The 56,210-nt window shown below is 60.9% G+C and carries 57 protein-coding genes, 1 tRNA gene and 1 pseudogene (2 of these 59 only partly in view); 26 read left to right on the top strand and 33 right to left on the bottom strand.

Annotation, left to right across the window (positions count from 1 at the left end; all coding sequences use genetic code 11):
- Window positions 1-1,029 carry the 3' portion of an MFS transporter gene (locus tag C5F70_RS00810; protein WP_104902577.1) on the top strand. The gene continues 168 nt to the left of window position 1, outside the view, so only the last 1,029 of its 1,197 coding nucleotides appear in the window; its start codon lies off the left edge, out of view; its stop codon occupies window positions 1,027-1,029.
- Here the strand turns inward: C5F70_RS00810 and arfB are convergent.
- On the bottom strand, window positions 1,026-1,439 hold the full coding sequence (arfB, locus tag C5F70_RS00805; protein ID WP_017847165.1) for an alternative ribosome rescue aminoacyl-tRNA hydrolase ArfB: 414 nt from the start codon (window positions 1,437-1,439) through the stop codon (window positions 1,026-1,028). The genes C5F70_RS00810 and arfB overlap by 4 nt on opposite strands.
- Before the next feature lie 110 nt (window positions 1,440-1,549).
- Window positions 1,550-2,965, bottom strand: coding sequence for an amino acid permease (locus tag C5F70_RS00800; RefSeq protein WP_102617889.1), 1,416 nt, complete (start codon window positions 2,963-2,965; stop codon window positions 1,550-1,552).
- Between the two features lie 648 nt (window positions 2,966-3,613).
- Here C5F70_RS00800 and C5F70_RS30750 point away from each other — a divergent pair.
- Together C5F70_RS30750 and C5F70_RS00795 are read left to right on the top strand one after the other, a co-directional pair.
- Complete coding sequence (locus tag C5F70_RS30750; protein WP_003175756.1) at window positions 3,614-3,751, top strand: hypothetical protein; 138 nt, start codon at window positions 3,614-3,616, stop codon at window positions 3,749-3,751.
- A gap of 73 nt (window positions 3,752-3,824) precedes the next feature.
- Window positions 3,825-4,784: a hypothetical protein gene (locus tag C5F70_RS00795; RefSeq protein ID WP_017847163.1), complete on the top strand. Its 960-nt coding sequence runs from the start codon at window positions 3,825-3,827 to the stop codon at window positions 4,782-4,784.
- Window positions 4,785-4,895: 111 nt separating this feature from the next.
- On the opposite strand, the gene rluB is transcribed toward C5F70_RS00795, so the two are convergent.
- The 5 genes from rluB to C5F70_RS00770 all read right to left on the bottom strand — a co-directional run bounded on the left by rluB (window position 4,896) and on the right by C5F70_RS00770 (window position 9,695).
- Window positions 4,896-6,140, bottom strand: coding sequence for a 23S rRNA pseudouridine(2605) synthase RluB (gene rluB, locus C5F70_RS00790; RefSeq protein ID WP_017847162.1), 1,245 nt, complete (start codon window positions 6,138-6,140; stop codon window positions 4,896-4,898).
- A gap of 290 nt (window positions 6,141-6,430) precedes the next feature.
- Window positions 6,431-7,357 carry an SMC-Scp complex subunit ScpB gene (gene scpB, locus C5F70_RS00785; RefSeq protein WP_046382275.1) on the bottom strand — a complete coding sequence of 309 codons (927 nt, stop codon included), beginning with the start codon at window positions 7,355-7,357 and terminating at the stop codon, window positions 6,431-6,433.
- Window positions 7,358-7,369: 12 nt separating this feature from the next.
- Window positions 7,370-8,068, bottom strand: coding sequence for a ScpA family protein (locus tag C5F70_RS00780; RefSeq protein WP_169850570.1), 699 nt, complete (start codon window positions 8,066-8,068; stop codon window positions 7,370-7,372).
- Between the two features lie 120 nt (window positions 8,069-8,188).
- Entirely contained in the window at window positions 8,189-8,818 is a 630-nt protein-coding gene (locus C5F70_RS00775; protein WP_017847159.1) for an L-threonylcarbamoyladenylate synthase, read from the bottom strand.
- 13 nt (window positions 8,819-8,831) lie between these two features.
- Window positions 8,832-9,695, bottom strand: a complete 864-nt coding sequence (locus C5F70_RS00770; protein WP_026140053.1) for a PHP domain-containing protein — start codon at window positions 9,693-9,695, stop codon at window positions 8,832-8,834.
- Between the two features lie 87 nt (window positions 9,696-9,782).
- Here C5F70_RS00770 and C5F70_RS00765 point away from each other — a divergent pair, with 87 nt between their 5' ends.
- The 7 genes from C5F70_RS00765 (at window position 9,783) to C5F70_RS00735 (ending at window position 15,317) form a co-directional block, all read left to right on the top strand.
- Window positions 9,783-10,379: a septation protein A gene (locus tag C5F70_RS00765; RefSeq protein ID WP_104902576.1), complete on the top strand. Its 597-nt coding sequence runs from the start codon at window positions 9,783-9,785 to the stop codon at window positions 10,377-10,379.
- Between the two features lies 1 nt (window position 10,380).
- On the top strand, window positions 10,381-10,680 hold the full coding sequence (locus C5F70_RS00760) for a YciI family protein (RefSeq protein WP_046382272.1): 300 nt from the start codon (window positions 10,381-10,383) through the stop codon (window positions 10,678-10,680).
- A 106-nt stretch (window positions 10,681-10,786) separates the two neighbouring features.
- A complete protein-coding gene (locus C5F70_RS00755; RefSeq protein ID WP_046382271.1) occupies window positions 10,787-11,194 on the top strand; it encodes a translation initiation factor 2 in 408 nt (135 codons plus the stop codon).
- A 7-nt stretch (window positions 11,195-11,201) separates the two neighbouring features.
- The gene (locus C5F70_RS00750) at window positions 11,202-11,879 is read left to right on the top strand and encodes a response regulator transcription factor (protein WP_046382270.1); all 678 of its coding nucleotides are present in this window, start codon (window positions 11,202-11,204) and stop codon (window positions 11,877-11,879) included.
- A 169-nt stretch (window positions 11,880-12,048) separates the two neighbouring features.
- The gene (locus C5F70_RS00745) at window positions 12,049-12,516 is read left to right on the top strand and encodes an LTXXQ domain protein (RefSeq protein ID WP_104902575.1); all 468 of its coding nucleotides are present in this window, start codon (window positions 12,049-12,051) and stop codon (window positions 12,514-12,516) included.
- Between the two features lie 67 nt (window positions 12,517-12,583).
- Window positions 12,584-13,927, top strand: a complete 1,344-nt coding sequence (locus tag C5F70_RS00740) for a HAMP domain-containing sensor histidine kinase (protein WP_104902574.1) — start codon at window positions 12,584-12,586, stop codon at window positions 13,925-13,927.
- A gap of 40 nt (window positions 13,928-13,967) precedes the next feature.
- Window positions 13,968-15,317 (top strand): CoA transferase, encoded by a 1,350-nt coding sequence (locus tag C5F70_RS00735; RefSeq protein WP_104902573.1) that lies wholly within the window; start codon window positions 13,968-13,970, stop codon window positions 15,315-15,317.
- Between the two features lie 59 nt (window positions 15,318-15,376).
- Here the strand turns inward: C5F70_RS00735 and arcD (C5F70_RS00730) are convergent, their stop codons facing one another.
- A complete protein-coding gene (gene arcD, locus C5F70_RS00730) occupies window positions 15,377-16,804 on the bottom strand; it encodes an arginine-ornithine antiporter (protein ID WP_017847150.1) in 1,428 nt (475 codons plus the stop codon).
- Window positions 16,805-17,244: 440 nt separating this feature from the next.
- Here arcD (C5F70_RS00730) and arcD (C5F70_RS00725) point away from each other — a divergent pair, with 440 nt between their 5' ends.
- From arcD (C5F70_RS00725) to C5F70_RS00665, 12 genes are all read left to right on the top strand, one after another.
- Window positions 17,245-18,672 carry an arginine-ornithine antiporter gene (arcD, locus tag C5F70_RS00725; RefSeq protein WP_026140052.1) on the top strand — a complete coding sequence of 476 codons (1,428 nt, stop codon included), beginning with the start codon at window positions 17,245-17,247 and terminating at the stop codon, window positions 18,670-18,672.
- A gap of 24 nt (window positions 18,673-18,696) precedes the next feature.
- Window positions 18,697-19,953 carry an arginine deiminase gene (gene arcA / locus C5F70_RS00720; RefSeq protein WP_017847148.1) on the top strand — a complete coding sequence of 419 codons (1,257 nt, stop codon included), beginning with the start codon at window positions 18,697-18,699 and terminating at the stop codon, window positions 19,951-19,953.
- Between the two features lie 69 nt (window positions 19,954-20,022).
- Complete coding sequence (locus tag C5F70_RS00715; protein ID WP_017847147.1) at window positions 20,023-21,033, top strand: ornithine carbamoyltransferase; 1,011 nt, start codon at window positions 20,023-20,025, stop codon at window positions 21,031-21,033.
- Window positions 21,034-21,218: 185 nt separating this feature from the next.
- Window positions 21,219-22,148, top strand: a complete 930-nt coding sequence (gene arcC, locus C5F70_RS00710; RefSeq protein ID WP_017847146.1) for a carbamate kinase — start codon at window positions 21,219-21,221, stop codon at window positions 22,146-22,148.
- 18 nt (window positions 22,149-22,166) lie between these two features.
- Entirely contained in the window at window positions 22,167-22,529 is a 363-nt protein-coding gene (locus tag C5F70_RS00705) for a DUF5064 family protein (RefSeq protein ID WP_102617895.1), read from the top strand.
- Window positions 22,530-22,648: 119 nt separating this feature from the next.
- A complete protein-coding gene (locus C5F70_RS00700; protein WP_017847144.1) occupies window positions 22,649-24,157 on the top strand; it encodes a sigma-54-dependent transcriptional regulator in 1,509 nt (502 codons plus the stop codon).
- A 413-nt stretch (window positions 24,158-24,570) separates the two neighbouring features.
- Window positions 24,571-24,954 carry a glycine cleavage system protein GcvH gene (gcvH, locus tag C5F70_RS00690; protein WP_017847143.1) on the top strand — a complete coding sequence of 128 codons (384 nt, stop codon included), beginning with the start codon at window positions 24,571-24,573 and terminating at the stop codon, window positions 24,952-24,954.
- Between the two features lie 10 nt (window positions 24,955-24,964).
- Window positions 24,965-27,805: an aminomethyl-transferring glycine dehydrogenase gene (gene gcvP, locus C5F70_RS00685; RefSeq protein WP_104902572.1), complete on the top strand. Its 2,841-nt coding sequence runs from the start codon at window positions 24,965-24,967 to the stop codon at window positions 27,803-27,805.
- A 165-nt stretch (window positions 27,806-27,970) separates the two neighbouring features.
- Window positions 27,971-29,347: an L-serine ammonia-lyase gene (locus tag C5F70_RS00680; protein ID WP_104902571.1), complete on the top strand. Its 1,377-nt coding sequence runs from the start codon at window positions 27,971-27,973 to the stop codon at window positions 29,345-29,347.
- Window positions 29,348-29,386: 39 nt separating this feature from the next.
- A complete protein-coding gene (gene gcvT, locus C5F70_RS00675) occupies window positions 29,387-30,511 on the top strand; it encodes a glycine cleavage system aminomethyltransferase GcvT (RefSeq protein WP_104902570.1) in 1,125 nt (374 codons plus the stop codon).
- A 389-nt stretch (window positions 30,512-30,900) separates the two neighbouring features.
- Window positions 30,901-31,116 (top strand): cold-shock protein, encoded by a 216-nt coding sequence (locus tag C5F70_RS00670; protein ID WP_017847139.1) that lies wholly within the window; start codon window positions 30,901-30,903, stop codon window positions 31,114-31,116.
- Window positions 31,117-31,220: 104 nt separating this feature from the next.
- Window positions 31,221-31,709: an RDD family protein gene (locus C5F70_RS00665; RefSeq protein WP_017847138.1), complete on the top strand. Its 489-nt coding sequence runs from the start codon at window positions 31,221-31,223 to the stop codon at window positions 31,707-31,709.
- A gap of 125 nt (window positions 31,710-31,834) precedes the next feature.
- On the opposite strand, the gene nadA is transcribed toward C5F70_RS00665, so the two are convergent.
- The 21 genes and pseudogenes from nadA to C5F70_RS00560 form a co-directional block, all read right to left on the bottom strand.
- Window positions 31,835-32,893: a quinolinate synthase NadA gene (nadA, locus tag C5F70_RS00660; RefSeq protein ID WP_046490080.1), complete on the bottom strand. Its 1,059-nt coding sequence runs from the start codon at window positions 32,891-32,893 to the stop codon at window positions 31,835-31,837.
- A gap of 376 nt (window positions 32,894-33,269) precedes the next feature.
- On the bottom strand, window positions 33,270-33,944 hold the full coding sequence (locus C5F70_RS00655) for an imm11 family protein (RefSeq protein WP_017847136.1): 675 nt from the start codon (window positions 33,942-33,944) through the stop codon (window positions 33,270-33,272).
- Window positions 33,945-34,111: 167 nt separating this feature from the next.
- Window positions 34,112-34,972: pseudogene (locus tag C5F70_RS00650) on the bottom strand (HlyD family type I secretion periplasmic adaptor subunit); the annotation flags it as partial.
- 158 nt (window positions 34,973-35,130) lie between these two features.
- A tRNA-Lys gene (locus C5F70_RS00645) sits at window positions 35,131-35,206 on the bottom strand.
- Window positions 35,207-35,269: 63 nt separating this feature from the next.
- Complete coding sequence (queC, locus tag C5F70_RS00640) at window positions 35,270-35,944, bottom strand: 7-cyano-7-deazaguanine synthase QueC (RefSeq protein WP_162231531.1); 675 nt, start codon at window positions 35,942-35,944, stop codon at window positions 35,270-35,272.
- A 16-nt stretch (window positions 35,945-35,960) separates the two neighbouring features.
- Window positions 35,961-36,608, bottom strand: coding sequence for a 7-carboxy-7-deazaguanine synthase QueE (queE, locus tag C5F70_RS00635; protein WP_017847133.1), 648 nt, complete (start codon window positions 36,606-36,608; stop codon window positions 35,961-35,963).
- A gap of 164 nt (window positions 36,609-36,772) precedes the next feature.
- The gene (gene ybgF, locus C5F70_RS00630; RefSeq protein WP_046382258.1) at window positions 36,773-37,603 is read right to left on the bottom strand and encodes a tol-pal system protein YbgF; all 831 of its coding nucleotides are present in this window, start codon (window positions 37,601-37,603) and stop codon (window positions 36,773-36,775) included.
- Between the two features lie 6 nt (window positions 37,604-37,609).
- Window positions 37,610-38,110 carry a peptidoglycan-associated lipoprotein Pal gene (pal, locus tag C5F70_RS00625; protein ID WP_003209827.1) on the bottom strand — a complete coding sequence of 167 codons (501 nt, stop codon included), beginning with the start codon at window positions 38,108-38,110 and terminating at the stop codon, window positions 37,610-37,612.
- A 52-nt stretch (window positions 38,111-38,162) separates the two neighbouring features.
- Entirely contained in the window at window positions 38,163-39,422 is a 1,260-nt protein-coding gene (gene tolB / locus C5F70_RS00620; RefSeq protein WP_017847131.1) for a Tol-Pal system beta propeller repeat protein TolB, read from the bottom strand.
- A gap of 38 nt (window positions 39,423-39,460) precedes the next feature.
- Window positions 39,461-40,534, bottom strand: coding sequence for a cell envelope integrity protein TolA (tolA, locus tag C5F70_RS00615; protein ID WP_017847130.1), 1,074 nt, complete (start codon window positions 40,532-40,534; stop codon window positions 39,461-39,463).
- A complete protein-coding gene (tolR, locus tag C5F70_RS00610; protein ID WP_160384999.1) occupies window positions 40,534-40,986 on the bottom strand; it encodes a protein TolR in 453 nt (150 codons plus the stop codon). The genes tolA and tolR overlap by 1 nt, the downstream gene beginning before the upstream one ends.
- Window positions 40,987-41,009: 23 nt before the next feature.
- Entirely contained in the window at window positions 41,010-41,705 is a 696-nt protein-coding gene (gene tolQ / locus C5F70_RS00605) for a protein TolQ (RefSeq protein ID WP_017847129.1), read from the bottom strand.
- A gap of 1 nt (window position 41,706) precedes the next feature.
- Window positions 41,707-42,162, bottom strand: a complete 456-nt coding sequence (gene ybgC / locus C5F70_RS00600) for a tol-pal system-associated acyl-CoA thioesterase (protein WP_104902568.1) — start codon at window positions 42,160-42,162, stop codon at window positions 41,707-41,709.
- Window positions 42,163-42,301: 139 nt separating this feature from the next.
- Window positions 42,302-43,360 (bottom strand): Holliday junction branch migration DNA helicase RuvB, encoded by a 1,059-nt coding sequence (gene ruvB, locus C5F70_RS00595; RefSeq protein ID WP_017847127.1) that lies wholly within the window; start codon window positions 43,358-43,360, stop codon window positions 42,302-42,304.
- Entirely contained in the window at window positions 43,361-43,972 is a 612-nt protein-coding gene (ruvA, locus tag C5F70_RS00590) for a Holliday junction branch migration protein RuvA (RefSeq protein ID WP_104902567.1), read from the bottom strand.
- 68 nt (window positions 43,973-44,040) lie between these two features.
- On the bottom strand, window positions 44,041-44,565 hold the full coding sequence (ruvC, locus tag C5F70_RS00585; RefSeq protein WP_017847125.1) for a crossover junction endodeoxyribonuclease RuvC: 525 nt from the start codon (window positions 44,563-44,565) through the stop codon (window positions 44,041-44,043).
- Between the two features lie 157 nt (window positions 44,566-44,722).
- Window positions 44,723-45,469 carry a YebC/PmpR family DNA-binding transcriptional regulator gene (locus C5F70_RS00580; protein WP_017847124.1) on the bottom strand — a complete coding sequence of 249 codons (747 nt, stop codon included), beginning with the start codon at window positions 45,467-45,469 and terminating at the stop codon, window positions 44,723-44,725.
- A gap of 135 nt (window positions 45,470-45,604) precedes the next feature.
- Window positions 45,605-47,380 carry an aspartate--tRNA ligase gene (aspS, locus tag C5F70_RS00575; protein ID WP_017847123.1) on the bottom strand — a complete coding sequence of 592 codons (1,776 nt, stop codon included), beginning with the start codon at window positions 47,378-47,380 and terminating at the stop codon, window positions 45,605-45,607.
- Window positions 47,381-47,489: 109 nt separating this feature from the next.
- On the bottom strand, window positions 47,490-47,711 hold the full coding sequence (locus C5F70_RS00570; RefSeq protein WP_026140049.1) for an FmdB family zinc ribbon protein: 222 nt from the start codon (window positions 47,709-47,711) through the stop codon (window positions 47,490-47,492).
- Window positions 47,712-47,893: 182 nt separating this feature from the next.
- Entirely contained in the window at window positions 47,894-48,235 is a 342-nt protein-coding gene (locus C5F70_RS00565) for a ribbon-helix-helix domain-containing protein (RefSeq protein ID WP_017847121.1), read from the bottom strand.
- A 182-nt stretch (window positions 48,236-48,417) separates the two neighbouring features.
- Window positions 48,418-48,891, bottom strand: coding sequence for a Dps family protein (locus tag C5F70_RS00560; protein WP_104902566.1), 474 nt, complete (start codon window positions 48,889-48,891; stop codon window positions 48,418-48,420).
- 428 nt (window positions 48,892-49,319) lie between these two features.
- Here C5F70_RS00560 and C5F70_RS31350 point away from each other — a divergent pair, with 428 nt between their 5' ends.
- Window positions 49,320-49,922 (top strand): cold-shock protein, encoded by a 603-nt coding sequence (locus C5F70_RS31350; protein ID WP_010566142.1) that lies wholly within the window; start codon window positions 49,320-49,322, stop codon window positions 49,920-49,922.
- A gap of 66 nt (window positions 49,923-49,988) precedes the next feature.
- Here C5F70_RS31350 and C5F70_RS00550 read toward each other — a convergent pair whose 3' ends face one another.
- Both C5F70_RS00550 and C5F70_RS00545 read right to left on the bottom strand, forming a co-directional pair.
- A complete protein-coding gene (locus C5F70_RS00550) occupies window positions 49,989-50,195 on the bottom strand; it encodes a SlyX family protein (protein WP_017847119.1) in 207 nt (68 codons plus the stop codon).
- 3 nt (window positions 50,196-50,198) lie between these two features.
- Complete coding sequence (locus C5F70_RS00545; protein WP_104902565.1) at window positions 50,199-50,624, bottom strand: HIT domain-containing protein; 426 nt, start codon at window positions 50,622-50,624, stop codon at window positions 50,199-50,201.
- A 743-nt stretch (window positions 50,625-51,367) separates the two neighbouring features.
- Between C5F70_RS00545 and C5F70_RS00540 the strand changes: the two genes are divergently transcribed.
- On the top strand, window positions 51,368-52,666 hold the full coding sequence (locus C5F70_RS00540) for an OprD family porin (protein ID WP_017847117.1): 1,299 nt from the start codon (window positions 51,368-51,370) through the stop codon (window positions 52,664-52,666).
- A gap of 191 nt (window positions 52,667-52,857) precedes the next feature.
- On the opposite strand, the gene C5F70_RS00535 is transcribed toward C5F70_RS00540, so the two are convergent.
- On the bottom strand, window positions 52,858-53,700 hold the full coding sequence (locus C5F70_RS00535; protein ID WP_017847116.1) for a mechanosensitive ion channel family protein: 843 nt from the start codon (window positions 53,698-53,700) through the stop codon (window positions 52,858-52,860).
- Between the two features lie 135 nt (window positions 53,701-53,835).
- Window positions 53,836-54,321, bottom strand: a complete 486-nt coding sequence (locus C5F70_RS00530) for a YajQ family cyclic di-GMP-binding protein (protein WP_017847115.1) — start codon at window positions 54,319-54,321, stop codon at window positions 53,836-53,838.
- Between the two features lie 123 nt (window positions 54,322-54,444).
- Between C5F70_RS00530 and C5F70_RS00525 the strand changes: the two genes are divergently transcribed.
- Together C5F70_RS00525 and C5F70_RS00520 are read left to right on the top strand one after the other, a co-directional pair.
- A complete protein-coding gene (locus tag C5F70_RS00525) occupies window positions 54,445-55,362 on the top strand; it encodes a putative 2-dehydropantoate 2-reductase (protein ID WP_017847114.1) in 918 nt (305 codons plus the stop codon).
- A 46-nt stretch (window positions 55,363-55,408) separates the two neighbouring features.
- Window positions 55,409-56,210, top strand: partial view of an ATP-binding protein gene (locus C5F70_RS00520; RefSeq protein ID WP_104902564.1) — the beginning only. Its footprint extends 1,235 nt past the window's final position; only the first 802 of its 2,037 coding nucleotides appear in the window; it begins with the start codon at window positions 55,409-55,411; the stop codon falls past the right edge of the window.

Below are 56,210 nucleotides of genomic sequence, written 5' to 3'. Positions count from 1 at the left end.
CAATACCTCGCCACCCTGCTGAGCCGGCCGTATGCCGGGCGCGTCATCGATAACCTGGGCAGCAAGCGCGCTGTGCTGATCGGCCTGGCGGGCTGCGGCCTGAGCGGCGTGTTCATGTTGCTCGCGGCGTGGTTTTCCAGCCTGCCGGCGCTGAGCCTGGGCAGCCTGCTCATCGGCCGCCTGGTGCTGGGCAGTGCCGAAAGCCTGGTAGGTTCGGGCGCCATCGGCTGGGGCATTGGCCGGGTGGGGGCGGCGAACACGGCGAAGGTCATCTCGTGGAACGGCATCGCCAGCTATGGCGCCCTGGCGGTCGGCGCGCCGTTGGGGGTGCTGCTGGTGCGTCACCTCGGCTTGTGGAGCATGGGCGTGAGTATCCTGCTGCTGGCAGCGGTGGGCCTGCTGCTGGCGTGGCGCAAAGAGCCGGCACCAATTGTCGCCGGGGTGCGCCTGCCTTTCATGAATGTGCTGGGCCGGGTATTGCCCCACGGTTGCGCACTGGCGCTGGGCTCCATCGGCTTTGGCACCATCGCCACCTTCATCACCTTGTATTACACCACCCAGCATTGGGATAACGCGGTGTGGGCACTGAGCCTGTTCGGCGCCAGTTTTATCGGCGCGCGCCTGTTGTTCGGCAATTTGATCAACCGCATCGGCGGCTTTCGCGTGGCGATCGCCTGCCTGTCGGTGGAGGTGCTGGGCTTGCTGCTGCTGTGGCTGGCGCCGGATGCGCCGTGGGCACTGGCGGGCGCGGCGTTGAGCGGCTTCGGTTTTTCTTTGGTGTTTCCGGCGCTGGGAGTGGAGGCGGTCAATCTGGTGCCTGCGTCCAGCCGGGGTTCGGCGGTGGGCGCGTACTCGCTGTTCATCGACCTGTCGCTGGGGATCACCGGCCCGCTGGCCGGGGCCGTGGCGGCCGGCTTTGGCTTTGCGTCGATCTTCCTGTTCGCCGCCCTCGCCGCCCTGGTCGGGTTGCTGCTGAGTGTCTACCTGTACCGGCAAGCCCCCAAGGCCCGCGAGGCGCGCGACGCCTAGAAGTCGACCTTGCCGCGCCCGGCCTTGATGCTGCCGCGCTTGGTCTTGGATTCGAGGCGGCGTTTCTTCGAGCCCAGGGTCGGTTTGGTCGGGCGGCGTTTCTTCTCCACCTTGGTGGCGCTGAGGATCAACTCCACCAGGCGCTCCAGCGCATCGGCGCGGTTCTGTTCCTGGGTGCGGTATTGCTGGGCCTTGAGCACCAGCACGCCGTCGCTGGTAATCCGACTGTCGCGCAGTGCCAGCAAGCGCTCCTTATAGAATTCCGGCAACGACGAGGCCGGAATATCAAAGCGCAGATGCACCGCGCTCGACACCTTGTTGACGTTCTGCCCGCCGGCGCCCTGGGCGCGAATGGCGGTCAGCTCGATCTCGGCGTCGGGCAAGTGGACGTTGTTGGAAATCACCAGCATGAGCAACGGGTTCCTCTAAGGGGAGCCCAAGGATACGCGAATGCGCCCCGCCCATCCCTTCAAACGACAAACCCGGCACGCGGCCGGGTTTGCTCAACAGCATCGAAGGGTTACTCCAGCGCGGCCATCGCCAGACGCTGATCCGCGCGGCGCTTGTTCTTGATCCAGTAACACAGCCCCATGAACGCCACCCACACCGGGATCGCATACACCGAGACCTGAATCCCCGGAATCATCAGCATGATCACCAGGATAAACACCACGAACGCCAGGCACAGGTAATTGCCATACGGATACCACAGCGCCTTGAACAACGGCACCTGGCCGGTGCGGTTCATGTGCTGGCGGAACTTGAAGTGGGAGAAGCTGATCATCGCCCAGTTGATCACCAGCGTGGCCACCACCAGCGACATCAGCAGTTCCAGCGCGTGTTGCGGGATCAGGTAATTCATCAGCACCGCCACCAGGGTGATCGCCGCCGAGGCGAGGATCGAGCGCACCGGCACACCGCGCTTGTCGATCTTCGCCAACACCCGCGGCGCGTCGCCCTGCTCGGCCATGCCCAGCAGCATGCGGCTGTTGCAGTAGGTGCCGCTGTTGTACACCGACAGCGCGGCGGTCAGCACCACAAAGTTGAGGATATGCGCGGCAGTGTTGCTGCCGAGCATCGAGAACACCTGCACGAACGGGCTGCCGCTATAGGCATCGCCGGACGCATTAAGGGTCGCCAGCAGGCTGTCCCACGGCGTCAGCGACAACAGCACCACCAGGGCGCCGATGTAGAAGATCAGAATGCGGTAGATCACCTGATTGATCGCCTTGGGGATCACGGTGCGTGGCTGGTCGGCTTCGGCCGCGGTAAAGCCGAGCATTTCCAGGCCGCCAAAGGAAAACATGATGAGCGCCATGGCCATTACCAACCCACCGACACCGTGGGGGAAGAAGCCGCCGTGTTCCCACAGGTTACTCACCGAGGCTTGCGGGCCGCCGCTGCCGCTGACCAGCAGGTAGCTGCCCAGGGCGATCATGCCGACGATGGCCACCACCTTGATGATGGCGAACCAGAACTCGGCCTCGCCGAAGACTTTGACGTTGGCCAGGTTGATCAGGTTGATCAACACGAAAAACGCCGCCGCCGACACCCAGGTCGGAATCTCCGGCCACCAGTAATGCACGTATTTGCCGACAGCCGTCAGCTCCGACATGCCCACCAGGATGTACAGAATCCAGCAGTTCCAGCCCGACAGGAAGCCAGCGAAACCGCCCCAGTATTTGTGGGCAAAGTGGCTGAAGGAACCGGCTACCGGCTCTTCGACGATCATTTCGCCGAGTTGGCGCATGATCATGAAGGCAATGAAGCCGCAGATGGCATAGCCCAGGATCATCGACGGGCCGGCGGATTTGAGCACCCCGGCCGAACCCAGGAACAGGCCGGTGCCGATGGCGCCACCGAGGGCGATCAACTGGATATGACGGTTTTTCAGGCCACGTTTCAGTTCGCCTGAAGAGGAATCGGGTCCACTCATGAAAAGGCTCTCACGCAAGGTTTGATGATGTTGAATGCAGGTTGCTGCCTTGTTGTTCGACTCAAGCAGCGCCGCTCAAACCCCAGCGCAGGCACCAGGAATACAGCGTCGTTCTATCGGTCATGCGTCACCTGTTTGTTTTTATCTGTGACGAAATCGAACCCGTCTGGCTCGTGGCCAGGCGGAGTGATCAGGGTGGATTAACCCTGAGGTCTTGGCCTTTTGCGCGGTTACGCAAGGGGGTCACAGTAAAACGCGGCGCATTGTACACCGCTCGACCGCTTGCGGACGGCCCTCGCGAGCCTCCGCGACAATCTGTCAGGTATTCCTTACAGCACGGCACCGGCCCAATACCGCAGGCCTTTTGCGTAAATCAATCGTTACAGCGCGGAAAATCGGCGTTACACCCAGCCAGTATCTGTCAGTTCACAAAAAATTGGCGGTAGGACATATCCGAACACTCGCCTGCCCCAGTGCGCTGTTTTGCATGGGGAAAAAATGGCGCGTCAAAAACAGAACAAAAAATCCAAATGAGACCGTGTCAATAAAATTTTTGCATTCCGAAACACTCTCACCTAGGTTCTTTCACTTGCCCTGCGAAGCCCGCGGGTAAGCCGTTCTCAAACAACGTCCTCTAGGAGATACACCATGCAAGCACTGGAAAACGACCTGGAAACCGAACTGCAACTCGACGATTGGTTTGAAGCGCCGACCCATGAGGCCGCCGTTGAAATGATGCAAGCCGATGCTGTGGTGCCTTTTGGCACCGCGATGTGGCCGTTCTAACCCTCGGCAGGCATCCGGCAGGTGCAGTGCGCTGCACCTGCCCCCTTACCCAAGGCACACAAGGACACCCGTCATGGACAAGGCCCGCGCCGTCGAACACTTTCTCTACTACCTCGCCCACCATCCGGCCCTCAGCGGCTTGAGCCGGCCGACCGTGCTGCTGGGCCATACCGAACGCTACGAGGCGATTGCCCAGGCGATCAGCCTCGGCAGCGCCGCCCGCTTCAACTTCCAGGTGCAGCGCCTGGACCTGGCCGCCAGCGACACCCTGGCCGAAGCCATCGAAACCTGCGACCTGTACCTGTTTTTCTACGACGCCTCGACCCTGCCCAACCCCCGCGCCGAAGGCCCGGACTTTATCCGCGCCTTGCATGGCGTAATGGCCGAGCACTGGAAAAAATCCCTGCTGTTCAAGGACTACGGCGACTACTTCTACGACACCTTCAGCGTCGAGCCGCAACGCATCGCCGACCTCAACGCCACGCTGATCCGACGCATGTCCCAGGCCTCGGTGCTGAGCTTCAGCGATCGGCACGGCTCACGCCTGCGAGCACCGCTGAGCAGCATCAAGAAGTGGACCAATATCAACGGCATCGGCAACCACGACCTGGCCCCCGGCGAGATCGCCACCCACAGCGAAGCCATCAACGGCCAGGTGCGGTTTGTCGGCACCTTCCTCAGCACGATCCCCTTCGCCCGTAAATATGGCGTGCTGCAATCACCGCTGGAGCTGTGGATCGAAAACTCGACCATCTGCAGTGTCGCCAGCGACGTCCCGGGGCTGGCGGACGATTTCAACAAGTACCTGAACGCCAACCCATCGAACCGCCGCGTGGAGGAACTGGGGATCGGTACCAATGAAGGGGTCAAGGATCTGTATGCGCGCAACGCCGGGTTCGAAGAGCGTCACTGCGGCCTGCACCTTGGGTTGGGTGGCGGGCAGAAAGGCAGTCATCACCTGGATTTGATCTTCGCCAGCGGGGTGTTGGCGCTGGATGACAAGCCGGTGTTCGATGGCACCTTTGCGTTCTGATCAGATCCAACTGTGGGAGGGGCTTGCTCCCTCCCACAGTTGATGGCATTGCAAATGCAGATCCAAAAAAAACGCCAACCCGAGGGTTGGCGTTTTTATGCAGCCGTTACATCACTGCGGTTTCTTGCGACCAAAACCCGGGCGTTGACCGGAACCGGCCGGCGCGCCACGGCGCTTGCCCGACGGCTCGTCCGCCACCAGTTTCAGGCCTGGGCGCTTGTTCGGCGCGGGCTTGGCTGGGCGCTTGGTGCTGGCGTTGTCGGCCGGGCGACCTGCGGGCGCACCGCGACCGGCTTCACCGCGATTACCGCGACCACCGCTTGGCGCTTCGCCACGGCCGGCAGGACGCGGCGTGCGTGGCGCACGTTCGCCTTCCTGACGCGATGGCGCGGTGGGACGACGCTCGCCTTCAATGTGCGGCTCACGGGAAATCCGCCCGCCGGTAGCCGGTGCATCCAGCGCCGGGCGCAGGGTGCGGGCAACGCGTTCGGTGCGGGCCACCGGGCGCGACGATTTACGCTGCATGCGTTCGAGCTTGTCTTTGCTCTTGGCGTTCATCTGCGGCATCGCGACCGGCGTCAGGCCGACTTCGGCGCTGAGGATGTCGACTTCGTACTGGCTCATTTCGCGCCAGCGGCCCATCGGCAGGTCGGAGTTGAGAAACACCGGACCGAAGCGCACGCGCTTCAGGCGGCTGACCACCAGGCCCTGGGATTCCCACAGGCGACGCACTTCACGGTTGCGACCTTCCATCACCACGCAGTGGTACCAGTGGTTGAAACCTTCGCCGCCGGGTGCTTGCTTGATGTCGGTGAACTTGGCCGGGCCGTCTTCGAGGACGACGCCAGCTTTCAAGCGTTCGATCATCTCGTCATCGACTTCACCACGCACACGCACGGCGTATTCGCGGTCCATCTCGTAGGACGGGTGCATCAGGCGGTTGGCCAGCTCACCGTCGGTGGTGAACATCAGCAAGCCGGTGGTGTTGATGTCGAGACGGCCGATGTTGATCCAACGGCCTTCTTTGGGCTTTGGCATCTTGTCGAACACGGTCGGACGGCCTTCCGGGTCGTCACGGGTGCAGATCTCGCCATCGGGCTTGTTGTACATGATCACGCGGCGCACCGATTCGGCGGCCTCTTCACGCTTGATGACCTTGCCATCAATGGTGATTGCATCGTGCAGGTCGACGCGCTGGCCGAGGGTGGCCTCGACGCCGTTGACCTTGATGCGCTTCTGGGTGATCCAGGCTTCGACGTCGCGGCGCGAGCCCACGCCGATACGCGCCAGCACCTTTTGCAGTTTTTCGCCTGCTGGGCCGATTTCCTGGCTGTCGTTCTGGTCTTTATCGTTCATCTTAAGCACCTCCCGGTGGGTCGATTCAGGCGTGGCCTGAAGAGTGTTGAAAGCGGGGCTTTGGCCGAATACATCGGCAAAGGGTCGCGAATCATACGCGCATGGCGCGCGTTGCGCATCAGAGGCTAGTCGATAAGTGCCGAGTCGGTGGTTTTTCCGCCGACCGGTGGTGCCCACCGGCTATAGGAGCGAGCTTGCTCGCGAAAATCGTCAACGATAACGCGGGGAATCTGGTTGTCTGCGGTGTTCTTGGGTTTTTCGCGAGCAAGCTCGCTCCTACAAGGTGGTCGTCAGTCGTCGAGCTGGCGGCGCTCGGCCTCGATGGCTTCGGCCAGGGCACGGGCTTCGTCCTCTTCGTCGCTCAGCGGCGGCTGTTCGAGGGCGGCGACGGCGGCCAGGAGTTTTTCGCGGGCTTGGGCGACGCCGAGGATGTCTTCCTCAGGTTCCGCTTCGGGCTCTGGCTCGACTTCAACATTCACCTGGCTTTCGGGCTCGGCCGCGCCATCACGCAGCAAGTCATCGAAGTCGGTCTTGATCCCCTGCTCCATGTCGTCCAGTTCCAGCAACAAGGTATGGAAACTGGTTTCGTCCTTCGGTTCTTCCGGCTCGGCCGTGGCATCGGCCAGTTCCTGCAGGCTCGCCGGGACCGGGGCGTCGTCGAAGTCGAGTTCCGGCTCGGTTTCCATCTCGCGCAATTCGGCCAAGGGCGGCAGGTCGTCGAGGTTTTTCAGGTTGAAGTGGTCGAGGAACACCTTGGTGGTGGCGAACATCGCCGGTTTGCCGGGCACGTCGCGGTAACCGACGATGCGAATCCACTCGCGCTCCAGCAACGTCTTGACGATATGGCTGTTGACCGCCACACCGCGCACGTCCTCGATTTCACCGCGAGTGATCGGCTGGCGATAGGCGATCAGTGCCATGGTTTCCAGCATCGCCCGGGAATAACGCTGCGGGCGTTCTTCCCACAAGCGGCCGACCCATGGGGAAAACTTCTCACGTATCTGCAGGCGATAACCCGACGCCACTTCGCGCAGTTCAAAGGCACGGCCGTCGCAGGACTTGCGCAGGATCTCCAGGGCTTTCTTGAAGACCGGCGGTTCAGGACGCTCGGCCTCTTCAAAGAGTTCGAACAGGCGCTCCAGGGATTGCGGCTTACCCGAGGCCAGAAGAAAGGCCTCCAGCAGCGGGGCCAGTTCGCGGGGTTCAGTCAGATTCATCGATTCAGCTCGTTATTCGGCTCGCGCCCGCACGTGGATAGCCGCAAAAGGCTCATTCTGGACCAGCTCGACCAAGGATTCCTTGACCAGCTCAAGGATCGCCATAAAGGTCACCACCACCCCCAGGCGCCCTTCTTCGGCGGTGAACAGCTCGACAAACGGCACAAAACCGCCGCCTTTGAGGCGTTCGAGCACATCGCTCATGCGCTCGCGAGTCGACAACGCCTCGCGGCTGACCTGGTGGTGTTCAAACATGTCGCCACGGCGCAGTACCTCGGCCATCGACATCAGCAACTCCTCCAGGCTCACGTCCGGCAACAGCTTGCGCGCCCGGGCTTCCGGCGCATCGAGCTTGGGCACCACCACATCGCGGCCCACGCGGCTGAGGCCGTCGATGCCTTCGGCGGCGGCCTTGAAGCGTTCGTACTCCTGCAGGCGTCGGATCAGTTCGGCGCGCGGGTCGTCCTCTTCGGCCTCGATCGTCTCCGAGCGCGGCAACAGCATGCGCGACTTGATCTCGGCGAGCATCGCGGCCATCACCAGGTACTCGGCGGCCAGTTCCAGGCGCACCGACTGCATCAGCTCGACATAGCCCATGTACTGGCGGGTGATTTCCGCCACCGGGATGTCAAGGATGTTGATGTTCTGCTTGCGGATCAGGTACAGCAGCAAGTCCAGCGGGCCTTCGAAGGCCTCGAGGAACACCTCCAGGGCATCCGGCGGGATGTACAGGTCCAGCGGCATTTCCATGACCGCCTGGCCATATACCATGGCAAACGGCAGTTCCTGCTGGGCGCCGGCCTGGCTGTCGACGGTTTCCACGGCCGACATTCAGGCCTCGGCCATAAACGGCGCCGGGTCGCCGCAGCCGACGCGGATCACTTCGGGGTCGCCGTCGGCCAGGTTGATCACGGTGGACGCCTTGCCGCCGCCGAAACCACCGTCGATGATCAGGTCGACGTGTTTTTCCAGCAGTTGGCGCATTTCGTAGGGGTCTTCCAGCGGTTCGGTGGCGCCGGGCATGATCAGCGACACGCTCATCAGCGGCTCGCCCAACTCGGCCAGCAGCGCCAGGGCAATCGGGTGTTCCGGCACGCGCAGGCCGATGGTGCGCTTCTTCGGATGCAGCAGCAGGCGCGGCACTTCGCGGGTGGCGTTGAGAATAAAGGTGTACGGCCCCGGCGTGTGGGCCTTGAGCAGGCGGAAGGTGCCGGTGTCGACCTTGGCGAACAGGCCCAGTTGGGACAGGTCGCTGCAGATCAGCGCGAAGTTGTGCTTGTCGTCCAACTGACGCAGGCGTCTGACACGCTCGACCGCGTTTTTGTCGCCGATCTGACAACCGATGGCGTAGGACGAATCCGTTGGATAGATCACCACGCCACCGGCGCGAATGATCTCCACGGCCTGTTTGATCAGGCGTGGCTGAGGGTTTTCCGGATGAATCTGGAAGAATTGACTCACGTGCTCTACCTGTTCAGACGGTGGCAATAATGGGGTCATGCTTGAATCGCCCCCACAAGAGCGGCAAGTCTTCCGGGACCGGGCGATATTCGCCGATCTCGGACCAGCCGCCTGGGCCATGAAAGTCACTGCCGGCGCTGACCAGCAGACCAAATTCACGGGCAAGAATCGCCAGGCTGCCGACCTGTTCGGCGGGTTGATGCCCGTTGACCACTTCAATTGCGTGGCCGCCCGCACCAATATAGTCGCCAATCAGCTTGCGACGCTTGCTGCGGGTGAAATCGTAATGCCAGGGATGTGCCAGGCTGACCCAGGCCCCGGAGGCCCGCAGGGTCTCGACGGTGTCGTCCAAGGTCGGCCAGTGCTGCTTGACGTCGCCCAGCTTGCCGGCGCCCAGCCATTTGCGAAAGGCTTCGGCGCGGTCCCGGACAAACCCTTCGCGCACCATCCAATCGGCGAAATGCGGCCGGGCCGGTGCGTTGCCGCTGTCGCCCAGTTCCTGCTGGATGGCCCGGGCGCCGTCGAGGGCGTTGGACATGCCTTTGAGGCCGAGCTTGCGGCTTATTTCTTCGGAGCGCAGCCAGCGGCCATCGCGCAATTGGGCGACGGCCTCCACCAGCGGCGGGGCTTTTTGGTCGAAACCGTAGCCAAGCACATGAATGGTGGCGCCACCCCAGGTGCAGGACAATTCCACGCCGTTGACCAGTTGCATACCCAGGGCCTGGGCGGCTTCGCGGGCTTCGTCGAGGCCTTCGAGGGTATCGTGGTCGGTCAACGACAGGACTCGCACGCCTTTTTCAAACGCACGCGCAACCAGCACCGCGGGCGCCAGGGCGCCATCGGAGGCCGTGCTGTGGCAGTGCAAATCAACATTCACGGAAGTGTGTAACCTCAAGTCAGGTGGCGCTTTCGCTACCAAGGATGTTTGTTATTATGCCGCCACATCCAGCTTCTGGCTCTTACTGTGAAACAATTCATCGACTTCATCCCGCTGTTGCTGTTTTTCATCGTTTACAAACTCGACCCCAGGGTCATCGATCTCGCCGGCCATGAACTGACCTTCGGAGGCATCTACAGCGCCACCGCCGTGCTGATCATCAGCTCCATCGTGGTCTACGGCGCCATCTTCATCTCCCAGCGCAAACTCGAAAAAAGCCAATGGCTGACCCTGGTCGCCTGCCTGGTCTTCGGCAGCCTGACCCTGGCCTTCCACAGCGAAACCTTCCTTAAATGGAAAGCCCCGGTGGTGAACTGGCTGTTCGCCCTGGCGTTTATCGGCAGCCACTTCATTGGCGACCGCCTGTTGATCAAGCGGATCATGGGCCACGCCCTGACCCTGCCGGAGCCGGTATGGACCCGCCTGAACATGGCCTGGATCGTGTTTTTCCTGTTCTGCGGCGCCGCCAACCTGTTCGTGGCCTTCACCTTCCAGGACTACTGGGTCGACTTCAAGGTGTTCGGCAGCCTGGGCATGACCGTATTGTTCCTGGTCGGCCAAGGCATCTACCTGTCGCGCCACCTGCATGACACCGACCCCACTTCGCCGAAAACCGAGGACTGACATGCTCTACGCCATCATTGCCACCGACGTTGCCAACTCGCTGGAAAAACGCCTCTCCGCGCGCCCGGCCCACGTCGAGCGCCTGAAAGTACTGCAGGCCGAAGGCCGCATCGTGTTGGCCGGCCCGCTCCCGGCGATCGACAGCAACGACCCGGGCGACGCCGGTTTCACCGGTAGCCTGATCGTTGCCGAGTTCGCGTCCCTGGCCGATGCCCAGGCCTGGGCCAAGGCTGACCCGTATGTAGCGGCCGGCGTCTACGCGGACGTGGTGATCAAACCGTTCAAGCAAGTCCTGCCTTGACCCCGGTTGCGCCGAACCAATTCGGTTCGGCGCACTCCTAATTGCTCATTATTCTGGGTAACCTGCCGACAACGTTCTGAATATTCGTGTGGAATCAGGAGTTCCGATGCGCTTACGTCAGTTGTGTCTGTTGGCAGTGTTAATGATCGGGGCTACGGCCCACGCTGAAGAAACCTCAAGCACCGGCAGTTCTACGCCCCTGTCCTTGAGCGCCGGCAGCCAGATCACCGAATTGCAGCAACGCTTGAAAGAAAGCGAACGGCTGCGTGAAGAACTGAGCAAGCAACTGCAAACCACGGATGCTGCGCGTGAAAGTGCCCAGTTGAGTCGCTTGCGCCAAGAGAACCAACGCCTGGCCCAGCAACTCAAAGAGGCACAGGGCGGCGGCTTGACCCGATGGCTGACCGAGCAGCAGCAGTGGTTTGTCACCGGCGCAGCCGTCGCGCTGATCGCCTTGCTGTGCGGGATCTTCGCCAGCGGTGGGCACCGTCGCCGTCGACAATGGCTAAATTGAGTGAGTCATGAGCGAGCTGTTACTGATAGATGATGACCAGGAGCTCTGCGAGCTGCTGACCAGTTGGTTGGGCCAGGAAGGCTTCCAGGTGCGCGCCTGCCACGACGGCTTGAGCGCCCGCAAAGCCTTGGCCGACAGCGCCCCGGCGGCCGTGGTGCTCGACGTGATGTTGCCCGACGGCAGCGGCCTGGAGCTGCTCAAGCAATTGCGCAACGACCATCCGGAGTTGCCGGTGCTGATGCTGTCGGCCCGGGGCGAGCCGCTGGACCGCATCCTCGGCCTGGAACTGGGCGCCGACGATTACCTGGCCAAGCCCTGCGACCCGCGGGAACTGACTGCCCGCCTGCGCGCGGTGCTGCGTCGCAGCCACCCGGCTGCCGTGTCGACCCAGCTGGAACTGGGCGACCTGTGCTTCAGCCCGGTGCGCGGCGTGGTCAGCATCGACAATCAGGAATTCACCCTCACCGTCTCCGAAAGCCGCCTGCTCGAAGCCTTGCTGCGCCAGCCCGGCGAACCGCTGGATAAACAGGAACTGGCGCAGATCGCCCTCGGCCGCAAGCTGACCCTCTACGATCGCAGCCTCGACATGCACGTCAGCAACCTGCGCAAGAAGATCGGCCCGCACCCGGATGGCCGGCCACGGATCGTGGCGCTGCGCAGCCGCGGCTACTACTACAGCCTCTGAACCCCGCGCCACACTGATCCCACCATTGATCTGCTCGTTCCCAAGGGTTTTGTCAGCCGCCGCCAAAACCCTCTTTACCCAAGCTTTACCCACACCTGACCGCCGCTGACCTTGATCTCCGTAATCTACTCACATCCGGACTCACCGGAATAGAGACAGGAGAATCACCATGCGCAAGACCCTAATCGCTCTGATGTTCGCCGCTGCCCTGCCCACCGTTGCCATGGCGGCAATGCCCGAAGGCCCAGGCCCGATGGGCGGCCCAGAAGGCCACATGATGATGGGTGGCCCAGGCCACGGCGGTGAACACGGTCCGCGTGGCAAAGGTGGCCCGCTCAGCCAGCTGGACTTGAGCAAGGAACAGCGCGAGCAAATTGGCAAGCTGATGGGTGGCCAATGGCAGGCTCGCAAAGACCTGGTCAAAAAGTATCTGGACAAACTCCCGGCTGCTGACCAGAAAGCCATGCAAGATGAAATCGCCGCCGGCAAGCAGAAAACCCAGGCCGATATCCGTGCCGTACTCAAGCCTGACCAGCAGAAGAAATTCGACGAGATCGTCAAGAAACAGGAACAACGCCGCGCCGAATGGACGGAATTCCAGGCCTGGAAAGCGCAGCAGCCGCAAAAAGCGCAATAATGCGTTAGCTTCACTGCCCCAGCCCAGCGGTTCGCGCCGCTGGGCTTTTCCTGTTTGAGGGTTTCCTGTGCGTTCATTGTTCTGGCGCATCCTGGCCAGTTTCTGGCTGGCTATCGCCTTGGTTGCCGGGCTGTCGATACTGCTTGGGCATATGCTCAACCAGGACGCCTGGATTCTCAGCCGCCACCCCGGTCTCAATAACCTGGCCGAAGAGTGGACCCAACTCTACGAAACCCAGGGCGAGGACGCCGCCCAAGACTTGCTGCAACAGCGCAAGCGTCAGTATCACATTGACGTGCAAGTACTCAACGAAAGCGGCGAGCCCGTGGTCCGCGGCACCTTTCCGCGCCGCGCCGCCGCCTTCGAAGCCCGGCAGAACGACAGCAAGGACGGCCACCTGCCCTGGCGGCGCCTGACCGCCGAGTACACCAGCGAAAAGACCGGCGACACCTACCTGCTGATCTATCGCATCCCCCACCCGGAGCTGGACGCCTGGCACCGCAGCAGCCTGATGTGGCCGTTGAGCGCATTGGCGATTGCCCTGGTGGTGCTGACCCTGTTCAGCCTGCTGGTGACGCTGTCCATCACCCGCCCCTTAAGCCGCCTGCGCGGCGCGGTACACGACCTCGGCCAGGCCACCTACCAGCAGAACAGCCTGGCGCAACTGGCCAACCGCCGCGATGAGTTCGGCGTACTCGCCACCGACTTCAACCGCATGGGCGCACGCTTGCAGAGCCTGATCGGCAGCCAGCGCCAGTTGCTGCGAGACGTGTCCCACGAACTGCGCTCGCCCCTGGCCCGCCTGCGTATCGCCCTGGCCCTGGCCGAGCGGGCCGGCCCCGAGGAACGGGAAAGACTCTGGCCGCGCCTGACCCGCGAGTGCGACCGCCTGGAAGCACTGATCAGCGAAATCCTGGTGCTGGCCCGGGTCGATGCCGACAACGCCAGTGCCGAAGACGTCGACCTCATCCCGCTGCTCAAGACCCTGCAAAAGGACGCCCAGCTCAGCGCGCCGGACCAAGTGGTGCAACTGAGCGCCGATCCCGACCTGCGCCTCAAAGGCTGGCCGACCATGATCGAACGCGCCGTGGATAACCTGTTGCGCAATGCCCAGCGCTTCAACCCGCCCGGCCAACCGATCGAGTTGCAGGCGCGCCGCCTGGGCGAACGCATTCTGATCAGCGTGCGCGACCACGGCCCCGGCGTCGAAGCCGAGCACCTGAGCCAACTGGGCGAGCCGTTCTACCGCGCCCCCGGCCAAACGGCGCAGGGCCACGGCCTGGGCCTGGCGATTGCACGGCGCGCAGCGGAACGGCATGGCGGCAACCTGATCCTGACCAATCATCCCGACGGCGGTTTCAGCGCCAGCATCGACCTGCCATTGACGCCGGGGGTTGTCACACCGGTGTGATGATCTTCTATAGTGACCCTTCTCTTATGGAGGGCCTTCGATGACTGACCTGCTGACTCCCATCCAAGCCGCACTCGATCTACCGCGCACCCCGCTGACCTCGACCGGGGCCGGCGCCCTGCCGTCGATCTTCGCCGTGAGCGACCTGGCCTGCGCCAGCATCGGCGCCGCCGGCCAGGCAGTTGCCCAACTCATCCTGCAACAGACCGGGCGCTTGCCCAGCGTGAGCGTGGACCGACGCCTCGCGTCTTTCTGGTTCTCTTCTTCGATCCGCCCCACAGGCTGGCAAGTACCGCCACTGTGGGACCCGGTGGCCGGCGACTATGCCAGCGCCGACGGCTGGATTCGCTTGCACACCAACGCGCCGCATCACCGTGCGGCTGCCGAGCGGGTGCTGGGCCACGTCGCTGACCGTGCCGGGATGGCGAGCAAGGTCGTCGCGTGGAACGCTGCCGAGCTGGAGCAGGCGATTGTCGATGCCGGCGGTTGTGCCGCGCAGATGCGGTCGTGGCAGGCCTGGCAGCAACATCCCCAAGGCTTGGCGGTGAATGCCGAGCACCTGATTCAGCGCCAAACTTTTGAACCCGCCGCCAACAGGCCCTGGCGCGGCTCGGCGGCCCGCCCGCTGGCCGGCCTCAAAGTGCTGGACCTGACCCGCGTGCTGGCCGGCCCCGTGGCCAGTCGTTTTCTCGCCGGGCTGGGCGCGGACGTGCTGCGCATCGACTCGCCGACCTGGAACGAGCCGGGCGTAGTGCCGGAAATGACCCTGGGCAAACGCTGTGCGCGCCTGGACCTGAAAACCGCCGCAGACCGCCAGGTTTTCGAAGGGTTGCTCAAAGACACCGATATCCTGTTCCACGGTTACCGCGCCGATGCCCTCGAGCAATTGGGCTACACCGCCCACGCATTGCAACAGCTCGCCCCCGGCCTGATCGACGTGAGCCTCAACGCCTATGGCTGGAGCGGCCCGTGGCGCAACCGCCGGGGCTTCGACAGTCTGGTGCAGATGAGCTGCGGCATCGCCGACGCGGGCATGGCCTGGAAACACACGAATGAACCTGTGCCGCTACCGTTGCAGGCGCTGGATCACGCCACCGGCTACTTGATGGCGGCCAGCGCGATCCTGGCCCTGCGCGAGCGCTTGGCGTCCGGCCGTGGCGGCTCGGCGCGATTATCGTTGGCGCGCACGGCAAAATGCTTGATGGAGGCCGGGCCGGTTCCGGAGCAACCGGCATTGCGGGCCGAAGCCCTCGAAGACCAGGGGCTGGTGGTGGAGCAAACCGCCTGGGGACCGGCGCACCGATTGCTCGCGCCGCTGACCATCAGCGGCACACCGTTGCAGTGGGATTTGCCGGCAGGGGAATTGGGGTCGCACCGGCCTCGCTGGTGACCTGAGACCGCCATCGCGGGCGTGCCCGCGATGAGGCCCACACGATCAAGCCACCCAGTTCATAACGACAACACCCCGCTATACAGCCCATACGCCGCCAACCCCGCGCCCGCAATCACACAGGCGAAAATGCCTTTTTCCACATGGGTAAACAACGGCAGGCCCTGCTCGCGCTTGGCCAGGGCAAACAGCACCACGCCCGGCGCATACAGCAACGCCGACAGCAGCAAATACTTCAGCCCCCCGGCGTACAGCAGCCACACTGCGTAGCCCAATGCAATCAGGCCCACCAGCAGATCTTTCAGACGCTGGCGCTGGGCGCCTTCGTAGGTTTCCCCGCGCCCGCTCAACAACACCGCGTAGGCTGCCGACCACAGGTAAGGCACCAGGATCATGGATGAGGCCAGGTAAATCAGGGTGGTGTAGGTGCTTTCGGAAAACAGCGTGATCACCAGGAATATCTGGATCATCACATTGGTCAGCCACAGCGCATTGACCGGCACCTGATTGGCGTTTTCCTTTTTCAGGAAGGCCGGCATGGTCTTGTCATGGGCCGTGGCGTAGAGGATTTCCGCGCAGAGCAGCGCCCATGACAACAACGCGCCCAGCAGCGATACCGCCAAACCGATACTGATCAGCAGCGCGCCCCAGGGACCGACGATGTGCTCCAGCACGCCGGCCAGGGACGGGTTCTGCAATTGCGCCAGTTCCGCCTGGCTCATGATCCCCAGGGACAGCAGATTCACCAGCACCAGCAGCGCCAGCACACCGAGAAACCCGATCACCGTGGCCCGGCCCACGTCCGAGCGCTTCTGCGCCCGCGCCGAGTACACGCTGGCGCCCTCGATGCCGATGAACACGAACACCGTGACCAGCATCATGTTGCGCACCTGATTCATCACACTGCCGAAATGCGGCTTGCCCAGGCCCCAGATGTCGGCGGTGAAGACATCGGCCTTGAACGCCACGCCGGCGATGACCACGAACATCAACAGCGGCACGAGCTTGGCCACGGTGGTGATCTGGTTGATGAACGCCGCCTCCTTGATCCCGCGCATCACCAGAAAATGCACGGCCCACAGCAACATCGAGGCGCAGCCGATGGCCACAGGCGTATTGCCCTCACCGAATACCGGAAAAAAATAGCCAAGGGTGCTGAACAGCAACACGAAGTAACCGACGTTGCCCATCCACGCACTGATCCAGTAACCCCAGGCGGACGAGAAGCCCATGTAGTCGCCGAAACCGGCCTTGGCGTAGGCATACACCCCGGAATCCAGCTCGGGTTTGCGGTTGGCCAGGGTCTGGAACACAAATGCCAGGGTCAGCATGCCCACGGCGGTGATCGCCCAGCCGATCAATACCGCGCCGACTTCCGCGCGCGCGGCCATATTTTGTGGCAGGGAAAAAATCCCGCCGCCGATCATGGAGCCCACCACCAGGGCGATCAAGGCGCTGAGTCGAAGCTTTTCAGACGATTGCGACATGAATTCTCCAGAATTAAAAGAACCACCGTGTACTCAACTAATTTACGCAGGCGCGTTAGCGTTTATTAGATATCGCGAATAAAACGCAGGCTCTAATAACCCAAAGGCATGTCAAAAAACAGAGTTTAGTCAAATTTATAAATTAAATAAGTATTGAACTTTAAGGTTTTGAGCGTCTTGCCAAGCCGGCCCGGAAAAAGTTTGCACATTCACCAAAAGGGACTAGCTTGAAACGTCCCGGCAATTGGGAAACCTTAATAATAAAAAAGCGCATAGAGGCTCTACGACGAGCGCCTTGGCGGCACTATCGCGCGCACGGCATTTTCACTCTAAGTCATTAATTCACAATGGAATGTGCCAATGATGTGATCTAAGTCAGCTGTTTGATTAGCGCACGGAATTATTCTGTGGTCTCTCTTCTCCTGCATTGGAGTCATGCAATGTCTGAATCTGCCGGAAAACTTCGACTTGGCGCACTGGTTGCACTTGTCGTGGGTTCAATGATTGGCGGCGGGATCTTCTCTCTGCCGCAAAACATGGCGGCCAGCGCCGATGTCGGCGCCGTCCTGATTGGCTGGGTGATTACGGCTGTAGGCATGTTGACCCTGGCGTTTGTGTTCCAGACCCTGGCTAACCGCAAACCCGATCTCGACGGCGGCGTATATGCCTACGCCAAGGCCGGCTTCGGCGACTACATGGGCTTCTCGTCCGCCTGGGGTTACTGGATCAGCGCCTGGCTGGGCAACGTCGGCTACTTCGTGCTCTTGTTCAGCACCCTCGGCTACTTCTTCCCGATCTTTGGCGAGGGCAACACCCCGGCCGCGGTGATTGGCGCTTCGGTGCTGCTGTGGGCCGTGCATTTCCTGGTATTGCGCGGGATCAAGGAAGCGGCGTTCATCAACCTGGTGACCACCGTCGCCAAGGTCGTGCCGCTGGTGCTGTTCGTGCTGATCGCCGTATTCGCGTTCAAGCTGGACATCTTCACCGCTGACATCTGGGGCCTGAAAAACCCGGACCTGGGCAGCGTGATGAACCAAGTGCGCAACATGATGCTGGTCACCGTGTGGGTGTTCATCGGCATCGAAGGCGCAAGCATCTTCTCGGCGCGGGCCGAAAAACGCAGCGACGTGGGCAAGGCCACTGTGATCGGCTTTATCACCGTGTTGCTGTTCCTGATGCTGGTCAACGTGCTGTCCCTGGGCATCATGACCCAACCGGAACTGGCCAAGCTGCAGAACCCGTCGATGGCTGCCGTGCTGGAGCACGTCGTGGGCCACTGGGGCGCCGTGTTGATCAGCGTCGGCCTGGTCATCTCGCTGCTCGGCGCGCTGCTGTCGTGGGTGCTGCTGTGTGCGGAGATCATGTTCGCCGCCGCCAAGGACCACACCATGCCGGAGTTCCTGCGCCGCGAGAACGCCAACCACGTGCCGGCCAATGCCCTGTGGCTGACCAACGCACTGGTCCAGGTGTTCCTGGTGATTACCCTGTTTTCCGCCAGCACGTACCTGTCGCTGATCTACCTCGCCACCTCGATGATCCTGGTGCCTTACCTGTGGTCGGCAGCTTATGCGCTGCTGCTGGCGGTACGTGGCGAGACCTACGAAAACGCCCCGGCCGAGCGCAGAAAGGACCTGATCATCGGCGCGATCGCGCTGATCTATGCGGTCTGGCTGCTCTACGCCGGCGGTACCAAATACCTGCTGCTCTCCGCCCTGCTCTATGCCCCTGGCGCGATCCTGTTCGCCAAGGCCAAGCATGAACTGGGCAAACCGATTTTCACCAACGTCGAGAAGCTGATTTTCGCTGCGGTGGTCGTTGGCGCCCTGGTGGCTGCCTATGGCCTCTACGCCGGCTTCCTGACTATGTAATTGTTGCTCACTGGAGGATCTGTAATGACCACGGAAAAAGTGAAGTACGGCGTACATTCCGAAGCCGGCAAACTGCGTAAAGTCATGGTGTGCTCCCCAGGTTTGGCCCACCAGCGGCTGACCCCCAACAACTGCGATGAACTGCTGTTCGATGATGTGCTGTGGGTGGCCCAGGCCAAGCGCGACCATTTCGACTTTGTCACCAAGATGCGCGAACGGGACATCGATGTGCTGGAAATGCACAACCTGTTGACCGATATCGTCGCCATCCCCGAAGCCCTGGACTGGATTCTGGAGCGCAAGATCACCGCCAACCAGGTCGGCCTCGGCCTGATCAACGAAGTCGGCTCGTGGCTGCGCAGCCTGGAGCCGCGCAAAATCGCCGAGTTCCTGATCGGTGGCGTGTCGGCCGATGACCTGCCGGACAGCTTCGGTGGCAAGACCATCGAGATGTTCCGCGATTTCCTCGGCCACTCCAGCTTCATCCTGCCGCCGCTGCCGAACACCCAGTTCACCCGCGACACCACCTGCTGGATCTTTGGCGGCGTGACGCTGAACCCGATGTACTGGCCGGCGCGACGCCAGGAAACCCTGCTGGCCAGCGCCATCTACAAATTCCACCCCGAGTTCACCAACGCCGACTTCCAGATCTGGTACGGCGACCCGGACCAGGATCATGGCAACGCCACCCTCGAAGGCGGCGACGTCATGCCACTCGGCAACGGCGTGGTGTTGATCGGCATGGGCGAGCGTTCGTCGCGCCAGGCCATCGGCCAACTGGCGCTGAACCTGTTCAAGCACAAAGCCGTCGAGCGCGTCATCGTCGCCGGCCTGCCGAAATCCCGCGCCGCGATGCACTTGGATACCGTGTTCAGCTTCTGCGACCGCGACCTGGTCACCATCTTCCCCGAAGTGGTCAGCCAGATCGTCGCCTTCAGCCTGCGCCCGGACGACAGCAAGCCCGGTGGCATCGATGTGCGCCGTGAAGACGCAAGCTTCCTCGACGTGGTCGCCACCGCCCTCAAGCTCAAAACCCTGCGTGTGGTCGAAACCGGCGGCAACAGCTTCGCCGCCGAGCGCGAGCAGTGGGATGACGGCAACAACGTCGTGGCCCTGGAGCCTGGCGTGGTGATCGGCTACGACCGCAACACCTACACCAACACCTTGCTGCGCAAGTCCGGCGTGGAAGTCATCACCATCAGTGCCGGTGAACTCGGCCGTGGCCGTGGCGGCGGCCACTGCATGACCTGCCCGATCATCCGCGACCCTATCGACTATTAATTTCCAGGCCTTGGCCGCCGCCCACAAGGCGTCGGCCAAGGGGATAACCTGAACACAAGGAGATCCACCATGGCTTTCAATATGCGCAACCGCAGCCTGCTGTCGCTGATGCACCACACCAACCGCGAGCTGCACTACCTGCTGGACCTGTCCCGCGACCTCAAACGCGCCAAATACACCGGCACCGAGCGCGCGCACCTCAAGGGCAAGAACATCGCGCTGATCTTCGAAAAAACCTCGACCCGCACCCGCTGCGCCTTCGAAGTGGCGGCCCACGACCAGGGTGCCCACGTCACCTACATCGACCCGGTGTCGTCGCAGATCGGCCATAAAGAAAGCATGAAAGACACCGCCCGCGTCCTCGGTCGGATGTTCGATGCCATTGAATACCGTGGCTTCGAGCAGGAAATCGTCGAAGAACTGGCCAAGTTCGCCGGTGTGCCGGTGTTCAACGGCCTGACCGCCGAATTCCACCCGACCCAAATGATCGCCGACACCCTGACCATGCGCGAACACAGCGACAAGCCGCTGCATGACATCAGCTACGCCTACCTGGGCGACGCGCGCTACAACATGGGCAACTCGCTGCTGATGATCGGCGCCAAGCTGGGCATGGACGTGCGTATCGGCGCGCCGAAAGCCCTGTGGCCCCACGAAGACTTCATCAAACAGTGCCAGGCCTTTGCCGAAGAAAGCGGCGCGCGCATCACCATCACCGAAGACCCTCTTGAGGCGGTGAAGGGCGTGGACTTCATCCACACCGATATCTGGGTGTCCATGGGTGAGCCAGTGGAAGCGTGGGACGAGCGTATCGAGCAACTGCTGCCGTACCAGGTCAACGCCAAGATGATGAAAGCCTCGGGCAACCCCCGGGTGAAGTTCATGCACTGCCTGCCGGCGTTCCATAACAGCGAAACCAAGGTCGGCAAGGACATCGCCACGCGTTATCCGAACCTGGCCAATGGCGTGGAAGTGACCGAAGAGGTGTTTGAATCCCCGGCCAACATTGCCTTTGAACAGGCGGAAAACCGCATGCATACCATCAAGGCGATCCTGGTGTCGGCGTTGGCGGATATCTGATTTCGACACAACGCCTACTGTAGGAACACGGTCAAAATGTGGGAGGGGCGGTGCGACGATTCGACTTGCCCCCGATAGCGGTGTATCAGTCGACACAAGTATTGAATGTTAGCCCGCCATCGGGAGTAAGCTCCCTCCCACACTTAGTCCTGTGTTCACACGCTGAACTCTAGAAGGATTGCATTATGCGTATCGTCGTTGCACTGGGCGGTAACGCCCTGCTCCGCCGTGGTGAACCCATGACAGCGGACAACCAACGCGCCAATATCCGAATCGCTACCGAACAGATCGCCAAAATCCATTCCGGCAACGAACTGGTGATCGCCCATGGTAACGGCCCGCAAGTCGGCCTGCTGTCGTTGCAGGCAGCGGCCTACACCAGCGTCTCGCCGTACCCGCTGGACGTGCTCGGTGCCGAAACCGAAGGCATGATCGGTTACATCATCGAACAGGAACTGGGCAACCTGCTGGACTTCGAAGTCCCGTTTGCCACCCTGCTCACCCAGGTTGAAGTGGACGCCAACGACCCGGCCTTCAAAAAACCCAGCAAACCGATCGGCCCGGTGTACTCCCAGGCCGAAGCCGAGAAACTCGCCGCGGAGAAAGGCTGGACCATTGCCCCGGATGGCGATAAATACCGCCGCGTGGTGGCCAGCCCGCGGCCGAAACGCATCTTTGAAATTCGCCCGATCCAATGGCTGCTGGAGAAAGGCAGCATCGTGATCTGCGCCGGCGGTGGCGGTATCCCGACGATGTATGGTGAAGACGGCAAACTGCGCGGCATTGAAGCGGTCATCGACAAAGACCTGTGCTCATCGCTGCTGGCTTCGCAACTGGAAGCCGATTTGCTGGTGATCGCCACCGACGTCAACGCGGCGTTTATCGACTACGGCAAACCCACCCAGAAGGCTATCAGCCAGGCCCACCCGGACGACATGGAAAAACTCGGTTTCGCCGCCGGTTCCATGGGGCCCAAGGTCCAAGCGGCCTGCGAGTTCGCCCGCCAGACTGGCAAAACCGCAGTGATCGGTTCACTCTCGGACATCGAAGCCATCGTCCAGGGCACCGCCGGCACCCGTGTCAGCACAGCGACCCCTGGCATCCGTTATCTGTGAAGTTGAGGAGAAATGCCTATGGCTACCTTTGAACCCGGGCACTTGCACATCGAACGTCACGCGCTGAACGACAGCGACTACAGCTACAACCTGTGCATCGACTATGAAATCAGCCAGCACCCCAAGGAAGGCCAGGGGATGCTGTTCACCCTGCATGGTTCTGTGGAGGGCAAGGACCTCAAGGAAGAATTCTTCCTGCCCAAGGACCAGGCCTTCGACTTTGCCCGGCACGCGATGAATATCGCGCAGAAGTACGGGATGCCGAAGATCGCGACACTCAATGGCGAGATGCACAAGCAGTACGACTTGATGTTCGAAGATGTGCGGCATCAGTTGAATGTGAAGCCCGGCGACCCCGTCAACCCCGAACACCTTGCATAACTCGGTCCAAATGTGGGAGGGGCAAGTCGAATCGTCGCACCGCCCCTCCCCCATTTTTGATCTCCCCCCCTGTCTGGCATACTTGCCGCCTCTCGCTCCCCAGAATTGTCAGCCGCCCCATGCGTATCCACGTCAGCTTCATCGACCGCGTCGGCATTACCCAGGAAGTCCTGGCCTTGCTCGGTGGGCGCAATCTCAACCTGGACGCGGTCGAGATGGTGCCGCCCAACGTCTACATCGACGCGCCGACCCTGAGCGCCGAAGTCCTCGAAGAGCTGCGGGACGCGCTGTTCAGCGTCAACGGCGTGCAGGCAGTGACCGTGGTGGACATCCTCCCCGGCCAACGCCGCCACCTGCAACTCGACGCCCTGCTGGCGGCCATGACCGACCCGGTGCTGGCCCTGGACAGCGCAGGCAAGATCCTGCTGGCCAACCCGGCGTTGATCGCCTTGTACGGTCGCGAACCGGCCGGCGAAAGCATCAGCGAACTGTTCAACGATCCGGCCTTGCTCGACACCTTGCTGGAGCAAGGCTTTCGCTTGCCTCTGCGCGAGATCAGCGTCAACGGCCAGACCCTGCTGCTGGAGGCGACACCGATCACCGATGCCGGTGCCCTGCTCAGCCTCTACCAGCCCAACCGCATCGGCGAACAATTGTCGGCGCTGCACCACGACCATGCCGAAGGTTTCGATGCGCTGCTCGGCGAGTCGCCGGCGATCCGCACCCTCAAGGCGCGCGCGCAGCGTGTCGCGGTACTCGATGCGCCGCTGTTGATCCAGGGCGAGACCGGCACCGGCAAAGAGCTGGTGGCGCGGGCCTGCCACGCCATCAGCGCACGCTGCAGTGCGCCGTTCCTGGCGCTGAACTGCGCGGCGCTGCCGGAAAACCTCGCCGAAAGCGAACTGTTCGGCTACGCCCCCGGCGCCTTTACCGGGGCCCAGCGCGGCGGTAAGCCGGGGCTGATGGAACTGGCCAACCAGGGCACGGTGTTCCTCGATGAGATCGGCGAAATGTCGCCGTACCTGCAGGCCAAGCTGCTGCGCTTTCTCAACGACGGCAGCTTTCGCCGGGTAGGCGGCGACCGCGAAGTGAAAGTGAACGTGCGTATCCTCAGCGCCACCCACCGCGACCTGGAGAAGATGGTCGCCGAGGGCACCTTTCGCGAAGACCTGTTCTACCGCCTCAACGTCCTCAATGTCGAAGTGCCGCCCCTGCGCGAGCGCGGCCAGGACATCCTGCTGCTGGCGCGCTACTTCATGCAGCAGGCCTGCGCGCAGATCCAGCGCCCGGTCTGCCGCCTGGCCCCCGGCACTTACCCGGCCTTGCTCGGCAACCGCTGGCCGGGCAACGTGCGGCAGTTGCAGAACGTGATCTTCCGCGCCGCCGCCATCTGTGAAAGCAGCCTGGTGGACATCGGCGACCTGGACATCGCCGGCACCTCGGTCGCACGTCAGAGCGACAGCGAAATCACCAGCCTGGAACAGGCCGTGGAAGACTTCGAACGCAGCCTGCTGGAGAAGCTCTACGCCAGCTACCCCTCGACCCGCCAGTTGGCGAGCCGCCTGCAAACCTCCCACACCGCTATCGCCCATCGCCTGCGCAAATACGGCATCCCCAACAAACCCTGATCTGGGTGCTGTCCACTGTAGGAGCGAGCTTGCTCGCGAAAAACCCAAGGGCACCGCGTTCATCCAGGCTTCCCACATCATCGTTGACGATCTTCGCGAGCAAGCTCGCGCCTACAGGGCTCGCATTCCCAATTGGGTCTGAGAACGACATCAACTGTACTGAAAGCGCTACAGCGTAACGATATCGCTACAACCCTGCTTTTTGCGCGCCATGCAAGGCTTTGATCCACATAGGCTTTTTTTCCAGCACCGAAGTGTAGCGAAATCGCTACAACCTCAGTCGACAACGCATTCGTCATTTTTATCAAGTTATTGATTTATAAGAACTTAATGACATTGGCCGCGATATTGCTAAGCAACTCCCCATTATTCCAATCCCGTCCACCAGACGAATCTGGCCCCGAGGAGTTTCCATGAGCGAGTTGCGTTTCACTGAAGATCACGAATGGCTGCGCGCCGAAGCTGACGGCAGCGTCACCGTGGGTATCACCGCATTCGCGCAAAATGCGCTGGGTGATGTGGTTTTCGTGCAACTGCCAGAGTTGCAGGCTTACGAAAAAGGCGCAGAGGCGTCCACCGTCGAGTCAGTCAAAGCCGCCAGCGGCGTGTACATGCCCCTGGACGGCGAAGTGCTCGAAGTGAACGCCGAGCTGGAGGGCCGCCCGGAACTGGTCAACGAAGACCCGATGGGCGAAGGCTGGTTCTTCCGCTTTAAACCTGCCGATGCCGACGCAGTGACTACGCTGTTGGATCAGGATGCGTATGACCGCCTGATCAAAGCCAACGCCGAAGCCTGAGGAGCGCGCCATGACGATCAACTTGAGCACCGCCAACGAATTCATCGCCCGCCACATCGGCCCGCGCCAGGAAGATGAGCAGCAGATGCTCGCCAGCCTGGGCTTCGACTCCCTGGAAGCCCTGAGCGCCAGTGTGATCCCGGAAAGCATCAAGGGCACCAGCGTGCTCGGCCTGGAAGATGGCTTGAGCGAAGCCGAGGCCCTGGCCAGGATCAAGGCCATCGCCAGCCAGAACCAACTGTTCAAGACCTACATCGGCCAGGGCTACTACAACTGCCACACGCCGTCGCCGATCCTGCGCAACCTCCTCGAAAACCCGGCCTGGTACACCGCCTACACCCCGTACCAACCGGAAATTTCCCAGGGCCGCCTGGAAGCGCTGCTGAATTTCCAGACCCTGATCAGCGACCTCACCGGCCTGCCGATCGCCAACGCTTCGCTGCTCGACGAAGCCACCGCCGCCGCCGAAGCCATGACCTTCTGCAAGCGCCTGAGCAAGAACAAGGCCAGCACTGCCTTCTTCGCCTCGATCCACAGCCACCCGCAGACCCTCGACGTGCTGCGCACCCGTGCCGAGCCGCTGGGCATCGACGTGGTGGTGGGCGATGAACGCGAACTGAGTGATGTCAGCCCGTTCTTCGGCGCCCTGCTGCAATACCCGGCCAGCAACGGCGACGTGTTCGACTATCGCGAGCTGACCGAACGCTTCCACGCCGCCAACGCCCTGGTGGCCGTGGCCGCCGACCTGCTGGCCCTGACCGTGCTGACCCCGCCGGGTGAGTTCGGCGCCGACGTGGCCATCGGCAGCGCGCAACGCTTCGGCGTCCCGCTGGGCTTCGGCGGCCCGCACGCGGCGTACTTCTCCACCAGGGATGCGTTCAAGCGCGACATGCCGGGCCGCCTGGTCGGTGTGTCGGTCGACCGCTTCGGCAAGCCGGCCTTGCGCCTGGCCATGCAGACCCGCGAGCAACATATCCGCCGCGAGAAAGCCACCAGCAACATCTGCACCGCCCAGGTCCTACTCGCCAACATCGCCAGCATGTACGCCGTGTACCACGGCCCCAAAGGCCTGACCCAGATCGCCCAGCGCATTCACCAGTTGACCGCGATCCTGGCCAACGGCCTGCGCGCCCTGGGCCTGAAAGTCGAGCAAGAACACTTCTTCGACACGCTGACCCTCAACACCGGCGCCCGCACCGCCGCCCTGCACGACCAGGCCCGCGCCCAGCGCATCAACCTGCGTGTGGTCGACGCCGAACGTCTCGGCCTGTCGGTCGACGAAACCACCACCCAGGCCGATATCGAAACCTTGTGGGCACTGTTTGCCGACGGTAAAGCCCTGCCGGACTTCGCCGCCAAGGTCGAAGGCAGCCTGCCGGCCGCGCTGCTGCGTCAGTCGCCGATCCTGACCCACCCGGTGTTCAACCGTTATCACTCGGAAACCGAGCTGATGCGCTACCTGCGCAAGCTGGCCGACAAGGACCTGGCGCTGGACCGCACCATGATCCCGCTGGGCTCCTGCACCATGAAGCTCAACGCCGCCAGCGAAATGATCCCGGTGACCTGGGCCGAATTCGGTGCCCTGCACCCATTCGCCCCAGCCGAACAAAGTGCCGGCTACCTGCAATTGACCTCCGACCTGGAAGCCATGCTCTGCGCGGCCACCGGCTACGACGCCATCTCGCTGCAACCGAACGCCGGTTCCCAGGGCGAATACGCGGGCCTGTTGGCGATTCGCGCCTATCACCAGAGCCGTGGCGATCAGCACCGCGACATCTGCCTGATCCCGTCGTCGGCCCACGGCACCAACCCCGCCACCGCCCACATGGCCGGCATGCGCGTGGTGGTGACCGCTTGCGACGCGCGCGGCAACGTCGACATCGAAGACCTGCGCGCCAAAGCCATCGAGCACCGCGACCACCTCGCCGCGCTGATGATCACCTACCCGTCGACCCACGGCGTGTTCGAAGAAGGTATCCGCGAAATCTGCGGGATCATTCACGACAACGGCGGCCAGGTGTACATCGACGGCGCCAACATGAACGCCATGGTCGGCCTGTGCGCGCCGGGCAAGTTCGGCGGCGACGTCTCGCACCTGAACCTGCACAAGACCTTCTGCATCCCCCACGGCGGCGGCGGCCCGGGCGTTGGCCCGATCGGCGTCAAATCCCACCTGGCCCCATTCCTGCCCGGCCACGCGGCCATGGCACGCAAGGAAGGCGCGGTGTGCGCGGCGCCGTTCGGCAGCGCGAGCATCCTGCCGATCACCTGGATGTACATCAGCATGATGGGCGGCGCGGGCCTCAAGCGCGCTTCGCAGTTGGCGATCCTGAACGCCAACTACATTTCCCGTCGCCTGGAAGAGCACTACCCAGTGCTCTACACCGGCAGCAACGGCCTGGTGGCGCATGAATGCATCCTGGACTTGCGCCCGTTGAAAGACAGCAGCGGCATCAGCGTGGATGACGTGGCCAAGCGCCTGATCGACTTCGGCTTCCACGCACCGACCATGTCGTTCCCGGTGGCCGGCACCTTGATGATCGAGCCGACCGAAAGCGAATCCAGGGAAGAACTGGACCGCTTCTGCGACGCGATGATCGCCATCCGCGAAGAAATCCGCGCGGTGGAAAACGGCACCTTGGACAAGGACGACAACCCGCTGAAAAACGCCCCGCACACCGCGGCGGAACTGGTGGGCGAATGGAGCCACCCTTACAGCCGTGAACAGGCGGTGTACCCGCTGGCGTCGCTGATCGACGGCAAGTACTGGCCGCCGGTCGGCCGGGTCGACAACGTGTTCGGCGATCGCAACCTCGTGTGCGCCTGCCCTTCGATCGAGAGCTACGCATAACCTGGTCAAGAATGTGGGAGGGGGCTTGCTCCCGATGGCAGAGTGTCAGTTGATAAATCTGGTGACTGACACCCCCTCATCGGGGGCAAGTCGAATCGTCGCACCGCCCCTCCCACACTTGACCGCGTATGACCTCAAGAATAATAAGAACCTGGAGAACAACTCATGTCGTTAAGCGTGTTCGACCTGTTCAAGATTGGCATCGGCCCCTCCAGCTCCCACACCGTCGGCCCGATGCGCGCCGCCGCGCGCTTTGTCGAGGGCTTGCGCCGTGACGACCTGCTGAGCGCCACCACCTGCGTCAAGGTGGAACTCTACGGCTCACTCGGCGCCACCGGCAAAGGCCACGGCAGCGACAAGGCCGTGCTGCTCGGCCTGGAAGGCGAACACCCGGACACCGTGAACACAGAAACCGTCGCCACGCGCCTGGCACAGATGCGCAGCGCCGGCCGTTTGAACCTGCTCGGCGAACACAGCATTGTGTTCAACGAGAAAGAACACCTGGCGATGATTCGCAAACCCCTCGCCTATCACCCCAACGGCATGATCTTCCGTGCCTTCGACGCCGCCGGCATCCAGATCCGCAGCCGCGAGTACTACTCGGTGGGCGGTGGCTTTGTGGTAGATGAAGACGCTGCCGGCGCCGACCGGATCGTCGAAGACGCGACGCCGCTGACCTTCCCGTTCAAGAGCGCCAAGGACTTGCTCGGTCATTGCGCCACCTACGGGCTGTCCATCAGCCAGGTGATGCTGACCAATGAAAGTGCCTGGCGCCCCGAAGCCGAAACCCGCAACGGCCTGCTGAAGATCTGGCAGGTGATGCAGGACTGTGTGGACGCTGGCTGTCGCAATGAAGGGATCTTGCCGGGGGGCTTGAAGGTCAAGCGTCGTGCCGCCGCCCTGCATCGCCAGCTGTGCAAGAACCCGGAGTCGGCCCTGCGCGACCCGTTGTCGGTACTCGATTGGGTCAACCTGTACGCGCTGGCGGTCAACGAAGAAAACGCCAACGGCGGGCGCGTGGTCACCGCGCCGACCAACGGTGCGGCCGGGATTGTGCCGGCGGTGCTGCATTACTACATGCGTTTTATCCCCGGCTCGAGTGAAGACGGCGTAGTGCGCTTTCTGCTCACCGCCGCCGCGATCGGGATTCTGTACAAGGAAAACGCGTCGATCTCCGGTGCCGAGGTTGGCTGCCAGGGTGAAGTCGGCGTGGCCTGCTCGATGGCCGCCGGTGCGCTGTGCGAAGTGTTGGGCGGCAGCGTGTCCCAGGTCGAAAACGCCGCCGAGATCGGCATGGAACACAACCTCGGCCTGACGTGCGACCCGATCGGCGGCCTGGTGCAAGTGCCCTGCATCGAGCGCAATGCCATGGGCTCGGTCAAAGCCATCAACGCAGTGCGTATGGCCTTGCGCGGCGATGGGCAGCATTTTGTGTCCCTCGACAAGGTCATCCGCACCATGCGCCAGACCGGCGCTGACATGAAAAGCAAATACAAGGAAACCGCCCGTGGCGGTTTGGCGGTCAACATTATCGAGTGCTGACGCTTAGAAGCGCGTCCGCACGTTTTTCAGGAGCTGAATATGTCCACCGAAACCCTGTTGAAAACCCCGTTGCACGCGCTGCATATCGAACTCGGCGCGCGCATGGTGCCCTTCGCCGGCTACGACATGCCGGTGCAATACCCATTGGGCGTGATGAAAGAACACCTGCACACCCGTGATCAGGCCGGGCTGTTCGACGTGTCTCACATGGGCCAGATCCACCTGACCGGCGCCAATGCCGCCAAGGCCCTGGAAACCCTGGTGCCGGTGGATATCATCGACCTGCCCGTAGGCATGCAGCGCTATGCCATGTTCACCAACGAGCAGGGCGGCATTCTCGACGACCTGATGGTGGCCAACCTGGGGAACGACGAGCTGTTCCTGGTGGTCAACGCGGCCTGCAAGGACCAGGACCTGGCGCACCTGCGTGCCAGGATTGGCGACCAGTGCAGCATCGAGCCGCTGTTCGAAGAACGCGCCCTGCTCGCCCTGCAAGGTCCGGCAGCGGTAAAAGTGCTGGCACGCCTGGCCCCTGAAGTGACCAAGATGACCTTCATGCAATTCACGTCCCTGCGCCTGCTGGGCGTGGACTGCTACGTCAGCCGCTCCGGCTACACCGGTGAAGACGGCTTTGAAATCTCGGTGCCCGCCGCCCACGCCGAAAGCCTGGCCCGCAGCCTGCTGGCCGAGACCGAAGTCCAGGCCATCGGCCTGGGCGCCCGCGACTCGCTGCGCCTGGAAGCCGGCCTGTGCCTGTATGGCCACGACATGAACACCGACACCACCCCGATCGAAGCCAGCCTGCTCTGGGCGATCTCCAAGGCCCGTCGCGCCGACGGCGCTCGTGCCGGTGGCTTTCCCGGCGCCGACCGGATCTTTACCCAGCAGCAAGCCGGTGTGAGCCGCAAACGTGTCGGCCTGCTGACTCAGGAGCGCACACCCGTGCGTGAAGGTGCGGAAATCGTCGACGAACACGGCACCGTGGTCGGCAGCGTCTGCAGCGGCGGCTTTGGCCCGAGCCTCGGCGGCCCGTTGGCGATGGCCTACCTGGACAGCGCGTTCACTGCGTTGGATACCGAAGTTTCTGCACTGGTGCGTGGGAAAAAGGTGCCACTTCGTGTAAGTAAAATGCCATTTGTGCCGCAACGGTACTACCGCGGCTGATTGATTGTTTCTATAAGTAACGCGGTTGCGTTAACGCGCACTAATCTGTAACGCAACCGCCATAAAACAGTGCATTGACGATAGTCATTGTTATAGGGGTCAACCTATAACAAGTGACCATTTCTATCGAATAAGTCGTCCGCCCATTGTTCCCCCAAGTGCCACAAAGCCGAGCAAAACCTGGGCTTTGCGCAGGGCTTGTTTTTTCTCCATTAGTTGACGTAGAGTTTGCTCACTGTGTTTGCATGGGTCGCTTGGAACCTGGACCTGGGCAGTAGCCAAAGTTTGCTACAACCCGTTCGACGTCTCTTACTTTCCTGCAACCCAGCCCAGTACTCTTTCATGCGAAAGGGGCTGTCATTCATTTTTAGCGTCAAGGAAATAAGAAAATGTCGGATAAACGTCAGAGCGGTACCGTCAAGTGGTTTAACGACGAGAAAGGGTTTGGTTTTATCACTCCAGAAAGCGGTCCGGATCTGTTCGTGCATTTCCGCGCTATTCAGGGCAACGGCTTCAAGAGCCTGAAAGAAGGCCAGAAAGTGTCTTTCGTCGCCGTGCAAGGCCAGAAAGGCATGCAGGCTGACGAAGTGATCGCCGAAGGCTGATCCCTCCTGCGACAAAAAGCCCCTGATGGTGACATCAGGGCTTTTTTATGGGCGCGGTAAGGGCATTGCGCCGTAAAATGCTTTTTTTCTTCAGAGAGCCGGCCATGTCCAAACCCCTGCTGAGCCCCCAAGGCGACTTCCCCGCCGTTGGCCTGGGCCGTCGTCTGGCAGCGATGTTCTATGACTTCCTCCTCTGCACGGCGCTACTGATTGTCACGGCCTTTCTCTACAAGCTGGTGTGGATCGCGTTCGTGGGCGAAGCCAAAATGCGTACCCTCACCGAATCCGGCGCGCTGGACGGCGACCCGCTGCTGTCGACGATTCTGTTCTTCGTGCTGTTTGGCTTCTTCGCCAAGTTCTGGACCCATTCCGGGCAGACCCTGGGCATGCAGGTGTGGGGCGTGCGCGTACAGAACGCCGACGGCTCGCGGATCAGCCTGTGGCAGGCGCTGTTGCGCTTCGTGGTGTCGATTGCATCGTGGTTGTGCGTGGGGCTGGGCTTTATCTGGTCACTGTTCGACAAGCAGAAACGCAGCTGGCACGACATTTATTCTGACACGCAGTTGGTGCAGGTTCCGAAGCGGAAAAAATAACGCCCTGCTGGTGCGGATCAAAATGTGGGAGGGGGCTTGCCCCCGATAGCGGTAAATCAGTCGATGTATCTGGTGACTGACACTACGCTATCGGGGGCAAGCCCCCTCCCACATGTTCGACCGGGTCAGGCGTTGCCGGCCAGCTTCAGGCGCGCGGCCTGGGTGAAGTCCAACATGCGCTTGAGCGGGCGCACCGCCTGCGGGATCACCGAAGGCTCGACGAAGATCTCGTTGCTGCCCTCACGCAGGCACTGCAGTGTGCGCTCCAGCGTATTCATCGCCATCCACGGGCAGTGCGCGCAACTGCGGCACGCCGCGCCGTTGCCGGCGGTAGGCGCTTCGACGAAGACCTTGTCCGGGCACAGCTGCTGCATCTTGTAGAAAATGCCGCGGTCGGTGGCGACAATGAACGTTTTGTTCGGTAAACGCTGAGCGGCGGCAATCAGTTGGCTGGTGGAACCCACTGCATCCGCCAGTTCGATCACCGAGGTCGGGGATTCCGGGTGGACCAGGATCGCCGCGTCCGGGTACAGCGCCTTCATGTCTTCCAGCTGCTTGGACTTGAACTCTTCGTGGACGATGCACGCACCGTCCCACAGCAGCATGTCGGCACCGGTCTGGCGCTGAATGTAAGTACCCAGGTGCTTGTCCGGCCCCCAGATAATGGTCTCGCCGTTGTCCATCAGGCTTTCGACGATTTCCAGCGCGCAACTGGAAGTCACCACCCAGTCCGCCCGCGCCTTGACCGCCGCCGAGGTGTTGGCATACACCACCACCGTGCGCTCGGGGTATTGATCGCAGAACGCGGAAAACTCCTCCACCGGACAGCCCAGGTCGAGGGAGCACGTGGCTTCCAGGGTCGGCATCAGGATGCGTTTTTCGGGGGTGAGGATTTTGGCAGTCTCGCCCATGAAACGCACACCGGCGACCAGTACGGTCTTGGCCGGGTGAGCAGCGCCGAAGCGTGCCATTTCAAGGGAGTCGGAGACACAGCCGCCGGTTTCTTCGGCCAGGGCCTGAATCACCGGGTCGCAATAGAAGTGGGCGACCAGCACCGCGTCCTGAGCTTTGAGCTCGGCGGCGATGGCGGTACGCAGGCTAGCCTCTTCCTCGGCACTGAGGGCCTTGGGCTGCTTGGCGTCGAGGTGGGCTTGAACCAGAAGGCGTTCGGAAATTTGCGTCATGTTCGCAAGACCTGCAGGCGCCGTTGCGCGAAAGTCGAGTGTACCACCGGCTCTGGAGCCCTTCAGGCGCCGCCGGACGAAGTGATGATGTCATCAAGCACGGGTTAAGGTGAAGCTGCGCAAGGCTACAGAATATCGAATGGATTCAAAAGCCTAATCTGGCATGGCGCGACGCATCTGTCAGGCAAAAAAACGCGAAGGCGCATCACTGGGGCTTCGCGCGTTGACCCTCAGCGCATCAGCACATCCGGATCATCCTGCAACAGGACTGAGTCATGCATCTTCGCCAATGGTTGAATAAACATCCATATCATTCATGTCGCCTCCTTGAGCTTATTCCTGCCATCACTCATGCGCATAATTCACCAAGAAAAACTCACTGCCTGATTTCACACTTCTTGATGAAATCAAAACCTTCCAACCGACTGAATTTGACGCGTGAATAAAACTCTGCCGAGCAAAAGAAGCTGAAAGTTCGGCTTACCTTTTTCTCACCATCAGCGCCTGTTATAGGCATCCGGTATATTTCTCTCCAGCAGTGTCGGCCTCTTATTGCCGAAGCACGCAGGACACAGGGCGAATCTGGATTGGAGGACAGCAAACCCGAGCAATCCTCGCGTGCCTGGAGCCCAATGCCTGCCTGATAGGCGCTCGATTCTGGAATGACAGCTTGCAACTCGGGAGGCGAGACCCACAGGTAATAAGTCGCCAGCACAACGTCCAGTTCAGGCGCTGGCTGCGGAAACACACGCACTTCTACAGGTCGGAACTCGTGTACACCTGGTTCCAGCTCATCAAGCAGGGCCTTGATGTCCTCGGAAAAGAACAAGCACCCTGCTATCAGCGAGCGCTTCAGCACTAGGGGCAGGCGAATTGGTTCGCCCCTGCCATATGCCTCGACCCTGATCATGTCCGGCAGCATGGACTTTTCTTCATCGCTGAAGGTCTCTGCCCGAGCAATAACACTCCACGGTAATGTCTGACCGCTCAGGTTCACGCTTTCCTTTACAAAGACATTTATTCTCAGATCAACACCAAAGTAATAAGCCATCAGGATCCTCTTTTCCAAACCACACAAGAAGAGTCATTGACACAGCAGTGCAGCACCTCTCTTTGCTCTTGCTGGAAAAGCACAGTAAGCCGCATACATGTCACACCATTATTGCAAAACCTCGGGAGTGTGCTGCTCGCGCAGGCTCCGGCTTTCCTGGGGAAAACCTAGCGCTCCCCCAGGCTCTCCTGCAGATGCTGCTCCAACGGACTCAGGAAATAGTCGATCACCCGACGCTGATCCGTCTTGATCTCCACCGTCACCGCCATCCCCGGTGCCAGCGCCACGCTGCGTCCATCGATCAGCAGCTGGCTGCGCGCCAGGCGCACTTTGGCGTTGTACACCTGGCCGCGCTTCTCATCCTTGATGGCATCCTGCGACACCGAGACCACCTCCCCGGCCACTCTTCCGTACTTGGTGAAGTTGAACGTCTCGACCTTCACCGAAACCGGCTGGCCGGCGTGCACGAAGCCGACATCCTTGTTTTCCAGCAGAGCCTCGACCTCCACATGCTGGTCGCTGGGTACCAGGGTCAGCAGCGGCTGGGCCGGGGTGACCACACCGCCAAGGGTGTGCACCGCCAGTTGCTGCACGGTACCGGCCACGGGAGCGCGCAGTTCGGTGAGGGATTGCTCGTAGCGGGCCTTGGTCAGTTCCTGGTCGAGGCTGTCGATCTGCCCTTTGGCGGCCTGGATCTCGGCATCGCGCTGGCGGATCTCGGCTTCCAGGGCGTCCAGACCGGTGCGGTACTCCTGGTACTGCCCGGCGACCCAGTGCCGGGCGGCAGCCTGTTGTCCGGCGCCAACATCGGCCAGCCACTGCTCGACAGGGGCAGGTTCGCAATTTCCCTGGATCGCCAGCAACATGCTGCTCGCGCGGGCAAGATCCAGGCGCGCGGCCAGACGGTCACCGTCCAGGCGCTGCACCTCGGCATCGCGGGTGGTGGCATCGAGTGTCAGGAGGACTTCGCCAGCCTGCACGGCCTGACCATCGCGCACATTGATCGCGCGCACCACGGCGGTGTCGGTGGGTCAGTTTTCAATCAGCGCCAACAGGCTGCATGTCTGACAGATTGGATTTGCTCTGCAACGCCTTCCAGACCCGCAGACCCACTTAATTTTAGGCAAAAAAAAACCCGGAAATCCTCACTTGCGTGGGCCTTCCGGATTTTCTAAACCGCCAAAAATGGTGGGTCGTGTGGGATTCGAACCTACGACCAATTGGTTAAAAGCCAACTGCTCTACCAACTGAGCTAACGACCCGCTGTGTTGTGGCGCGTATAATACTGATTTCTAAGGATTATTCAACACCTTATTTTAAATAAATCAAAAATAACGCGTTGGGTCCGTAATTCCGGCCATTTTGAAGCCTTCTGCACGCAGTCGGCAGCTGTCGCATTTCCCACAAGCACGGCCGTCATCGTCTGCCTGATAGCAGGAAACAGTCAGCGAATAATCGACGCCAAGCCCTACGCCAGCCTTCACGATATCGGCCTTGCTGAGGTTTTGCAGCGGCGCCAGGATACGGAAGCCCTGCCCCTCTACCCCGGCCTTGGTCGCCAGGTTGGCCATGCGTTCGAACGACTCGATGAACTCTGGGCGGCAATCCGGGTAGCCGGAATAATCCACTGCGTTGACGCCGATAAAGATATCGCGGGCATTCAGCACTTCCGCCCAGCCAAGGGCCAGGGACAGGAACACGGTGTTGCGCGCCGGGACGTAGGTGATCGGGATGCCTTCGCTGGGGGCTTCCGGCACGTCGATGCTGCTGTCGGTGAGCGCCGAGCCGCCAATGCCGTTGAGATTCAGGCCAATGACCTTGTGCTCGGCCACACCCATGTCGCGGGCGACGCGGGCAGCGGCGTTCAGCTCGGCGCGATGGCGCTGGCCGTAGTCGAAGCTCATGGTGTAGCAGGTGTAGCCTTCAGCCTGCGCCATGGCCACCACTGTGGCGGAGTCGAGGCCGCCGGACAACAGGATTACCGCACGTTTTTGATCAATCGGTTGTTCAGTCATTTCAGCGTCCTGGCTCGTCGTTCCAAAGGTATTTATGCAGTTGCAGTTGCAGACGGACCGGTAGGTTATCAGCCACCACCCAGTCGGCCAGGTCGCGTGCGTTCAGGTCGTGATGGCTTGGAGAGAACAGCACCTCGCCCGCGCGGCGGTCCAGGCCATACTGGATCAGCTTGGAGCTCGCCCAGTCGTAATCGTCGCGGGAACAGATCACGAACTTGACCTGGTCGTTGGCCGTCAGCAGGTCCAGGTTCTCGTAGAGGTTGCGATGTGCCTCTTTGGAACCGGGGGTCTTGAGATCGACCACTCGGCTTACACGCGGGTCCACCGCGGAAATATCCAGGGCGCCGCTGGTTTCCAGGGACACCTCGTAACCGGCGTCACACAGCTGCTTGAGCAAAGGGATGGCGTTGGGTTGCGCCAACGGCTCACCGCCGGTCACGCAGACGTAGCGCGGCCGGTAACCGGCAACCTGTTCAAGGATGTCTTCAAGGGTTCGCACGGTGCCGCCACTGAAGGCGTAGGCGCTGTCACAGTACTGGCAACGCAGGGGGCAACCGGTCAGGCGCACAAATACTGTGGGCAGGCCGGCCGTTCGCGTTTCACCCTGTAACGAGTAAAAAACTTCGGTGATGCGTAATGTGTCTTGCATAGTCGCCACGGGCGTAACAGCTAAACAGGCTGTCCGCCTCCGTCAGGCACTTCAAGGAATTCCGCCAACGCGTAAACCCCAGGAAGCGTGTTTCATAAAAGGGCGTGGATTCTAACGAAAAAACCCGCGCCAGGCGCGGGTTTCTTCTAAACGGACAGCATCGCTTACAAGCGCTGCAGGTCCCGTTGAGCCAACTGGGCAGCGGAAGTCCCCGGATACTGGGCAACGACCTGCTGCAGAATACCTTTGACCTTGTCGGTGTGACCCAGGCGGCGTTCTACGTCAGCGAGTTTGTACAGCGAATCCGGCACCTTGGCGTGCTTGGGGTACAGCTGGCTGACCTTGGCAAATGCCTGGCCCGCCCCCTGCAGATCACCCTTTGCCAGGTTTACCTCACCCAGCCAGTACTGGGCGTTGCCCGCGTACTGACTGTTTGGGTAACGACCGAGGAATGCGGTGAAGGCCTTGCTGGCCTTGTCGAAATCCTTGGCCTTGATCAGGTCGAAGGCTGCATCGTAATACAGTTTTTCCTTCGCCGGATCACCCGGTTCGCTGCTGGCGGCAGGGGCGGCGGCGGCGGCCCCTGCTGCTGCACCACCGGCAGCGGCACTTGGCGCGCCACCGGCAGAAGAATTATCAGGAGTAGCGGCAGGTGTAACGCCGGCTCCTATGCGTCGATCAAGATCCTGGTATCGCTCCAGGCCTTCTTGCTTCAGCTGGTTCACTTGATTCTGCAGAACTTCAATGGCGCCTTGTTGCTGCGACAATTGATCCTGCATGCGTTGCAACTGGTTGAACAGTTCGCCCTGTGCCGAGGGCGCGGACGTAGCCGCCCCCCCAGCATAGGCGCCGTTCGTGCCATAACCTGCTGGCGGATAACTGCTCCCGCTATTGTTATAGCCTGAGTTGCTATCTTCCACAGGAACCGCAGCCCACACCGCAAGCGGCGCGAGGCTGAGAGCCAATACAGTTAGAGCACGACGGCACGTTCGCATGACGAATTACTTACGCAGTTCGACGCGACGGTTTTGAGCCCAGGACTGCTCGTCGTGGCCAGTAGCAACTGGACGCTCTTTACCGTAGGAAACCAGTTCCAGTTGGCCTGGAGCAACACCTTGCAGTACCAGATAGCGCTGAACGGCTTTCGCACGACGCTCGCCCAGTGCCATGTTGTACTCGCGAGTACCACGTTCGTCGGTGTTACCTTCCAGAACAACGCGAGCGCCGTTAGCTTTCAGGTCCTTCGCGTGAACGTCCAGAGCGCGCATGGCTTCTGGTTTCAGGTCCGAACTGTCGTATTCGAAGTAGAAAGTGGTGATTGCGCGCAGAGCAGCTTCTTCGCTCAGGGAGCCGTCAACTGCACCAGTGTTGGCGCCATAACCAGCGTTTGGATCAACAGCTGCGCCTTCACCGGCATTGTCGCCGCCTTTAGACGAGCAACCAACGGCTACGGACAGAGCCAGAGCCAGAGCAGCAAACTTACCAAACTTCAGCATTTCCATCGTGAAACTCCTAATGAACCCCAGTGTGTTAAGCAAATCATGTAGCGCCGCGTCAGTTCAGGTAAGGGGACCAGGATGGTTCTCTGACTTCGCCTTGTGCGGTAGGAAGCGGGAGCCTTACGCGTCCATTAATGGACACGAGCATCAAGACTCCCCGGCCCTGCTGGCGGGTGGCGTAGATTACCATGGTGCCGTTGGGCGCAACAGTGGCTGACTCATCTAGGTTGGTATCTGTAAGGATTTTTACGGTTCCGCGCTGCAAATCCTGGGCCGCAACCCGGAAATTAGTGAAACCATCCTGACGGTGAATCATCACCAACGTCTTTTCATCAGCCGAAAGCTTAGGGTTGGCGTTGTAGTTACCAATAAAGGTCACGCGTTCCGCGCCACCGCCACCCACGCTCGTTTTATAAATTTGAGGCTTGCCGCCACGGTCGGAGGTGAAATAGATGGTCGAACCATCTTTACCCCAGAACGGTTCGGTGTTGATACCAGGACCGCTGGTCACGCGGCTGATCTGGCGCGAAGCCATGTTCATCACGTAGATATCCGGGTTGCCGTCCTTGGACAGCACGAAAGCCAGGCGCGAACCATCCGGCGACCAGGCTGGCGCACCGTTGAGGCCTTCGAAGTTGGTGATCTGCTCACGACGGCCAGTGTCGATATGCTGGACGAAGATGCGCGGACGCTTCTGCTCGAAGGACACGTAGGCAATGCGCTTGCCGTCCGGCGCAAAGCGCGGCGACAGGATTGGCTCACGCGATTGCAGCAAGGTCACAGCGCGCGCGCCGTCATAGTCGGAACGCTGCAGCGTGTAGCGCGTGTTGTCTACGGAGAAACGCTCGGCCGTTACATACAGCAGACGTGTCGAGAAAGCCCCCTTGATACCGGTGAGCTTTTCAAACGACTGGTCCGAGATGTAGTGGGCCATGTCCCGCAGTTGCTCGGCGGTGCCCGATACGCTGCCGGTCAAGACCTGCTGCTCGGTCGCCACGTTGAACAAAGCGTACTGGATCTGCAGGCGACCGCCGGCCGGCACGATGCTGCCGACCATCAGGTACTGGGCGCCCACGGCTTTCCAGTCGCGGAAGATGACTTCGCTGGCCTGGGTCGGCTGGCTGATCATGTTGCCTTTGGGAATCGGCGCGTAGTAACCGGAGTTGCGCAGGTCGTCGCTGACGATCTGGGCCATGTCGTCCGGCAACACGCTGCCACCCTGCCAGCCGAACGGTACAACGGCGATCGGGGTGGCCCGATCGCTACCGCTGGTGACCAGGATGTTCTTTTCATCCGCCGCCGCTATGCCTGCCATACAGCAAATAACGACAAGCAATCCTCGAAGAAGGTTTCTCACAAGGCTAAATCCTCAGGTGTGAATGTCATCTTGAATGAACGATAGGGAGCGAAGTCACTTGGTTTCATTCCCTGCATCTCGGTCAACCGGCCAATATTCTTGACCGCCGCGACCGCCGAACTGTCGAACGAACCGTCACCACTGGACTTGGCCACGCTGACCGAAGTCACCGTACCGTCCGGCAACATGCCGATCTGCAGCACTACTGTCATGCCTTTACGTGCCGAAGGTGGACGTGTCCAGCCTTCGGCTGCCCGCGCCCGAATCAGGTCGTCGAAACTGCCCGCGACTTCATCGCCACGTTCATCGGCCAAGGCTTGCTGACGCTGCGGCGTGTCGGAGAGCAAATCTGCCAAGGCCTGGGCCTTTTTCTCTTCGGCGGATTTACGCGCTGCTTCCTGGGCCTTTTTCTTGGTGGCATCGGCGGCAGCTTTCTTCTTCGCGTCGTCGGCGATTTTCTTTTTCGCCTCGTCTGCTTCAGCTTTTTTCTTGGCGTCTTCGGCGGCTTTCTTCTTCGCGTCTTCGACTATCTTTTTCTTGGCGTCTTCAGCGGCCTTTTTCTTGGCCTCTTCTTCGGCAGCTTTCTTGGCTTCTTCTTCAGATTTCTTCTTGGCTATATCAGCCAATTGTTTCTCTTCGGCTTTTTTAGCTTCGGCAGCTTTCTCGGCTTTCTTGGCTTCATCAGCCTTTTTCGCCTCGTCGGCCTTCTTCGCTTCGTCAGCCTTTTTCGATTCCTCGGCCTTTTGAGCCGCCTCTTCTTTCTTTTGTTCCGCAGCAGCCTTCACTGCTTCCTGCTCGACCTTCTTCTGTTCCATCTGCTCGACTTCAGTCTGGCGCGCAGCCGACTTCTGGGCCTCACCCGCAATCTTCTGATTGGTCTGGGTCGTGGCCTGACTTTTCGATTTCAGCTGATACAGGGTCGCCTGCACGATCGGCTTGGCTGGCGGCAGGTCCGGGGTCATGGCAAAGCTGACGAACAGCATGCCAAACACCAGGACGTGCAGGGCAATTGCCCAGACGCTAGGCCAGAAGTAGCTTTCCGAGGCGGACGGCTCTCGCTGTTGGTGCATCAGGGCGCCTCGGTAATCAAGCCAACGTTACCGACGCCGGCCTTCTGCAGCCCGCCCATGGCGCCCATGACGGAACCGTAGTCGACCGACTTGTCGCCGCGGATGAACACCTGGGTGTGCTTGCCGCCTTCGTTGCCGGAGCGAATGATCTTGGTCACCGCATCGGTCATCGCCGGCAAGGTCAGGGCCTTGTCCTGTTGTTTCTGCGTATCGACTTCGCTGCCAAGGTTCCAGTAGTAGGTCTTGTCAGCCTTGATCGAAATCGTCAGCACCTGGGTGTTGTTGTCCTGGGGCAAGGCTTCGCTGGAAACCTTGGGCAGATCAACCTTCACACCCTGGTTGAGCATCGGCGCGGTCACCATGAAGATCACCAGCAGCACCAGCATCACGTCGATGTAAGGCACTACGTTCATCTCGGCGACCGGCTTGCGCTTGGTTCGTGCTCGAGTGATTAAAGCCATCGGGGAGTACCTGCTTATTCTTCGCTGGTGTGCACTTTACGGTGCAGGATCGCCTGGAATTCGTCGGCGAAGGTGTAGTAACGGCTGATCAGGGTCTCACCGCGCGCGGCGAAGCGGTTGTAGGCGATAACCGCCGGGATCGCAGCGAACAGGCCGATCGCGGTGGCGACCAGGGCTTCGGCGATACCCGGGGCCACGGTGGCCAGGGTCGCTTGCTGGGCCTGGGCCAGGCCGCGGAAGGAGTTCATGATCCCCCACACGGTACCGAACAGGCCGATGTACGGGCTGACGGAACCCACGGTGGCGAGGAACGGCAGGCTCTGCTCCAGCTTCTCTTCTTCGCGGGAGATGGCCACGCGCATGGCACGGGCCACGCCTTCCATGACCGCTTCCGGATCGACGCCCGGCTGCTGGCGCAGGCGCGAGAACTCCTTGAAGCCAGCACGGAAGATCTGCTCGACGCCCGAATCCGGGTCAGGGTTGCTACCGGCCTGGCGATACAGTTTGGACAGGTCGATACCCGACCAGAAGCGCTCTTCGAAGCTCTCCAGGGCACGTCGACCGGCACGCAGCAGGTTGCTGCGCTGAAAAATCATGACCCAGGATGTAACCGATGCGGCTAACAGGATCAGCATCACCAGTTGAACCACAACACTGGCATTACTGACCAGGCTCCACATGGAGGAATGGTCGACGACGGTAGGTTCCACGCTAAATCTCCTGCTTTGATTGTTTACCCGCGCCGCTCACGGCGGCAAAGGCCGCACGTAGAGTTTCGGGAATGGCCCGAGGTTTCAAACTATTGGTGCGCACACACGCCACCAGGAACTGCCCCTCACAGAGCAGCGTTGCATCCGCAGCCCGCCTGACCTGCTGTTTAAAGCGCAGGCTGACACGGTTCAATTCGATTACTTCAGCGCTGACCAGCAGCTCATCGTCCAATCGCGCCGGCGCGTAATAACGCGCCTCGCTGGAATGCACGACAAACAACAGGTCCTCCCCTGCCAGCTGGGATTGGGCAAAGCCCAGCTCCCGTAGCCGCTCGGTTCGAGCCCGCTCCATGAACTTGAGGTAATTGACGTAATACACGATGCCGCCAGCATCGGTGTCCTCGTAATAAACGCGACAGCGATGTGCGAACGACTGATCCCCGTTTTGCGCGCGCATACTCTAGTGCTTACTCCTCAGGTTGCCAATCCGGCTGGGCAACTGTTTTTTCATTCTATGAAACATTTCTAACGACTGAATGACGACGCCAGCCACTAGGACAGCACAAACCTTGAATAAATCGACCCGAGTGACCTTTTTAATCGTCCACTGCATCGAGGAATTCGTCTAGCACGGGCATCTCGCCCAATCGTGACGGAATGTTTAGCCCAAAGTGCAAATAGGCATGGCGGGTAACCACCCGGCCCCTTGGTGTACGCATGATGTAGCCCTGCTGGATCAGGTACGGCTCCAGCACGTCCTCAATGGTATGGCGCTCTTCACTGATGGCTGCTGCCAGGCTGTCCACGCCCACCGGGCCACCGTCGAATTTCTCGATCATGGTCAACAGTAGCCGCCGGTCCTGGTGATCGAAGCCGTGTTCATCCACGTCCAGCAGGTTCAACGCCAGGTCGGCCACGGCCTTGGTGATATGGCCCTTGGCTCGCACTTCGGCAAAATCGCGCACGCGTCGCAGCAAGCGGTTGGCGATCCGTGGCGTGCCCCGCGCCCGCCGGGCGATTTCAAACGCGCCTTCGGGGTCCAGGGGCAAGCCGAGAATGCCGGCCGAACGGCTGACGATGGTCGCCAGGTCTGCGGTGCTATAGAACTCTAGACGTTGGACGATGCCAAAACGGTCTCGCAACGGGTTGGTCAGCATGCCCGCGCGCGTGGTCGCGCCCACCAGGGTGAACGGCGGCAGGTCGAGCTTGATCGAGCGGGCCGCGGGGCCTTCACCGATCATGATGTCGAGCTGGAAGTCTTCCATCGCCGGGTACAGCACTTCCTCGACGATGGGCGACAGGCGGTGGATTTCGTCGATGAACAACACGTCGTGCGGTTCGAGGTTGGTCAGCAGCGCCGCGAGGTCGCCCGGACGCTCCAGCACCGGGCCGGAGGTGGACTTGATCGACACCCCCATTTCCTGGGCGATGATGTTGGCCAGGGTGGTTTTACCCAGCCCCGGCGGGCCGAAGATCAAGGTGTGGTCCAGGGATTCACTGCGCCCACGCGCAGCCTGGATGAACAACTCCATCTGCTCGCGCACGGTGGGCTGGCCGATGTAGTCGGCCAGGCTCAGGGGGCGGATGGCGCGGTCCTGGACTTCTTCACGGTCACGGGGGCCGGTGGCCGCGATCAGACGATCAGCTTCAATCACTTAAATCATTCCCTTCAGGGCTCGGCGGATCATGTCTTCGCTGCTCAGGTTCTTGTCCTTGATGGCCGACACCGCTTTGCTGGCTTCCTGCGGCTTGTAGCCCAGGGAAATCAGCGCGCTGACCGCATCGCTTTCGGCACTGGCCACCTGGGCCGTCGGCTGGTTCGGCTGGTTCGGCACCAGGGCGAACATGCTCGGCACGACTTCCCAGGCTTTGAAACGGTCCTTGAGCTCCACCAGCAGGCGTTCGGCGGTTTTCTTGCCGACCCCCGGCACCTTGGTCAGCGCCGAGGTGTCCTGGGCCGACACCGCGCGTACCAGTTCATCCACTTCCAGGCTCGACATCAGCGCCAGGGCCAGTTTCGGCCCCACACCGTTGAGGCGAATCAATTCGCGGAAGAAGTCACGGTCACGCTTGCCAATGAAGCCATAGAGCAGTTGCGCATCTTCGCGCACCACAAGGTGAGTATGCAGGGTCAATGGCTCGCCAACCGACGGAAGGCGATACAGGGTGGTCATGGGCACTTCCAGCTCATACCCCAGCCCGTTGACATCCAGAATCAGGTGCGGCGGCTGTTTCTCAGCCAGGGTGCCGCGCAAGCGTCCAATCACGGTTCAGATCCTTAAAGCTTGGGGGTCAGATCGAGGCCTGACCGCAAATAACGATTGCGCCGATGCTATCAGAGACGCAGCCGCCCGCCACGACTACGTGCCGCCCCCAGGCCGTGAGGCAGCAGGCTGGAACGGGTATGCGCGTGGCAAATGGCGATGGCCAGGGCGTCGGAGGCGTCGATCTGCGGCTTGGAGGTGAGTTTGAGCATGTGCATGACCATCATCTGCACCTGCTCTTTATTGGCCGCGCCGGTGCCGACCACGGCCTGCTTGACCTGGGTGGCGGTGTACTCGGCGATTTCCATGGCCTCCTCGGCACCGGCCACGATGGCGGCGCCACGGGCCTGGCCGAGTTTGAGGGCCGAGTCGGCGTTTTTGGCCATGAACACCTTTTCGATCCCCATGGTCACCGGCTTGTAGGTCTGGATCACTTCACGCACGCCGCGATAGACGATCTGCAGGCGTTCGGCCAACTCGCCCGCGCCGGTGCGGATGCAGCCCGAGGCGACATACACGCAGCCGCGCGGGGTGTGTTGCACCACACCAAAACCGGTGATGCGCGAACCGGGGTCGATACCTAGAATTAAAGTCATAACGCCTGCAGGTCGGGTAAACACAATTTTTGATACAGGTAAAATCCAATGTGGGAGGGGGCTTGCTCCCGATTACGGTGGTTCAGTCGATTCATAAATGACTGACACACCGTAATCGGGAGCAAGCCCCCTCTCACATTTAGATCCACATCGTCCGTCAGCCTAGCTGCTCGGCGACCGACTCTGGAATGTCAGCATTCGAGTAGACGTTCTGCACGTCATCCAGGTCCTCGAGCATATCCAGCATCTTCAGCACTTTCTGCGCGCCGTCCAGGTCCAGTTCGGCGCTGGTGGTCGGCAGCATCACGATTTCTGCGTCGGTGCCTTTGAAACCAGCGGTTTCCAGCGCGTTACGCACCGCATAGAACCCGGCGAACGAGGTGAACACATCAATGGAGCCGTCTTCATTGGTCACCACGTCGTCGGCATCCGCTTCCATCGCGGCTTCCATCAACGCGTCTTCATCCACGCCCGGCGCGAAGGAAATCTGGCCCTTGCGCTCGAACAGGTAGGCCACCGAGCCGTCCGTGCCGAGGTTGCCACCGCACTTGCTGAACGCATGACGCACCGCCGCGGCAGTACGGTTGCGGTTATCGGTCATGCACTCGACCATCACCGCCACGCCGCCCGGGCCGTAGCCTTCGTAGGTCAGCTCGACCATGTCGTCGGTATCGGCCGCACCGGCGCCACGGGCCACGGCGCGGTCGATGATGTCGCGACTCATGTTGGCGCCGAGGGCCTTGTCCAGCGCCAGGCGCAGACGCGGGTTGGAGCCTGGGTCACCGCCGCCCTGGCGGGCGGCAACGGTCAGTTCGCGAATCCACTTGGTGAAGATCTTGCCTTTCTTGGCATCCTGACGCTCTTTGCGGTGCTTGATGTTCGCCCACTTGGAATGGCCAGCCATAACACAACTCCGAAATTCTCTAGAAACCTTATCAACCCCGCCCCAGGCGGGATACAACCCTTGTAACGCAAAGGCGCATCCGAAGATGCGCCTTTTTGACTGCGTAAAACCTTATCGCGCTTTCACGCAGCGGCCTTACTCAGCCTTTGGCGCCTCGCGCAGGCGGATATGCAGCTCGCGCAGTGCCTTGGCATCCACGACACCCGGCGCCTGGGTCATGACGTCCGCAGCGCTCTGGGTTTTCGGGAAGGCGATCACTTCACGGATCGACTGGGCGCCGGTCATCAGCATCACCAGACGGTCCAGGCCAAAGGCCAGGCCACCGTGGGGCGGTGCGCCGTACTTCAGGGCGTCGAGCAGGAAGCCGAATTTCTCTTCCTGTTCGGCTTCGTTGATGCCCAGCAGACGGAATACCGCTTGCTGCATTTCCTTGCGGTGGATACGGATCGAACCGCCACCCAGCTCAGTGCCGTTCAAGACCATGTCGTAGGCCCGGGACAGAGCGCCCGCCGGGTTGGCTTCGAGCTCTTCCGGCGAGCACTTCGGCGCGGTGAACGGGTGGTGCAAGGCGCTGAAGCTGCCGTCGTCGTTCTCTTCGAACATCGGGAAGTCGACGACCCACATCGGTGCCCACTTGCAGGTCAGCAGGTTCAGGTCGTGGCCCAGCTTGATCCGCAGCGCGCCCAGGGCTTCGCTGACGATCTTGGCCTTGTCGGCGCCGAAGAACACGATGTCACCGTCGACTGCGCCCACGCGATCGAGGATCACATTGAGGTTGGCTTCCGGGATGTTTTTCACGATCGGCGACTGCAGACCGTCAACGCCCTTGGCACGCTCGTTGACCTTGATGTACGCCAGGCCCTTGGCACCGTAGATGCCGACGAACTTGGTGTAGTCGTCGATCTGCTTGCGCGGCATGCTCGCGCCGCCAGGCACGCGCAGGGCGGCGATGCGGCATTTCGGGTCGTTGGCCGGGCCGCTGAACACCTTGAAGTCGACGTCCTTGAGTTGGTCGGCCACGTCCACCAGTTCCAGCGGGATACGCAGGTCCGGCTTGTCGGAACCGTAGCGGCGCATGGCTTCTTCGAAGGTCATGTGCGGGAATTCGCCGAATTCCAGGTCCAGCACTTCCTTGAACAGGTTGCGGATCATTTGTTCGGTGATGCCCATGATCTCTTTTTCATCGAGGAAGCTGGTCTCGATGTCGATCTGGGTGAATTCAGGCTGGCGATCGGCGCGCAGGTCTTCGTCACGGAAGCACTTGGCGATCTGGTAGTAACGGTCGAAGCCGGCCACCATCAGCAGTTGCTTGAACAGCTGCGGCGATTGCGGCAGGGCGAAGAAACTGCCGGCGTGGGTACGGCTCGGCACCAGATAGTCACGCGCGCCTTCCGGGGTGGCACGGGTGAGGATCGGCGTTTCAACGTCGAGGAAGCCGTTTTCATCGAGGAAGCGACGGATGCTGGTGGTCATGCGCGAGCGCAGACGCAGCTTCTCGGCCATTTCCGGGCGACGCAGGTCCAGGAAGCGATAACGCAGGCGGGTTTCTTCGCCAACATCGGAATATTCGTTCAGTGGGAACGGCGGGGTTTCCGACTCGTTCAGCACTTCCAGCTCGTAGCCCAGCACTTCGATCGCGCCGGACGCCATGTTCGGGTTCACCGCACCGGCCGGACGCAGGCGCACCTTGCCGGTGATCTTCACTACGTATTCGCTGCGCACGCGGTCGGCGGCGGCGAAGCTCTCGGCGCGGTCCGGGTCGAACACCACCTGGGCCAGACCATCACGATCACGGATATCGAGGAAGATCACCCCGCCGTGGTCGCGGCGACGGTGAACCCATCCGCAAAGGGTGATTTCCTGACCTTCCAGGGTCTCGTTCAGTTGGCCGCAATAATGGCTGCGCATCATGGTAGTGGTTTCACTTCTCGTAATTCGAAATTCGGTGGCAGGCTTGGCCTCAGTCACCGTACATAAGTCAGGGGACGGATAATGCAGGAGCCTGCGCGTAGAGTTCAACTCAGTCTGCTTTGTCGCCGCCCGCCAGATTCTTCTTCGAGCCGGTCTTGAAGTCGGTCTCGTACCAGCCGCTGCCGCTCAGGCGGAAGCCCGGCATGGACAACATCTTTTTAAGCTCAGGCGCCTTGCAAGCTGGGCAATCGACCAGCGGCGCGTCGCTGATCTTCTGGATGGCTTCCAACTGATGACCACAGGAAGCGCATTGATAGTCGTACATGGGCATGGAGATGTCTCGGCGATCAGATCGTTACTGTGCCGCGCCGGCCTCCGGATAGAGGCCACTGCGCAGAAAGCGCCTGCAGCGGCAAAGCGCGGGATTATATCTGGTAAATCGAGGCAGCGCAGCCGGCTTTCTGCCCGAGGCCCGGCCCGCCTGAACGCCGGGCCAGCCCCGGAACCCCCGGATTACTCGGGATTGGACAGGCAAGCGCGGCCTTTCAATACGTGAACCACGCAGACCACCCTGACCAGCCCGCTGAAGTTCTTCACGCCGCCATAGCGCAAATGCACTTCCCGATCGACATAAGACAACAGCGCACTGACTGAACAGGCATTGAGCCTGGCTATTTCCGTGAGGATATTCCAGTAGATCTGTTCCAGCCGCAGGCAAGTGGAAAACCCATTGAGCCTTACCGATCGGGACAACGGCCGCGCCAGCCCCATATCGAACCCTTTGACAAAGGGGTCGACGTTTATCTTATGAAAACCACAGGTCTCCATCACTCTACTACCCACTCCACGTGACATACACCTGACACTCCATTGCCAAACAGCAGTCCATGGGTTTCTCCCATTGGACAGTGGGCCTATCAAACAGCAGGACGACGGGGGGCAGCCAGAAGACGGGGAGTTGATAGTCGTAGGACAACGCCAGGAAGCACGGAGAAACAAGCGGGCGGCGCCAGGACAGCGCCGCCCGAGGTCGGTGTTTACTTGCTTTCGAGTAGGGAACGCAGCATCCACGCAGTTTTTTCGTGAACTTGCATACGCTGGGTCAACAGGTCGGCCGTCGGTTCGTCGCTGACCTTATCGAGCAGCGGAAAAATACCGCGCGCGGTACGCGTAACCGCCTCCTGGCCCGCCACCAACTGCTTGATCATCTCTTCAGCGCTGGGCACGCCCTCTTCTTCCTTGATCGAAGAAAGACGCGCATAGATCGAATAGGCGCCCGGCGCCGGGAAGCCCAGGGCACGAATACGCTCGGCAATCAGGTCCACCGCCAGCGCCAGCTCGTTGTACTGCTCTTCGAACATCAAGTGCAGCGTGCGGAACATGGGGCCCGTGACGTTCCAGTGGAAATTGTGGGTCTTCAGGTACAGTACATAGGTATCGGAAAGCAGACGCGAAAGCCCGTCGACGATGGATTTGCGATCTTCTTCACTGATACCGATATCGATTGCCATGTTTATCCCCTTCAATTGAACAGCATTCATTGATCAGGTGCCGGATCACTCTAGCAAGAGTACCCAATGTGTGCAGCCCGACGCACCGAGGCGACGTGCGGCAAATCGCCCTGCGCGGCCTCGCTGGCCCGCGACGGTGAAGGCTTTAGGTGCGACAGAAAGTTTCCCCGACAGCAGGCAAAACGCCTGCAACTGTCTAGGACAAGCGTTTGACGCAGAAATGCCCGCGTCCCTTGCAACGCCCGGAAATGCTTGATTTGAGTAGGCACAGCCTTTGCTGTTAAATAGGCAGCGTGTCGCTGCCGTTATTTTCTTCGGCCAGCGCATAGGCTGATACCCGCGCACGTGCCCAACGCCTCCCATTGTTCAGAAGCGAACCGTGCCAGTCAGCTCTTCCTTGTGATCCGTCTTAACGTGAGTTAATCAAAATGTTGAAAATCGTCCACCTGCTAACGGGCGTTGCAGCTTTGCTGCTGTCCTTTATCCCGAGCCTGCAGCCTGAAAGCCTGCCCTACCTGCAACAACATGACGCTCTGTACCTGGCCTTGTTCGGCCTTCTTAACCTGACGCTGGCGCCAGTGATCCCTTACTGGAACAAAGGCACGCGTCATCAACTGCAAAACCTGGTCAGCGCGCTGCTGGTGCTGACTGTTGTCGTACAAACCCTCACCCTCCTGGCACCCATGCCTGAAGTCGGCGGCCACCCGGCCATCCTGCTCAGCCTGGTGATTGCGCTGGTCGCCATCGTTCTTCACCTGGCCATCAGCTTCTACCGTTCGTCCCCTGCGGCCGCGTCGCAAAACTACGACATGACCAATCGGGATACCGGGACCGTCAAGTGGTTCAACACGTCCAAGGGCTTCGGCTTTATTTCCCGCGATTCGGGCGACGATATCTTCGTCCACTTCCGGGCCATCCGTGGCGAAGGCCATCGCGTCCTGGTCGAAGGCCAGCGTGTGGAATTCTCCGTCATGAACCGCGACAAAGGCCTGCAAGCCGAAGATGTGATCGCCGCGTTGCCGCGTCGCTGATTCCAAGCCAGGCAAAAAAACCGCGATCCGGCACAAGCTGGATCGCGGTTTTTTATTGCGCGGCTATTAATAGTGAGGCGGCGGCGCTTCTTCTTCGGACGACTCGAACTGGCCGCCCATTTCTTCCTGGCGCTTGAGCAGCGCGGTCATCTGCAGCTGCAGGCGTTCGACCGCCCGCTGCTGGGTGACCAGGATGTCGTTGAGGGTTTCGATGGTGTCGTCCTGAAAGGCCAGGCGGCTTTCCAGGTCGGTCACGCGGTCTTGCAGATCCATGGTTCAGTCCTGGCTAAAGATGAAGTCGGCAGGTAACAGCTTGCGCAACCGCGCACGGATCGCTGCCACCTGTTCTTCAGTATACGGCCGGGCCGGATGCTTGCCCCAGACCGGCGCAGGCCAGGCCATGTCATCGCGCTTGCGCACGATCACATGCACATGCAACTGGCTGACAACGTTCCCCAGCGCGCCGATATTCATCTTGTCGGCGCCGAAACCTTCACTCAGCAATTGCGCAAGGGTTGTCGTTTCATTCCACAGTTTTTGTTGATCTATGACAGACAATTGAAAAACTTCGCTGATACCGTTTATGCGCGGTACCAGAATGAACCAAGGGTAATTCGAGTCATTGGACAGCAGCAGGCGGCACAACGGGAAGTCCCCGATGGTCAGTGTGTCTTGTTGCAGGCGTTGATCTAAGGCGAACACCGCGGGCACTCCGTTCGGCAGGTCAGATTCTGGCGCCCAGCATACCTTCGAACGCCGGCGGCTTCACTTCGAATACAGACGCCAACGCGCATCCCGATAAAAAACCTGCCCCTTTTCGAGGCAGGCGAATAATTGAGCTACGCTGAATCGGGACTCATCGGAGTGCACCAAAATGACCCACTTGTGCTTCAAAGAGATCCGCCAAGTACCCACCCATGAGGGTGAACCGGTAACGTTTCGCGCTGATACAGGATTCATGCACCACCGAATCAACGGAATGCATGGCCGTCAAGGACAAACTGAACGGCTTGAGAGGCCCGTGTTTATGCGGTTTTTACACTGCAGTGAGGCTTTTCACGAAAAAATGACATTCAGTTACCGGTTTGGGCGCGCTTGTTGCATTCACACCCACATCGTCGGCAACGGCACCCATCGGGAAGCGGGTGTTTCGCGATAAGAACACTAGCGAGTCAATGTGTATCAAGGATGCATTCAAACTTAGAAAAGGGTTTGAAAACAGCATTGAAGTTGTCAGTTCGGTAACATTCGGACTGTGAATTTGCGACATGGACCTAGCAATTCACGACAGCCTCGTAAAGAAGCTGAAAGGAAAGATGGGTAAGTATCGTCATTAGAGTCAGCGTGATATAACTTTACGCGGACACAAAAAAAGAAAGAGCCGCCCAGATAAAAATACAGGTGGGACGGCAGTACTCTTCCTAAAACCAAAGGAGCAAATCACGATGCGCGTGATGAAGTGGAGCATGATCGCCCTGGCTGTTTCAGCAGGCACCTCGCAGTTCGCAATGGCGTCTGCCCAAGACGATGCCAAGGGCTTCGTTGAAGACAGCACTTTCAGTATCAATACCCGTGCGCTGTATTTCAGCCGCGACTTCCGCAACGAGCCACTCGGTGGCTACGATAAGGTCAACGGCAAGAACAAGAGCCGCGCCGAAGAAACCGGTCTGGGCTTCAATGCCCTGTACGAATCAGGCTTCACCCAAGGCACCATCGGTGTCGGTGTTGACGTGATCGGCCTGATGGGCGTTAAGCTCGACAGCGGCAAGGGTCGCGCCGGTACCGGTTTGTTCCCAAGTGGTTCTGATGGTCGCTCGCAAGACGATTACTCTAAAGGCGGCGCGGCGGTTAAGTTCCGCCTCTCCAATACCGTTCTGAAAATCGGCGACCAGTACACTACCGCTCCTGTGTTCGCCTCTGACGACAGCCGTTTGCTGCCAGAGCTGCCACAAGGTATCTCGCTCACCAGTAACGAGATCAAGGGCCTGAAACTGGAAGGCGGTCACTTCACCTCCAGCGTCGCGCAGAACCAGACCTACCATGACAGCCTGGGCCTGACGAAGACCGACTTTGTCGGCGGCGTCTACTCCTTCACCCCAGAGTTCACCGGCAGCCTGTACTACGCGAAAACCGAAGATTACTTCCGCAAGTACTACAGCAACCTGAACTGGACCCATGCGCTGAGCGAGGATCAATCCTTCGCACTGGACTTCAATATCTACGACACGAAAAGTGACGGTGAAGGCAAGCAACGCGCTTACTACGACAAAACCATCAAGCTTGATAACCGTGCATTCAGCTTGCAGGGTGCGTACACCATCGGCGCTCACACCTTCACCCTGGCAGCCCAGAAGGTTACCGGCGACGGCGACTACGGCTACGGCGTAGACGGAGGCGGCACGGTTTTCCTGGCTAACTCCATTGCCCGTTCCGACTTCAACGCCGAAGGTGAGAAGTCCTACCAGGCACGTTACGACATCAACATGGCACCCTTCGGCATTCCTGGCCTGAGCTTCATGACTCGTTACGTAACCGGTAGCGGCGCGAAAACCGCCACCACGTCGAACGGTAAAGAGTGGGAACGCGACATCGAAGCCAAGTACGTGATCCAGAGCGGCCCAGCGAAAGACCTGAGCCTGCGTGTACGCCAAGCGACTTATCGCTCGGCTGACGGCGTGTACTACGGTTCGCCGTCGATCGACGAACTGCGTCTGATCGCGAATTATCCGTTGAACATCTTGTAATTAGCTGTTTGATTACAACGATGACTTAAGGCTTCGGCCTTAAATTAAAAGCCGCTCCCCTGCATGCAAGGGAGCGGCTTTTTTATTGCAGTATTATTTCATCAGCAAAATAACTAGCAAGCTAACTAACGAGATTGACGCGCCCGCACTAAACCTGACCTTTCAGCCAAGTTGAGTGCCAGTGTTTCCCATTACTTCGCCGCTGTTTCCTGCATCACCCGAATAACCCGCTGCGGAAATGGAATATCGATCCCCGCCGCTTTCAAGCGATCACGTGCCAGTTCATTGAACATGAACATCACGTCCCAATAATCCGCCGTCTTGGTCCAGCACCGCAAAGACACTGTGATCGAACTGTCGCCCAAGGTCGAAACCACGGCCACTGCCGCCGGGTCAGCCAATACACGCGGGTCTTTTGCCAGTTCCAGCAACACTTCGCGGGCTTTCTGCAGGTCGGCCTCGTAGTCCACCCCCACATCAAACACCACCTTGCGGGTAGGCTGACGGTTGGTGTTGGTGATGATGCCGTTGGAGAGGATGCCGTTCGGCACGATCACGGTCTTGTTGTCGCCGGTGCGCAGCACGGTGTGGAAGATCTGGATGCTGTCGACGGTACCGGACGTACCTTGGGCTTCGATCCAGTCGCCGATGCGGAACGGGCGGAACAACAGAATCAGCACGCCGCCGGCGAAGTTGGCCAGGCTGCCCTGCAAGGCCAGGCCGATGGCCAGGGTCGCGGCACCGATGGCGGCGACGAACGAGGTGGTTTCCACGCCGATCATCGAGGCCACGCTGACGATCAGCATGACCTTCAGCACGATGTTCGCCAGGCTGGTGATGAAGTGCTGCAGCGCCAGGTCCGCGTTACGGATGGCCAGCAAACGCCCCACTCTGTGGGTCAGGCGGTTGATCAGCCACCAGCCGATGGCCAGGGTAATCACGGCGAGCAATACCCGGCTGCCGTATTCCATGATCATCGGGATCCACGACTGGGAGGTCTTGATCAGGTGATCCACTTCAGCGTTCAAATCCATCTACATTCTCCTGTTTGCCGGATGTACGGCGTTTTTTGTGCCCACTAACGCAATTGAGCCCCGAAGGGCTCAATGGCAGGCGCAGGTTCTGGGGCGTGGGACGTCAAAAACGGCCGCAGGTTCCCCAAAGTGCCATCAGTCGCGGAAGTTATTGAACTGCAGCGGCATCTCGAAGGTCTTGGCGCGCAGGGCAGCGATGGCCTCTTGCAGGTCGTCACGTTTCTTGCCGGTGACGCGTACCTGCTCACCCTGGATGGCGGCCTGGACTTTCAGCTTGGCGTCCTTGATATGCGCCACGATCTTCTTCGCCAGTTCCTTGTCGATGCCTTCCTTGAGGACGGCTTCCTGCTTCATCAGCTTGCCGGACGCGTAGGCATCCTTGACTTCAAGGCACTGCACGTCGATCTTGCGCTTGACCAGGGCGAGCTTGAGGATCTCGATCATCGCTTCCAGCTGGAAATCGGCTTCAGCGGTCAGGTTGACGGTCAGTTCCTTTTCCTTGAATTCGAAACTGCCCTTGCCTTTCAAGTCATAGCGACGGTCCAGTTCCTTGACGGCGTTCTCGACGGCGTTGGTGACTTCGTGTTTGTCCAGTTCGGATACCACGTCGAACGAAGGCATGTCATTTCTCCAATATAAGGGGCGGGCTCAGTAGAGATGGAGCGCGCCCAAGCTAAAATGCCGGGGCATTATAGCGGTTCTTTCGCCCCATTCGCTGTGAGCGACCCTACGGAGCACAAACTGATGTCGACCACCTGGCATATTCTCGGCGCCGGCAGCCTCGGCACGCTGTGGGCCACCCGCCTGGCCCGCGCCGGCCTGCCGGTGAAGCTGATCCTGCGCGATGCGGCACGCCTGGCCAGCTACCAGGCGGCCGACGGGCTGACCCTGGTGGAGCACGGCGTAGCGCACACTTACCCGGTACTCGCCGAAACCCCTGATAGCCCCGAGCCGATCCATCGCCTACTGGTGGCGTGCAAAGCCTACGACGCCCAAAGCGCCGTCGCACATCTGCAATCGCGTCTCGCGCCCGGCGTCGAATTGATCCTGCTGCAGAACGGCCTGGGCAGCCAGGACGCCGTCGCCGCGCAATATCCCCAGGCCCGCTGCATTTTTGCCTCCAGCACCGAAGGCGCGTTTCGCGACGGCGATTGGCGCGTGGTGTTTGCCGGCCACGGCTACACCTGGCTGGGGGACGCCAGTCACCCCACGGCCCCGGTGTGGCTGGACGACTTGCGCGCCGCCGGCATCCCTCACGAATGGAGCAGCGACATTCTTACGCGCCTGTGGCGCAAGCTCGCACTCAATTGCGCCATCAACCCGCTGACCGTGCTGTACCAATGCCGCAATGGCGGCCTGCAAGCCCATCAGTGTGAAGTCGCAACCTTGTGCGCCGAACTCACCGAGCTACTGCAATGCTGCGGCCAGCCGGCAGCGGCGCAAGACCTGCAGACGGAAGTGGAACGGGTGATCCAGGCCACGGCGGCCAATTACTCTTCGATGTACCAGGACGTGGCCAGCGCGCGGCGCACCGAAATCAGCTACCTGCTGGGCTACGCCTGCCAGGCCGCCGCTCGGCATCGGCTGACGCTGCCGCATCTGCAACAGGTGTACACGCGCCTCGTCGACCAGCTGGTTGCACGCGGATTGCCCCGCGACTGAGGCACGCGCTACCCTGCCCACTCGTCTATTACCTGTGAAACCCCTGATGCCACTGCGCCAGCGTCTTGAAAACCTACCGGTAGGGCAGAAACTGCTGGCCGCCCTGCTGGTGCTGCTGACCACTGTGTTACTGGTGGCCAACCTGACTTTTATCAGCGCCGCTTACTGGATCTCCCAGGAGAGCATGGCGCCCCAGGCACTGCAGGCGATTGGCCGGCTGGTGTCCAACCCGGCGCTTGCCGCCGAAGCCCTTGAGTCTCCGGTCAAGGCCGACGCCCTGCTCAATGAGCTGACCAGCTATTCGCCGCTGCGCGCAGCCGCGTTGTACGACGCCGAGGGCAACCGCCTGGCGCAGATGCAACACGGCGACCGCCTGCACCTGCCGGGCAACTACCGGGATATCGAAGCCTGGCGCCTCACCGAGTTTCGCAGTAACCAAGTCATCACCCTGCCCCGCCCCGGCCAGCCTTCCGGGCATTTGTTGCTGGTGGCCAGCAGTGAGCTACCGGTGGCGTTCTATACCGGCACACTGACGGCGAGCCTGGGCATCCTGATTTTCAGCGTGCTGCTGTGGCTGGTCATCGCCCGGCAGATCAAACGCCTGATCACCCGGCCGATCCATGAGCTGGAAGAGCTGTCGCGCCAGGTCACCCGCGAAGAGAACTACGCCCTGCGCGCCGGCCGTGGCAACCATGACGAGATCGGCAGCCTGGCCGAAGCCTTCAACACCATGCTGTCGCGCATCGAGGCCCGCGAGCAGCAGCTCAAGCGCGCGCGCGATGAGTCCCAGGCGGCTTACGACCAGGCACAGGGCCTGGCCGAAGAAACCCGCCATACCAACCGCAAAC

It is taken from the genome of Pseudomonas sp. LH1G9 (assembly GCF_002949975.1).
Lineage (GTDB): Bacteria > Pseudomonadota > Gammaproteobacteria > Pseudomonadales > Pseudomonadaceae > Aquipseudomonas > Aquipseudomonas veronii.
The sequence above is the reverse complement of the archived record's forward strand: the minus strand, read 5'-3'. Positions and strand labels throughout refer to the sequence as shown.

What these genes read in the sequence shown, in the direction of transcription:
- arfB (WP_017847165.1), bottom strand. Translation starts at nt 1,439, where the DNA reads ATGCTGGTGATTTCCAACAACGTCCACTTGCCCGACGCCGAGATCGAG.
- C5F70_RS00800 (WP_102617889.1), bottom strand. Translation starts at nt 2,965, where the DNA reads ATGAGTGGACCCGATTCCTCTTCAGGCGAACTGAAACGTGGCCTGAAA.
- C5F70_RS30750 (WP_003175756.1), top strand. Translation starts at nt 3,614, where the DNA reads ATGCAAGCACTGGAAAACGACCTGGAAACCGAACTGCAACTCGACGAT.
- C5F70_RS00795 (WP_017847163.1), top strand. Translation starts at nt 3,825, where the DNA reads ATGGACAAGGCCCGCGCCGTCGAACACTTTCTCTACTACCTCGCCCAC.
- rluB (WP_017847162.1), bottom strand. Translation starts at nt 6,140, where the DNA reads ATGAACGATAAAGACCAGAACGACAGCCAGGAAATCGGCCCAGCAGGC.
- scpB (WP_046382275.1), bottom strand. Translation starts at nt 7,357, where the DNA reads ATGAATCTGACTGAACCCCGCGAACTGGCCCCGCTGCTGGAGGCCTTT.
- C5F70_RS00760 (WP_046382272.1), top strand. Translation starts at nt 10,381, where the DNA reads ATGCTCTACGCCATCATTGCCACCGACGTTGCCAACTCGCTGGAAAAA.
- C5F70_RS00755 (WP_046382271.1), top strand. Translation starts at nt 10,787, where the DNA reads ATGCGCTTACGTCAGTTGTGTCTGTTGGCAGTGTTAATGATCGGGGCT.
- C5F70_RS00750 (WP_046382270.1), top strand. Translation starts at nt 11,202, where the DNA reads ATGAGCGAGCTGTTACTGATAGATGATGACCAGGAGCTCTGCGAGCTG.
- C5F70_RS00745 (WP_104902575.1), top strand. Translation starts at nt 12,049, where the DNA reads ATGCGCAAGACCCTAATCGCTCTGATGTTCGCCGCTGCCCTGCCCACC.
- C5F70_RS00735 (WP_104902573.1), top strand. Translation starts at nt 13,968, where the DNA reads ATGACTGACCTGCTGACTCCCATCCAAGCCGCACTCGATCTACCGCGC.
- arcD (WP_017847150.1), bottom strand. Translation starts at nt 16,804, where the DNA reads ATGTCGCAATCGTCTGAAAAGCTTCGACTCAGCGCCTTGATCGCCCTG.
- arcD (WP_026140052.1), top strand. Translation starts at nt 17,245, where the DNA reads ATGTCTGAATCTGCCGGAAAACTTCGACTTGGCGCACTGGTTGCACTT.
- arcA (WP_017847148.1), top strand. Translation starts at nt 18,697, where the DNA reads ATGACCACGGAAAAAGTGAAGTACGGCGTACATTCCGAAGCCGGCAAA.
- C5F70_RS00715 (WP_017847147.1), top strand. Translation starts at nt 20,023, where the DNA reads ATGGCTTTCAATATGCGCAACCGCAGCCTGCTGTCGCTGATGCACCAC.
- arcC (WP_017847146.1), top strand. Translation starts at nt 21,219, where the DNA reads ATGCGTATCGTCGTTGCACTGGGCGGTAACGCCCTGCTCCGCCGTGGT.
- C5F70_RS00705 (WP_102617895.1), top strand. Translation starts at nt 22,167, where the DNA reads ATGGCTACCTTTGAACCCGGGCACTTGCACATCGAACGTCACGCGCTG.
- C5F70_RS00700 (WP_017847144.1), top strand. Translation starts at nt 22,649, where the DNA reads ATGCGTATCCACGTCAGCTTCATCGACCGCGTCGGCATTACCCAGGAA.
- gcvH (WP_017847143.1), top strand. Translation starts at nt 24,571, where the DNA reads ATGAGCGAGTTGCGTTTCACTGAAGATCACGAATGGCTGCGCGCCGAA.
- gcvP (WP_104902572.1), top strand. Translation starts at nt 24,965, where the DNA reads ATGACGATCAACTTGAGCACCGCCAACGAATTCATCGCCCGCCACATC.
- C5F70_RS00680 (WP_104902571.1), top strand. Translation starts at nt 27,971, where the DNA reads ATGTCGTTAAGCGTGTTCGACCTGTTCAAGATTGGCATCGGCCCCTCC.
- gcvT (WP_104902570.1), top strand. Translation starts at nt 29,387, where the DNA reads ATGTCCACCGAAACCCTGTTGAAAACCCCGTTGCACGCGCTGCATATC.
- C5F70_RS00670 (WP_017847139.1), top strand. Translation starts at nt 30,901, where the DNA reads ATGTCGGATAAACGTCAGAGCGGTACCGTCAAGTGGTTTAACGACGAG.
- C5F70_RS00665 (WP_017847138.1), top strand. Translation starts at nt 31,221, where the DNA reads ATGTCCAAACCCCTGCTGAGCCCCCAAGGCGACTTCCCCGCCGTTGGC.
- nadA (WP_046490080.1), bottom strand. Translation starts at nt 32,893, where the DNA reads ATGACGCAAATTTCCGAACGCCTTCTGGTTCAAGCCCACCTCGACGCC.
- C5F70_RS00655 (WP_017847136.1), bottom strand. Translation starts at nt 33,944, where the DNA reads ATGGCTTATTACTTTGGTGTTGATCTGAGAATAAATGTCTTTGTAAAG.
- queE (WP_017847133.1), bottom strand. Translation starts at nt 36,608, where the DNA reads ATGCAAGACACATTACGCATCACCGAAGTTTTTTACTCGTTACAGGGT.
- ybgF (WP_046382258.1), bottom strand. Translation starts at nt 37,603, where the DNA reads ATGCGAACGTGCCGTCGTGCTCTAACTGTATTGGCTCTCAGCCTCGCG.
- pal (WP_003209827.1), bottom strand. Translation starts at nt 38,110, where the DNA reads ATGGAAATGCTGAAGTTTGGTAAGTTTGCTGCTCTGGCTCTGGCTCTG.
- tolB (WP_017847131.1), bottom strand. Translation starts at nt 39,422, where the DNA reads ATGGCAGGCATAGCGGCGGCGGATGAAAAGAACATCCTGGTCACCAGC.
- tolA (WP_017847130.1), bottom strand. Translation starts at nt 40,534, where the DNA reads ATGCACCAACAGCGAGAGCCGTCCGCCTCGGAAAGCTACTTCTGGCCT.
- ybgC (WP_104902568.1), bottom strand. Translation starts at nt 42,162, where the DNA reads ATGCGCGCGCAAAACGGGGATCAGTCGTTCGCACATCGCTGTCGCGTT.
- ruvC (WP_017847125.1), bottom strand. Translation starts at nt 44,565, where the DNA reads ATGACTTTAATTCTAGGTATCGACCCCGGTTCGCGCATCACCGGTTTT.
- C5F70_RS00580 (WP_017847124.1), bottom strand. Translation starts at nt 45,469, where the DNA reads ATGGCTGGCCATTCCAAGTGGGCGAACATCAAGCACCGCAAAGAGCGT.
- aspS (WP_017847123.1), bottom strand. Translation starts at nt 47,380, where the DNA reads ATGATGCGCAGCCATTATTGCGGCCAACTGAACGAGACCCTGGAAGGT.
- C5F70_RS00570 (WP_026140049.1), bottom strand. Translation starts at nt 47,711, where the DNA reads ATGCCCATGTACGACTATCAATGCGCTTCCTGTGGTCATCAGTTGGAA.
- C5F70_RS00565 (WP_017847121.1), bottom strand. Translation starts at nt 48,235, where the DNA reads ATGTCACGTGGAGTGGGTAGTAGAGTGATGGAGACCTGTGGTTTTCAT.
- C5F70_RS00560 (WP_104902566.1), bottom strand. Translation starts at nt 48,891, where the DNA reads ATGGCAATCGATATCGGTATCAGTGAAGAAGATCGCAAATCCATCGTC.
- C5F70_RS31350 (WP_010566142.1), top strand. Translation starts at nt 49,320, where the DNA reads ATGTTGAAAATCGTCCACCTGCTAACGGGCGTTGCAGCTTTGCTGCTG.
- C5F70_RS00550 (WP_017847119.1), bottom strand. Translation starts at nt 50,195, where the DNA reads ATGGATCTGCAAGACCGCGTGACCGACCTGGAAAGCCGCCTGGCCTTT.
- C5F70_RS00540 (WP_017847117.1), top strand. Translation starts at nt 51,368, where the DNA reads ATGCGCGTGATGAAGTGGAGCATGATCGCCCTGGCTGTTTCAGCAGGC.
- C5F70_RS00535 (WP_017847116.1), bottom strand. Translation starts at nt 53,700, where the DNA reads ATGGATTTGAACGCTGAAGTGGATCACCTGATCAAGACCTCCCAGTCG.
- C5F70_RS00530 (WP_017847115.1), bottom strand. Translation starts at nt 54,321, where the DNA reads ATGCCTTCGTTCGACGTGGTATCCGAACTGGACAAACACGAAGTCACC.
- C5F70_RS00525 (WP_017847114.1), top strand. Translation starts at nt 54,445, where the DNA reads ATGTCGACCACCTGGCATATTCTCGGCGCCGGCAGCCTCGGCACGCTG.